The 55,510-nt window shown below is 63.5% G+C and carries 58 protein-coding genes (1 of these 58 cut by a window edge); 45 read left to right on the forward strand and 13 right to left on the reverse strand.

Going from position 1 to position 55,510, the window contains the following annotated elements:
• From ACIQC5_RS07240 to ACIQC5_RS07255, 4 genes are all read left to right on the forward strand, one after another.
• Window positions 1–1,016 carry the 3' portion of a M50 family metallopeptidase gene (locus ACIQC5_RS07240; RefSeq protein ID WP_400279946.1) on the forward strand. Its footprint begins 316 nt before the window's first position, so only the last 1,016 of its 1,332 coding nucleotides appear in the window; its start codon lies beyond the left edge, outside the window; it ends in the stop codon at window positions 1,014–1,016.
• A 68-nt stretch (window positions 1,017–1,084) separates the two neighbouring features.
• The gene (locus ACIQC5_RS07245) at window positions 1,085–1,378 is read left to right on the forward strand and encodes a YciI family protein (protein ID WP_400279948.1); all 294 of its coding nucleotides are present in this window, start codon (window positions 1,085–1,087) and stop codon (window positions 1,376–1,378) included.
• A gap of 47 nt (window positions 1,379–1,425) precedes the next feature.
• The gene (gene ispG / locus ACIQC5_RS07250; protein ID WP_400279950.1) at window positions 1,426–2,592 is read left to right on the forward strand and encodes a flavodoxin-dependent (E)-4-hydroxy-3-methylbut-2-enyl-diphosphate synthase; all 1,167 of its coding nucleotides are present in this window, start codon (window positions 1,426–1,428) and stop codon (window positions 2,590–2,592) included.
• Window positions 2,555–3,433, forward strand: coding sequence for a GNAT family N-acetyltransferase (locus ACIQC5_RS07255; RefSeq protein ID WP_400280166.1), 879 nt, complete (start codon window positions 2,555–2,557; stop codon window positions 3,431–3,433). The genes ispG and ACIQC5_RS07255 overlap by 38 nt, the downstream gene beginning before the upstream one ends.
• A 129-nt stretch (window positions 3,434–3,562) precedes the next feature.
• On the opposite strand, the gene ACIQC5_RS07260 is transcribed toward ACIQC5_RS07255, so the two are convergent.
• The 3 genes from ACIQC5_RS07260 to ACIQC5_RS07270 are packed head-to-tail and all read right to left on the reverse strand — an operon-like array spanning window position 3,563 to window position 5,753.
• The gene (locus ACIQC5_RS07260; RefSeq protein WP_400279952.1) at window positions 3,563–4,177 is read right to left on the reverse strand and encodes a TetR family transcriptional regulator; all 615 of its coding nucleotides are present in this window, start codon (window positions 4,175–4,177) and stop codon (window positions 3,563–3,565) included.
• The gene (locus ACIQC5_RS07265; RefSeq protein WP_400279954.1) at window positions 4,174–4,917 is read right to left on the reverse strand and encodes an ABC transporter permease; all 744 of its coding nucleotides are present in this window, start codon (window positions 4,915–4,917) and stop codon (window positions 4,174–4,176) included. Before ACIQC5_RS07265 ends, ACIQC5_RS07260 begins: the two co-directional genes overlap by 4 nt.
• 8 nt (window positions 4,918–4,925) lie before the next feature.
• On the reverse strand, window positions 4,926–5,753 hold the full coding sequence (locus ACIQC5_RS07270; protein ID WP_400279956.1) for an ABC transporter ATP-binding protein: 828 nt from the start codon (window positions 5,751–5,753) through the stop codon (window positions 4,926–4,928).
• Window positions 5,754–5,926: 173 nt separating this feature from the next.
• Between ACIQC5_RS07270 and ACIQC5_RS07275 the strand changes: the two genes are divergently transcribed.
• From ACIQC5_RS07275 to ACIQC5_RS07285, 3 genes are all read left to right on the forward strand, one after another.
• Window positions 5,927–6,151 (forward strand): hypothetical protein, encoded by a 225-nt coding sequence (locus tag ACIQC5_RS07275; protein ID WP_400279958.1) that lies wholly within the window; start codon window positions 5,927–5,929, stop codon window positions 6,149–6,151.
• 209 nt (window positions 6,152–6,360) lie between these two features.
• Window positions 6,361–8,172, forward strand: a complete 1,812-nt coding sequence (locus ACIQC5_RS07280) for a proline--tRNA ligase (RefSeq protein WP_400279960.1) — start codon at window positions 6,361–6,363, stop codon at window positions 8,170–8,172.
• A complete protein-coding gene (locus tag ACIQC5_RS07285) occupies window positions 8,169–8,972 on the forward strand; it encodes a sulfite exporter TauE/SafE family protein (protein WP_400279962.1) in 804 nt (267 codons plus the stop codon). Before ACIQC5_RS07280 ends, ACIQC5_RS07285 begins: the two co-directional genes overlap by 4 nt.
• A 7-nt stretch (window positions 8,973–8,979) precedes the next feature.
• On the opposite strand, the gene ACIQC5_RS07290 is transcribed toward ACIQC5_RS07285, so the two are convergent.
• The 3 genes from ACIQC5_RS07290 to ACIQC5_RS07300 form a co-directional block, all read right to left on the reverse strand.
• Window positions 8,980–9,987, reverse strand: coding sequence for an aminoglycoside phosphotransferase family protein (locus tag ACIQC5_RS07290; protein ID WP_400280168.1), 1,008 nt, complete (start codon window positions 9,985–9,987; stop codon window positions 8,980–8,982).
• A 49-nt stretch (window positions 9,988–10,036) separates the two neighbouring features.
• On the reverse strand, window positions 10,037–10,765 hold the full coding sequence (locus ACIQC5_RS07295) for a VIT family protein (RefSeq protein WP_400279964.1): 729 nt from the start codon (window positions 10,763–10,765) through the stop codon (window positions 10,037–10,039).
• A 118-nt stretch (window positions 10,766–10,883) separates the two neighbouring features.
• Entirely contained in the window at window positions 10,884–11,972 is a 1,089-nt protein-coding gene (locus ACIQC5_RS07300; protein ID WP_400279966.1) for a ferritin-like domain-containing protein, read from the reverse strand.
• A 105-nt stretch (window positions 11,973–12,077) separates the two neighbouring features.
• On the opposite strand from ACIQC5_RS07300, the gene rimP reads away from it, so the two are divergent.
• The 6 genes from rimP to ACIQC5_RS07330 all read left to right on the forward strand — a co-directional run bounded on the left by rimP (window position 12,078) and on the right by ACIQC5_RS07330 (window position 18,421).
• On the forward strand, window positions 12,078–12,689 hold the full coding sequence (gene rimP, locus ACIQC5_RS07305; RefSeq protein WP_400279968.1) for a ribosome maturation factor RimP: 612 nt from the start codon (window positions 12,078–12,080) through the stop codon (window positions 12,687–12,689).
• Complete coding sequence (gene nusA, locus ACIQC5_RS07310; protein WP_400279970.1) at window positions 12,689–13,669, forward strand: transcription termination factor NusA; 981 nt, start codon at window positions 12,689–12,691, stop codon at window positions 13,667–13,669. Before rimP ends, nusA begins: the two co-directional genes overlap by 1 nt.
• 195 nt (window positions 13,670–13,864) lie before the next feature.
• Window positions 13,865–14,206: a YlxR family protein gene (locus tag ACIQC5_RS07315; RefSeq protein WP_400279972.1), complete on the forward strand. Its 342-nt coding sequence runs from the start codon at window positions 13,865–13,867 to the stop codon at window positions 14,204–14,206.
• A 152-nt stretch (window positions 14,207–14,358) separates the two neighbouring features.
• On the forward strand, window positions 14,359–17,214 hold the full coding sequence (gene infB / locus ACIQC5_RS07320; RefSeq protein ID WP_400279974.1) for a translation initiation factor IF-2: 2,856 nt from the start codon (window positions 14,359–14,361) through the stop codon (window positions 17,212–17,214).
• Window positions 17,215–17,291: 77 nt separating this feature from the next.
• Window positions 17,292–17,795 carry a 30S ribosome-binding factor RbfA gene (rbfA, locus tag ACIQC5_RS07325; protein ID WP_400279976.1) on the forward strand — a complete coding sequence of 168 codons (504 nt, stop codon included), beginning with the start codon at window positions 17,292–17,294 and terminating at the stop codon, window positions 17,793–17,795.
• A 143-nt stretch (window positions 17,796–17,938) separates the two neighbouring features.
• Window positions 17,939–18,421: a nucleoside deaminase gene (locus ACIQC5_RS07330; RefSeq protein ID WP_400279978.1), complete on the forward strand. Its 483-nt coding sequence runs from the start codon at window positions 17,939–17,941 to the stop codon at window positions 18,419–18,421.
• A gap of 10 nt (window positions 18,422–18,431) precedes the next feature.
• Here ACIQC5_RS07330 and ACIQC5_RS07335 read toward each other — a convergent pair whose 3' ends face one another.
• Window positions 18,432–19,595: a pyridoxal phosphate-dependent aminotransferase gene (locus ACIQC5_RS07335; protein ID WP_400279980.1), complete on the reverse strand. Its 1,164-nt coding sequence runs from the start codon at window positions 19,593–19,595 to the stop codon at window positions 18,432–18,434.
• 34 nt (window positions 19,596–19,629) lie between these two features.
• On the opposite strand from ACIQC5_RS07335, the gene truB reads away from it, so the two are divergent.
• The 8 genes from truB (at window position 19,630) to ACIQC5_RS07375 (ending at window position 27,418) form a co-directional block, all read left to right on the forward strand.
• A complete protein-coding gene (truB, locus tag ACIQC5_RS07340) occupies window positions 19,630–20,553 on the forward strand; it encodes a tRNA pseudouridine(55) synthase TruB (RefSeq protein ID WP_400279982.1) in 924 nt (307 codons plus the stop codon).
• Window positions 20,554–20,555: 2 nt separating this feature from the next.
• The gene (locus ACIQC5_RS07345; RefSeq protein ID WP_400279984.1) at window positions 20,556–20,909 is read left to right on the forward strand and encodes a hypothetical protein; all 354 of its coding nucleotides are present in this window, start codon (window positions 20,556–20,558) and stop codon (window positions 20,907–20,909) included.
• A gap of 20 nt (window positions 20,910–20,929) precedes the next feature.
• On the forward strand, window positions 20,930–21,370 hold the full coding sequence (locus tag ACIQC5_RS07350) for a hypothetical protein (protein ID WP_400279986.1): 441 nt from the start codon (window positions 20,930–20,932) through the stop codon (window positions 21,368–21,370).
• 88 nt (window positions 21,371–21,458) lie between these two features.
• Window positions 21,459–22,442, forward strand: coding sequence for a bifunctional riboflavin kinase/FAD synthetase (locus tag ACIQC5_RS07355; RefSeq protein WP_400279988.1), 984 nt, complete (start codon window positions 21,459–21,461; stop codon window positions 22,440–22,442).
• Window positions 22,443–22,603: 161 nt separating this feature from the next.
• Entirely contained in the window at window positions 22,604–22,873 is a 270-nt protein-coding gene (gene rpsO / locus ACIQC5_RS07360; RefSeq protein WP_017198030.1) for a 30S ribosomal protein S15, read from the forward strand.
• Between the two features lie 240 nt (window positions 22,874–23,113).
• On the forward strand, window positions 23,114–25,366 hold the full coding sequence (locus tag ACIQC5_RS07365; RefSeq protein WP_400280170.1) for a polyribonucleotide nucleotidyltransferase: 2,253 nt from the start codon (window positions 23,114–23,116) through the stop codon (window positions 25,364–25,366).
• A 159-nt stretch (window positions 25,367–25,525) separates the two neighbouring features.
• Window positions 25,526–26,869 carry a M16 family metallopeptidase gene (locus tag ACIQC5_RS07370; protein ID WP_400279991.1) on the forward strand — a complete coding sequence of 448 codons (1,344 nt, stop codon included), beginning with the start codon at window positions 25,526–25,528 and terminating at the stop codon, window positions 26,867–26,869.
• 87 nt (window positions 26,870–26,956) lie between these two features.
• The gene (locus ACIQC5_RS07375) at window positions 26,957–27,418 is read left to right on the forward strand and encodes a DUF1579 family protein (protein ID WP_400279993.1); all 462 of its coding nucleotides are present in this window, start codon (window positions 26,957–26,959) and stop codon (window positions 27,416–27,418) included.
• A gap of 27 nt (window positions 27,419–27,445) precedes the next feature.
• Here the strand turns inward: ACIQC5_RS07375 and ACIQC5_RS07380 are convergent, their stop codons facing one another.
• Window positions 27,446–27,754: a hypothetical protein gene (locus tag ACIQC5_RS07380; RefSeq protein ID WP_400279995.1), complete on the reverse strand. Its 309-nt coding sequence runs from the start codon at window positions 27,752–27,754 to the stop codon at window positions 27,446–27,448.
• Window positions 27,755–27,871: 117 nt separating this feature from the next.
• Between ACIQC5_RS07380 and ACIQC5_RS07385 the strand changes: the two genes are divergently transcribed.
• Entirely contained in the window at window positions 27,872–29,143 is a 1,272-nt protein-coding gene (locus tag ACIQC5_RS07385) for a helix-turn-helix transcriptional regulator (RefSeq protein WP_400279997.1), read from the forward strand.
• Here the strand turns inward: ACIQC5_RS07385 and ACIQC5_RS07390 are convergent.
• Both ACIQC5_RS07390 and moaA read right to left on the reverse strand, forming a co-directional pair.
• A complete protein-coding gene (locus ACIQC5_RS07390; protein ID WP_400279999.1) occupies window positions 29,140–29,406 on the reverse strand; it encodes a MoaD/ThiS family protein in 267 nt (88 codons plus the stop codon). The genes ACIQC5_RS07385 and ACIQC5_RS07390 overlap by 4 nt on opposite strands.
• Window positions 29,407–29,410: 4 nt before the next feature.
• Window positions 29,411–30,541, reverse strand: a complete 1,131-nt coding sequence (gene moaA, locus ACIQC5_RS07395) for a GTP 3',8-cyclase MoaA (protein WP_400280001.1) — start codon at window positions 30,539–30,541, stop codon at window positions 29,411–29,413.
• Between the two features lie 188 nt (window positions 30,542–30,729).
• Here moaA and ACIQC5_RS07400 point away from each other — a divergent pair, with 188 nt between their 5' ends.
• The 9 genes from ACIQC5_RS07400 to ACIQC5_RS07440 all read left to right on the forward strand — a co-directional run bounded on the left by ACIQC5_RS07400 (window position 30,730) and on the right by ACIQC5_RS07440 (window position 38,320).
• Entirely contained in the window at window positions 30,730–31,467 is a 738-nt protein-coding gene (locus ACIQC5_RS07400; protein WP_400280003.1) for a response regulator transcription factor, read from the forward strand.
• Window positions 31,454–32,647, forward strand: coding sequence for a sensor histidine kinase (locus ACIQC5_RS07405; RefSeq protein WP_400280005.1), 1,194 nt, complete (start codon window positions 31,454–31,456; stop codon window positions 32,645–32,647). Before ACIQC5_RS07400 ends, ACIQC5_RS07405 begins: the two co-directional genes overlap by 14 nt.
• Window positions 32,644–34,200: a molybdopterin-dependent oxidoreductase gene (locus ACIQC5_RS07410; protein ID WP_400280007.1), complete on the forward strand. Its 1,557-nt coding sequence runs from the start codon at window positions 32,644–32,646 to the stop codon at window positions 34,198–34,200. The genes ACIQC5_RS07405 and ACIQC5_RS07410 overlap by 4 nt, the downstream gene beginning before the upstream one ends.
• Before the next feature lie 109 nt (window positions 34,201–34,309).
• Window positions 34,310–35,497 (forward strand): gephyrin-like molybdotransferase Glp, encoded by a 1,188-nt coding sequence (glp, locus tag ACIQC5_RS07415; RefSeq protein ID WP_400280172.1) that lies wholly within the window; start codon window positions 34,310–34,312, stop codon window positions 35,495–35,497.
• Entirely contained in the window at window positions 35,485–36,045 is a 561-nt protein-coding gene (gene moaC, locus ACIQC5_RS07420; protein WP_400280009.1) for a cyclic pyranopterin monophosphate synthase MoaC, read from the forward strand. Before glp ends, moaC begins: the two co-directional genes overlap by 13 nt.
• The gene (locus tag ACIQC5_RS07425) at window positions 36,042–36,545 is read left to right on the forward strand and encodes a MogA/MoaB family molybdenum cofactor biosynthesis protein (protein ID WP_400280011.1); all 504 of its coding nucleotides are present in this window, start codon (window positions 36,042–36,044) and stop codon (window positions 36,543–36,545) included. Before moaC ends, ACIQC5_RS07425 begins: the two co-directional genes overlap by 4 nt.
• The gene (locus ACIQC5_RS07430; protein ID WP_400280013.1) at window positions 36,535–36,990 is read left to right on the forward strand and encodes a molybdenum cofactor biosynthesis protein MoaE; all 456 of its coding nucleotides are present in this window, start codon (window positions 36,535–36,537) and stop codon (window positions 36,988–36,990) included. The genes ACIQC5_RS07425 and ACIQC5_RS07430 overlap by 11 nt, the downstream gene beginning before the upstream one ends.
• 78 nt (window positions 36,991–37,068) lie before the next feature.
• A complete protein-coding gene (gene dapB / locus ACIQC5_RS07435; RefSeq protein WP_400280015.1) occupies window positions 37,069–37,827 on the forward strand; it encodes a 4-hydroxy-tetrahydrodipicolinate reductase in 759 nt (252 codons plus the stop codon).
• 4 nt (window positions 37,828–37,831) lie between these two features.
• Entirely contained in the window at window positions 37,832–38,320 is a 489-nt protein-coding gene (locus ACIQC5_RS07440) for a hypothetical protein (RefSeq protein WP_400280017.1), read from the forward strand.
• Here the strand turns inward: ACIQC5_RS07440 and ACIQC5_RS07445 are convergent.
• A complete protein-coding gene (locus ACIQC5_RS07445) occupies window positions 38,296–39,531 on the reverse strand; it encodes a heparan-alpha-glucosaminide N-acetyltransferase domain-containing protein (RefSeq protein ID WP_400280019.1) in 1,236 nt (411 codons plus the stop codon). The two genes, ACIQC5_RS07440 and ACIQC5_RS07445, sit on opposite strands and share 25 nt — an antisense overlap.
• A 111-nt stretch (window positions 39,532–39,642) precedes the next feature.
• On the opposite strand from ACIQC5_RS07445, the gene ACIQC5_RS07450 reads away from it, so the two are divergent.
• The 8 genes from ACIQC5_RS07450 to ACIQC5_RS07485 all read left to right on the forward strand — a co-directional run bounded on the left by ACIQC5_RS07450 (window position 39,643) and on the right by ACIQC5_RS07485 (window position 48,122).
• Window positions 39,643–39,978, forward strand: coding sequence for a hypothetical protein (locus tag ACIQC5_RS07450; protein ID WP_400280021.1), 336 nt, complete (start codon window positions 39,643–39,645; stop codon window positions 39,976–39,978).
• 9 nt (window positions 39,979–39,987) lie between these two features.
• Window positions 39,988–40,791, forward strand: coding sequence for a nitrilase-related carbon-nitrogen hydrolase (locus ACIQC5_RS07455; RefSeq protein WP_400280023.1), 804 nt, complete (start codon window positions 39,988–39,990; stop codon window positions 40,789–40,791).
• 58 nt (window positions 40,792–40,849) lie between these two features.
• Complete coding sequence (dapA, locus tag ACIQC5_RS07460; RefSeq protein ID WP_400280025.1) at window positions 40,850–41,761, forward strand: 4-hydroxy-tetrahydrodipicolinate synthase; 912 nt, start codon at window positions 40,850–40,852, stop codon at window positions 41,759–41,761.
• Window positions 41,762–41,788: 27 nt separating this feature from the next.
• Complete coding sequence (locus tag ACIQC5_RS07465; protein ID WP_400280027.1) at window positions 41,789–43,480, forward strand: ribonuclease J; 1,692 nt, start codon at window positions 41,789–41,791, stop codon at window positions 43,478–43,480.
• A 75-nt stretch (window positions 43,481–43,555) separates the two neighbouring features.
• Window positions 43,556–46,414, forward strand: a complete 2,859-nt coding sequence (locus ACIQC5_RS07470) for a DNA translocase FtsK (protein WP_400280029.1) — start codon at window positions 43,556–43,558, stop codon at window positions 46,412–46,414.
• 24 nt (window positions 46,415–46,438) lie between these two features.
• Window positions 46,439–47,041 carry a CDP-diacylglycerol--glycerol-3-phosphate 3-phosphatidyltransferase gene (pgsA, locus tag ACIQC5_RS07475; protein WP_400280031.1) on the forward strand — a complete coding sequence of 201 codons (603 nt, stop codon included), beginning with the start codon at window positions 46,439–46,441 and terminating at the stop codon, window positions 47,039–47,041.
• Window positions 47,038–47,550: a nicotinamide-nucleotide amidohydrolase family protein gene (locus ACIQC5_RS07480; RefSeq protein ID WP_400280033.1), complete on the forward strand. Its 513-nt coding sequence runs from the start codon at window positions 47,038–47,040 to the stop codon at window positions 47,548–47,550. The genes pgsA and ACIQC5_RS07480 overlap by 4 nt, the downstream gene beginning before the upstream one ends.
• A gap of 137 nt (window positions 47,551–47,687) precedes the next feature.
• Window positions 47,688–48,122, forward strand: a complete 435-nt coding sequence (locus ACIQC5_RS07485) for a helix-turn-helix domain-containing protein (RefSeq protein WP_400280035.1) — start codon at window positions 47,688–47,690, stop codon at window positions 48,120–48,122.
• Window positions 48,123–48,194: 72 nt separating this feature from the next.
• Here ACIQC5_RS07485 and ACIQC5_RS07490 read toward each other — a convergent pair whose 3' ends face one another.
• Window positions 48,195–48,743 (reverse strand): MarR family winged helix-turn-helix transcriptional regulator, encoded by a 549-nt coding sequence (locus tag ACIQC5_RS07490; RefSeq protein WP_400280037.1) that lies wholly within the window; start codon window positions 48,741–48,743, stop codon window positions 48,195–48,197.
• Between the two features lie 69 nt (window positions 48,744–48,812).
• Here ACIQC5_RS07490 and ACIQC5_RS07495 point away from each other — a divergent pair, with 69 nt between their 5' ends.
• The 6 genes from ACIQC5_RS07495 (at window position 48,813) to dapF (ending at window position 54,448) form a co-directional block, all read left to right on the forward strand.
• On the forward strand, window positions 48,813–49,010 hold the full coding sequence (locus ACIQC5_RS07495) for a DUF3046 domain-containing protein (RefSeq protein ID WP_400280174.1): 198 nt from the start codon (window positions 48,813–48,815) through the stop codon (window positions 49,008–49,010).
• Between the two features lie 269 nt (window positions 49,011–49,279).
• Window positions 49,280–50,320, forward strand: coding sequence for a recombinase RecA (gene recA, locus ACIQC5_RS07500; RefSeq protein ID WP_224166997.1), 1,041 nt, complete (start codon window positions 49,280–49,282; stop codon window positions 50,318–50,320).
• On the forward strand, window positions 50,310–50,852 hold the full coding sequence (locus ACIQC5_RS07505; protein ID WP_400280040.1) for a regulatory protein RecX: 543 nt from the start codon (window positions 50,310–50,312) through the stop codon (window positions 50,850–50,852). The genes recA and ACIQC5_RS07505 overlap by 11 nt, the downstream gene beginning before the upstream one ends.
• Window positions 50,852–52,399, forward strand: a complete 1,548-nt coding sequence (gene miaB / locus ACIQC5_RS07510; RefSeq protein ID WP_400280042.1) for a tRNA (N6-isopentenyl adenosine(37)-C2)-methylthiotransferase MiaB — start codon at window positions 50,852–50,854, stop codon at window positions 52,397–52,399. The genes ACIQC5_RS07505 and miaB overlap by 1 nt, the downstream gene beginning before the upstream one ends.
• 15 nt (window positions 52,400–52,414) lie before the next feature.
• Window positions 52,415–53,365, forward strand: coding sequence for a tRNA (adenosine(37)-N6)-dimethylallyltransferase MiaA (miaA, locus tag ACIQC5_RS07515; RefSeq protein ID WP_400280044.1), 951 nt, complete (start codon window positions 52,415–52,417; stop codon window positions 53,363–53,365).
• Between the two features lie 114 nt (window positions 53,366–53,479).
• Entirely contained in the window at window positions 53,480–54,448 is a 969-nt protein-coding gene (gene dapF, locus ACIQC5_RS07520) for a diaminopimelate epimerase (protein WP_400280046.1), read from the forward strand.
• Here dapF and ACIQC5_RS07525 read toward each other — a convergent pair.
• Window positions 54,429–55,043, reverse strand: a complete 615-nt coding sequence (locus tag ACIQC5_RS07525) for a class I SAM-dependent methyltransferase (RefSeq protein WP_400280047.1) — start codon at window positions 55,041–55,043, stop codon at window positions 54,429–54,431. The genes dapF and ACIQC5_RS07525 overlap by 20 nt on opposite strands.
• Window positions 55,044–55,510: the final 467 nt, after the last annotated feature.

Below are 55,510 nucleotides of genomic sequence, written 5' to 3' on the forward strand. Positions count from 1 at the left end.
CCCACGAGGAAGTCGGTCCGGAGGACGAGGGCCGCGTGTTCTACAAACTTCCGGTCTGGAAGAAGATCATCATCATGCTCGGTGGGCCGGCCATGAACCTCCTGATCGGCCTGGTGCTCACAGCCGTACTGCTGATGGGCTTCGGTGTCGCCTCCGCCACTACCACCATCGCGGATGTCTCCAAATGCCAGGTCGCGGCGGGAGAGACGGTGGACCCCGATTCAGCGGACTGCAAACTGACCCCTGCTGCGGCTGCGGGGCTCCAGCCCAACGACGTAGTGAAGAGTTTTGACGGCAAGCAGGTCACCTCGTGGGAGGAACTGACCAGCTGGATCCGGGCATCTGCCGGAAGGGACGTGCCCATCACGGTCGAACGCAATGGTTCTTTGGTGGAAACGTCCGTAACGCCTGTGCTGTCCTCCCGTCCCGTGGTCGGCGCTGACGGGCGCGCCGAGCAAGACGCCAATGGTGTGCTGAAGTACCAGGAAGTCGGGTTCCTTGGAATCGGTGCCCAATCCGCCTTGGTTCCCCAACCGGCGTCGTCCGTCCTGCCCATGGCGGGGGAGAACATCAAACAGATTTCCGGTGTCATCCTGAACCTGCCGGCAAGGGTGGCGGGCGTGGCCAAGGCTGCTTTCAGCGAGGAACCGCGCGATCCGAACGGTCCCATCAGCGTGGTAGGCGTTGGCCGGGTAGCCGGCGAGGTCGCCGCCATGGAAGAAGTGCCGTTGGAAGCACGTGTTGGAGCGCTCGTAGGCCTGTTGGCCGGTCTCAATTTTGCCTTGGCGATCTTCAACCTGATCCCGCTGCTGCCACTGGACGGCGGCCATGTGGCCGGTGCCCTGTATGAAGGAGCGCGACGGCGGGTGGCTAAGTTGCGTGGCAAGCCGGACCCGGGAGCGTTCGACATCGCCAAGCTCCTGCCGGCCACATATGTTGTGGCCGGGCTACTCATGGCCATGGGTGCGTTGCTGATTTATGCCGACATCGTCAAGCCTGTGAACATCTTTGGCTGAGCGCATTCGGCAGGCTGACAGGTGCCTCCGGTGGTGGAGCACGGGATGTTGCGGGATAGGCTAGCTCCATGACTGTTTTCGCTGTTGAGTACGTGTACGCCGCCGATTCCGGTGCCCTCCGCGACGAAGCCCGCCCCGCACACCGCGCCTGGCTCGCCGAACTGGCTGAGGAAGGCAAGCTGCTGGCCAGCGGACCCTACGGCGACGGCGCCGGTGCGCTGCTCATCTTCAAATCCGCAGACGAGCCGGAGCTCAACGACCTCCTTAAGCAGGACCCCTTCGCTGCGGCCGGCACCATCGCCGGTATCCGCACCACGGAGTGGGCCCCCATCATCGGCCTCCTGGCAGCCCACGCTTCCTAGCCCAGGCGTCCCCACTACAAAGATCCACCCCAACCCAAGGAGTCCACGTGACCTCGGTCAGCCTGGGAATGCCAGCAGCCCCGCCCCCCGTTCTTGCACCGCGCCGCAAGACACGCCAGATCAAAGTGGGCTCGGTGGGTGTCGGTTCCGATTCACCCATCAGCGTGCAGTCGATGACCACCACCCCCACCACGGACATCAACGCGACGCTCCAGCAGATCGCAGAACTCACGGCTTCCGGCTGTGACATTGTCCGTGTTGCCTGCCCGTCTGCGGACGACGCGGAGGCCTTGCCGATCATCGCTCGGAAGTCCCAAATTCCGGTGATCGCGGACATCCACTTCCAGCCGAAGTATGTCTTCGCTGCCATCGAAGCCGGTTGCGCAGCTGTTCGCGTGAACCCGGGCAACATCCGCAAGTTCGACGACCAGGTCAAGGAAATCGCCGCGGCCGCCAAGGATCACGGCACGTCCATCCGCATCGGTGTCAACGCAGGTTCCCTGGAGCCTGGCATCATGAAGAAGTACGGCAAGGCCACCCCGGAAGCGCTCGTTGAGTCGGCCGTGTGGGAGGCTTCGCTGTTCGAGGAACACGGCTTCCACGATTTCAAGATTTCCGTGAAGCACAACGACCCCGTGATCATGGTTGCGGCGTACGAGATGCTCGCTGAGAAGGGCGACTGGCCGCTGCACCTCGGTGTGACGGAAGCGGGACCGGCGTTCCAAGGCACCATCAAGTCAGCTACTGCGTTTGGAGCCCTCTTGGCCCGCGGTATCGGCGACACCATCCGCGTGTCCCTCTCCGCCCCGCCGGTGGAAGAAATCAAGGTCGGAAACCAGATCCTGCAGTCGCTGAACCTGCGTCCTCGCAAGCTCGAAATTGTGTCATGCCCATCCTGTGGCCGTGCGCAAGTTGACGTCTACACGTTGGCCGAGCAGGTGACAGCCGGCCTGGAGGGTATGGAAATCCCGCTCCGCGTCGCCGTCATGGGTTGCGTCGTCAACGGACCCGGCGAAGCCCGCGAAGCTGACCTCGGTGTAGCTTCGGGCAACGGCAAGGGCCAGATTTTCGTGAAGGGCGAAGTCATCAAGACTGTGCCGGAGAGCGAAATTGTTGAGACACTGATCGAAGAGGCCATGCGTATCGCTGAAGAGATGGGGGAGGCCGATGGCGAAGATGCTGTCAAGGGTAGCCCCGTGGTTAGCGTCTCGTAACGAGACAGGGCTGAGGGTCAGGGTGCTCGGCAGTGCCGACACCCTGGCTCTTCGCGCGCTTGCGAGTGAAGACGTGGTTGCCAACGTCTTCATCCTGGCGCATTTGGACAGCGTCGGGACTGCGGCACCCACCAGCGGCGGTGCCAGCGTGTTTGGCGTTTTCGACGGCGATACGCTGCTGGGTGCCTGTTGGGCCGGTGCGAACCTGGTACCGGTGGAGCTTGATCCCGGACTGGCAGGCTACGTGGCCATGGCAGCCCATCAATCCGGTAGACGCTACGCGTCCATTTTTGGACCCGCCGACACCGTGCTGGCACTGTACTCACGGTTTGAACAACTGGGCCACTTTGCCCACGAGGTCCGTTCCCGGCAACCCCTGCTGACGCTCGCAGGTCGGCCCTCGATAGCTGCCAATCCTTCGCTCACGTTCGGCACCATGACCGACTTTGACCAGATCCTGCCTGCCTGTGCTGCCATGTTCGAAGAGGAAGTGGGCTATTCGCCGTTCCTCGGAGGCCAGGATTTTTACAGCAGGCGAGTGGCAGGCCTGATCCGGCAGGGACATTCACTGGTCCACATTGACCCATCCGGGACCGTCGTCTTCAAGGCCGAATTGGGCGCCGTTACACCGGATGTCACGCAGGTGCAGGGCGTATGGATGAATCCGGACATGCGCGGACGCGGCCAGAGCGCCGGCTACATGGCCGCCGTCGTGAATCTCTCCAGGACCTTCGCGCCCGTGACGAGCCTGTACGTGAACGACTACAACGCCAAAGCCCGTGCCACGTACGAAAGGGTTGGCTTCGAGCAAGTCGGTACCTTCGCTACAGTGCTTTTCTAACCGAAGCGACCAGCTTGTAGTCTGGTCTCCGCTGACGCCTGTCAGCACATCACTCGAATCAGGCCACAACCCTCATCAAGTAGCAGCCAATCGAAGGTGCAGCTGGGGCCGTTTCAGCGGCTTCAGCTGCTACTTGCTTGGGAAGTCCAGGTTCCCCGTGAGGTACCGCTGGATGGTCGGGGCAACCAGGCGGATCACGTCGTCCTGCGACGCGGAGGCCAGCGGTTCCAGACGGACCACGTACCTGCCCAGCATGAGGCCCACCATTTGGGTGGCCGCCAAGTTGCCGCGCATCCGGAGTTCGTCCTCCGAACCGTCAATGCCCGCCATGATCCTGGACATGATGGTCCGGGTTACCATTTCGCGCAACAGCGCCGTTTTGGCCTTTGAGCCTATGGTTCCACGAACAAATGCCACCAGCCCGTGCTGGGCCGGGCTCTCCCATAGGCGAAGCACCGCCCGGACTATTGCTTCGGCGCGGCGGGCAGGGTCCGTCGATTCAACTCCGGCAAGGACCTCTGCAGGATCGGCCGGGAGTTCCACGCTCGAGGCAAAAAGCTCGTCTTTTCCCTTGAAGAAGTGGTGCACCATGGCAGGGTCAACTGCTGCCTCCCGGGCCACTTGGCGGAGGCTGGTGCCGTCAAAGCCTTGTTCGGAAAACAGCTTGCGGGCCGCCACCAGGATCGCCTGACGGGAATCATCGCTCCCCGTGCGACGCCCGCGTCGCGTCGGCTGGAGGCTCATGAGGTCTGGCGCCGCAGCGTCAGGGAGGCAAGAATCAGGACCCCCACAACGATTCCGCCCATGACCACCGTGTCTTGCCACAAAATGGCCGTGGCTTCCGCGTTCTCCGCAATCTCTTGAAGCGCATCCACGGAGAACGTGAGCGGGAGGACCCCCGAGATCGCCTCAAGGATGTTGTTCATGTGGTCGCGGGCAACGAACAGCCCGCACAGCAGGATCTGCGGGACCACCACCACCGGCATGAATTGCACGGCTTGGAATTCTGTCCGTGCGAAGGCGGAGCACAGCAAGCCCAAGGCAACACCCAGGACGGCGTTGATGACGGCGATCATCACCACGAAGCCCGGGCTTCCCTTGATATCGAGGTCGAACACCCAGTACGCAACTGCCGTGGCCACCAGGGATTGCAAGGCCGCCATGATGGAGAACGCAAAGGCATAGCCGAACAGCAGGTCGGCCTTGTGGATCGGGGTCGTGAGCAGCCTCTCCAGCGTGCCGGACGTCCGTTCACGCAGCATGGTGATGGAGGTGACCAGGAACATCACCACGAACGGGAAGATGGCCAGCATCATCAGGCCCACGCGGTCGAACGTCCGGGGGAACCCGGGTGGCAGGGTTTCGTTCTCGAACAGGAAATAGACAGCAGTCAGCAGCAGTGCGGGGACCACGAGAATGAGCGCAATGCTGCGGTGATCGTGTCGCAACTGACCCAAGACGCGGGCTGTCGTGGCGAGCGTCATCCTGACGTTCACTGTGCCACCTGGCTTTCCCTTGCGGCCTGGCCGCTGTCGGGGCCGCCCTCGGCGGCTTTGATGATGTTCAGGAACGCACGCTCCAGATCGTTGCTCCGGCCTCGTTCCGCCAGCTCAGCGGGCGTTAGCTGCGCGAGCAGCAGTCCGTCCCTGAGGAGCAGCAACGATGAACAGTGGGATGCCTCCTCCATCACGTGGCTGGAAACCAGGAGGGTGGTACCCGCTGTGGCCATGGCAGCAAAGCGGTCCCACAATTCGGCTCGGAGGACCGGGTCCAGGCCAACCGTGGGTTCGTCCAGTACCAGCAGCTTCGGGTGCGCCACCAGGGCACACGCCAGCGAAACGCGGCTGAACTGCCCGCCGGACAGGTCTGCCGCCTTCTGTTTCGCGAACGTTTGAAGTCCGACGGCGGCAATCGCCTCCGCGGTGTCGGCTGCTGTGGCACCATGTAGCGCGCCGAAGTACCTGACGTTGGCTTCGACGCTGAGGTCGCCGTACACGCCGCCGCCCTGGGTGACGTACCCGACGTCGTGCCTTAACGCGGCGTTGCCGGCGGCCAGTCCAAGGACGTTGATGGATCCGCTGGTGATCCTTTGCACGCCCACGATGCCCCGCATCAGCGTGGTCTTGCCGCTGCCGGAGGGACCGAGCAGGCCGGTGATTCGGCCAGGCTCAACGGTGAAACCGAGTCCCCGCAGGATTTTGGTGCGTCCCCGTGAAATGTGAAGGTCCGTTGCTTGGATGGCAGGGGCTGGCGCCGGAGTGCTTTCGGGAGCCCGGGAACGCTGGGAGTGTTGCGGTCTTCCGTGTGCGATGTGGGACATGGCTGCCTCCGGCTGGAACCCTAATTCATCAGGTGATGAATTAAAACTAGGACTCGATGAAATCGCGGTCAAGGGCGCGCGGCCAGCAAATCCTTGAAAACGTGGGCTCCATCACATAAGTTCGACCTAGCCGTGTCGATGGGGCGCGGATGGTTGCAGAGGGGAACCGCAAAATGGCTGTAGGCGTTGATCTTTCCAAGGCACTTGACAAGGCGTACGAAGACAAGTCTTTGAACGAAATTCTGGATTCATCTCCGGCCGCGTTGGCTGGTGTCACGGACGCCACCGCCAAAGCCTTGAAGGATGCCCTGGGCATCGACACCATTCGTGAGCTCGGCAGTAACAAGTACTTTGCAGTCGCAGGTGTTCTCGTCGCTCTGGAGGGCAAGACGCAGTAGTCTCCGGACAGAGCCTGCGGCCGGCCGGCCGCTGAGCCACGCCATTGCAGGATGACCAGCCGACTCCCGGCCAGGGGCTTCCAGACGCGACGGCGTGGCTCTTCTGTGTCCGGCGCTGCCGGAGACCCGTTCAAGATGCCCCACCACCAGCCGGTAGATTAGTAGACAGTTGTTTTTGCCACATCTGCCATAGAAACGGATACGTACCCGTGGTCCTTCGCCTTTCCCAGTTGTTCCTACGCACCCTGCGTGAAGATCCCGTTGATGCCGAGGTAGCCAGCCACAAGCTCCTGGTCCGGGCCGGCTACATCCGTCGCGCGGCGCCGGGCATCTACACCTGGCTCCCGCTGGGACTCAGCGTGCTGCGCAAGGTTGAGGAGATCATCCGCCAGGAAATGGCAGCCATCGGTGCCCAGGAAGTCCACTTCCCGGCGTTGCTGCCCCGCGAACCCTATGAAGCCACCAACCGGTGGACCGAGTACGGTGAGGGCCTGTTCCGGCTCCAGGACCGCAAGGGCGCCGATTACCTGCTGGCCCCCACACACGAGGAAATGTTCACGCTGCTGGTCAAGGACCTGTACTCCTCGTACAAGGACCTGCCCCTGAGCCTCTACCAGATCCAGAACAAGTACCGCGATGAAGCCCGTCCCCGGGCAGGCCTCCTCCGCGGACGCGAGTTCATCATGAAGGATTCCTACTCGTTCGACGTCGACGACGCCGGGCTGGACGCCAGCTACGCCGCGCACCGGGGTGCTTACCTGAAGATCTTCTCTCGCCTCGGCCTGGAAGTTATCCCCGTCGCAGCCACTGCCGGCGCCATGGGTGGCTCCAAGAGCGAGGAATTCCTGTTCCCCACGGAAATCGGCGAGGACACTTTTGTTCGTTCCGCCGGCGGCTACCATGCCAACGTCGAAGCCGTGACCACAGTTGTTCCGGCAGATATCGACTTCAGCAACGCCCCTGCCGCCGAGGTCCTCGACACCCCGGACACGCCCACCATCGACACCCTTGTGGACGCAGCCAACCAGTTGGTTCCCCGCAGTGAGGCCGACGGCGGCTCATGGACTGCCGCCGATACGCTCAAGAACGTTGTCCTTGCCGTGACGCTGCCCACCGGTGAGCGGCAGATCGTGGTCATCGGCGTCCCGGGCGACCGCGCAGTTGACCTCAAGCGCGTTGAAGCCAACATTGGTTCCTTCCTGCCCATCGCAGGCGAGATCGGCCTCGAAGCAGCGAACGACGAAGACCTCAAGAAGCTGTCGTGGCTGGTCAAGGGCTACATCGGCCCGGGCCTGTCCCTGGACGACGCCGTTCTTGGGCTGGAAGGAAGCTCCAAGCTGCTCTTCCTGGTGGATCCCCGCGTCGTTTCAGGCACCACCTGGGTCACAGGGGCAAATGCCGCCGGCAAGCACGTCTTCGGGCTGGTGGCTGGCCGCGACTTCACGTGGGACGGCGTCATTGAGTGCACCGAGGTACGTGCCGGAGATCCCGCGCCGGACGGCTCGGGACCGCTGGAAACCGCCCGCGGTATCGAAATGGGCCACATCTTCCAGCTCGGCCGGAAGTACGCCGAAGCCCTGGATTTGAAGGTGCTCGACCAGAACGGCAAGCAGGTGGTTGTCACCATGGGTTCCTATGGTGTGGGCGTTACCCGCGCCGTTGCGGCCCTGGCCGAAGCAAACCACGACGACCGCGGCATCGTCTGGCCGCGCTCCGTTGCGCCGGCCGACGTTCACGTGGTGGCTGTTGGCCGTGGCGACGAGATCTTCGAAGCAGCCGAGAAGCTTTCCGCTGAACTTGAGGCCGCCGGTTTGGACGTCATCTTCGATGACCGCCCCAAGGTCTCTCCCGGCGTGAAGTTCGGCGATGCAGAGCTGGTGGGCGTGCCCACCATTCTCGCCGTTGGCCGTGGCCTGGTGGACGGTGTGGTGGAAATCAAGGACCGCCGCAGCGGCGAAGCCGAGAACATCTCGGTGGACAAGGCTGTCGATTACGTGGTCAATGCTGTTCGTAGCCGGTGATCTCCGGCTTTGAGTCGATCCAGCTCACCACACTGATCCTCATTGTGGTGGCCGGCTTCGCGGCCGGCTGGGTTGACGCCGTGGTTGGGGGTGGGGGACTGATACAGCTCCCCGCCCTGCTACTGGTTCCCGGGATCACCCCCGTGCAAGCGCTGGCAACCAACAAGATGGGTTCCATCTTCGGCACAACCACCAGTGCGGTGACGTATTACGGTCGAGTGGGTCCTGACCTTAAAACGGCCATTCCCATGGCAGTGATTGCGCTTGCCGGGAGCTTCGGAGGGGCCATCCTGGCAGCTTCGCTCCCGGCCAGCGTCTTCAAACCCATCATCGTGGTGGCGCTGATCGCCGTCGCAATTTTTACTGCCCTGCGCCCTAACGCCGGCGAGCTGACGGCGCTGCGCCACGACGGACACAAGCACTACATCGTGGCCTGCCTTATTGGCGCTGTCATTGGTTTCTACGACGGCCTCATTGGTCCCGGAACGGGATCATTCCTGGTCATCGCCCTCGTCTCCGCCATGGGTTATGCCTTCTTGGAGGCCAGTGCCAAGGCAAAGATCGTCAACATGGCAACCAATGCGGGCGCCTTGTTGTTCTTCCTCCCGCACGGTTCCCTCCTGTGGGGCGTGGGGCTGGTCCTTGGATTTGCCAACATGGCCGGCGGCTATCTGGGTGCCCGCACGGCGGTGGCCAAAGGCAGCGGCTTCGTCCGGGTCGTTTTCCTGATCGTTGTTGCGGCCCTGATCATCAAGCTCGGAATCGACGTCTGGAACGATAACTTCGCAGTCCAGGCCTGAGCCGACCCTAGAAAGCCGCCTGGCCGGGATCAGGGAGCTCATGCGCCCGCGGCAGGCCGTCGAGTGTCTTGCCGGCCAAGGTGCTGGCCACCCACAGCGAGCGGCCCAGATCGCCGTCGTGTCCGGGCTTTCCTGCGTACCAAAGGGCGTTGTCCACTTCCCGTGCCAGGCTCCATTGCCGGGCGGCCTCGGGGTCGAGTCCAGCGGCGACGCTGAAGTCGTGACACCTCTCGCGGAGGGCCACTTCCGGGTCCGCGGGCGAGAGGTCGTGGATGCGGTTCCAAAGAACCGGCGCCACGGCGAACTCCGCTTCGCCAATCTGCGGTTGGGGGTCGATAGCCAGATACTCGGCGCGTTCGGCGCGTCCAGAATCCAAGGTGGCCAGAATGTTCATGTAATGCAGGTCTGTGTGCACCAGCACGTCCTTGCCTGAACGGCGTCCGACGGCACCGCGCGTCTGACATACCTCCAGCGCGGCTTCGAGGAGCCAACGCGGGAAGGGGCGGTCCAGGCGTTCCCATTCAGCGGGAAGCTCGTCACTCCATCGCTCAGCGGTGGCGGCAACGTGCTCGAACGCCCGCCATTCGGGCCGGCCATCGGGCTGGATGGACAGTTGGCGCATGAGTGTTCCCCAGACGTCCCTCGACTCGTCCATGGGCGCATCCTGCAACCAACGCGAGGCATCCAGGCGCTCGAGCAGCATGGAACACGTCTCGGTATCTGCCGCGAGCAGGCGGACTGCGCCCTGGCCGCCCCAGAGAGCCAGCGCGTGGCGTTCAACCAATGCTTCGTCATGCGGAAACGCGATCTTCAAGGCTGCGGTGGCGCCATTCTGCAGGACGGGAACCACCAATGCACCATGGCCGTTCCAGGGCTCAGCACCGGGCGTCAGATCCACTGACAAGTCCCAGCGGTCCAAGGCGTCCCTGATCAAGCCGGGGAGGCTGGCCAGCCAGTCACGGCCTGCTGAGTTACGGTTGTACCGGGCGTGCAGGTCAGCGGGAATAGGGATCATCGCGTGCAGGGTCACGCGATCAGCCTAGCGTTCCAAGGAGTCAGCGCTCTCAGAAAACGCCGCTGGCGCCCAGGAGGCTGCCGATCGAGAAGGTCGCGGCCAGGGCCAGGGCGCCTCCCACCACTACCCGCACGGCGGCACGGACCTTGGACGCGCCACCAATCCAGGCGCCAACGGCCCCGGTGATGCCCAAAGCAATAAGGACAGCAGCAAAGGTCAGCGGCACACGCACGTTCGGAGGCGGAAGAAGGATGGCCAGCATGGGCAGGATCGCGCCCAGGGTGAAGGCCACTGCTGATGCGAATGCAGCGTTCCAAGGACTGACAATGTCCTGTTCCTGAATATTCAGTTCAGCCGACAAATGTGCCGCGAGGGCGTCATGCTCTGTCAGTTCTTCGGCAACCGTACGAGCGGTCTTGGGCGTGAGGCCCTTTGCCTCGTAGATGGCTGCCAACTCGTTGAGCTCATCCTCGGGCTGCTCGGCCAGCTCGCGGCGTTCCTTCTCAATCAAGGATTTCTGGGTGTCGCTTTGACTGCTCACGGAGACGTATTCGCCCAGCGCCATGGAAATCGCGCCGCCCACCAGGCCGGCAGTCCCGGCGGCCAGAATAGGACCGGTATTGGTCGTGGCGCCGGCAACGCCCACGACGATCGCCGCGACGGACACGATGCCGTCGTTGGCGCCGAGCACCCCTGCACGCAGCCAGTTCAGGCGGTGCGCAAGGTCCTCCCGGTGAGGTTCGTTCTCATGCATGGTGGCGGTTTCGGGGGAAGCCATGGTTCAAGCCAAGCACTGGAACCCGCTCTGCACCAGCATGGCAAGGCTCTCCTATTTACCCGCGCAGTGCCCAAGCCTGCCCGCGCAGTGCTCAAGTTGGAGGTTCGTGACGCTGGACTCAGGCTCCGTCGCTTGCTGTTGGCGTCGGCAGCGGAGGCAAGCTGCCGGCGTCGAGGTCTAAACCAGGCAATGGGGACAGTGCGGCGCCCCAACCAAGAGCCCGACGACTTGCCGCCATCAGGCCCTCGATGGCCCACGCACGGGTGTTCCCCGTGGACAGCGCAATCAGGTCGCCGTAGCCGGGCAGCGAGGAGGCTTCCAGCGCACCCAGCGAGGCAGCAGGGTGCTCCGCGAATTGTTCCGGAAGCCTGTAGCCAGCCTCGCGCGTGGGCACGTCACCACAGTTCTCCCGGGTCAGCGCTTCGGCCTTCACCAGCAGATCTTCGTGCGCAGCGAGGCCCTTGGCGGCGGTCAGCGCAGCCGGGTCGCCCAAGCGCTTGAGCGCCACCTGGTACACATACACGGCCTCCTGCTCCGAGCGCACGGTCGCGGCCAAAGCGCTGTCCGTCGTAGCCGCGGAAGCGTCAGGGCTGGGGCTCGCCGTGGGGCACTGTACGTCGGTACGCGCGGCAGTCGCAGGGGCGTCCGACGTCAGCTCCGGCACCGTCAGTTGCCATTGTGCAGCGAGCTTTTCGGACTGAAGCAGCTGAGCGGTTCCGACGGCGGCGAGCAGCCGGGCGATTCCGCCGTCGGCCGCGGTGGCATCGCCGAGTCGACGCTGACCACTCTCGGCAAGGTCCGCCAGCAGGGCGGCACGGGTCGGCTTTTCCTCCGGTTCGTTGCCATCCTGTGATGCCGTGGACGAAAGTGTCGTAGAGGGTCCGCTGGTGGATCCGGCCGGTGCGAGCAGGGCTTGTGACTGCGTTGTCAGCAATGTCACAGCCTCGGCGAGTCCGGCCTCTTGGGGGTCGGCGCCGGCGTCGGTTGCGGTCATTTCCAGCAATCGTCCGGCCGCATCTCGAAGCCGCATGGCGTCGTCGAATGCCTCCATGCGGGCAGATTCTGAGAAAGGCACAGCTGGGGGAGCCGCGGGATCACGCGGAATCAGCACTATGCCGGTGCCTGCAACCAGCAGCGCCACAACGGATACAAGGAGGACCCTGGTCCACGCAGATGTCCGTGGTTTTTCGCTTGGTTGCTGGTTCACAACACACCATGTTGTCATGCGGGGCAGGAACTCCGTGCACCAAGTTCCCCGGAAAATCGTTAGGCTAGTAGTCACAACAACATCTATCGGGAGGCGGCGGGCAGCGTGAGTGACTCGGAAGCCACGACTTCAACGGACCGTACGGAACCAAACTCAACGGCCACCATCCACAACCCGGAAGAGAGCAGGCTCAAGGCGCTGCTCGAACCGGCTGTCCTAGCCAGCAGGCTCTACCTCGAGGATGTTTCCATCCACGTTGCCGGTTCGCACCGGACCGTCCACGTCGTCGTGGACCTTCCGCAGGAAGAGACCGGCGGTGTCAGCCTCGACGCCATTGCGGACGTTTCCCGCGGGCTGTCGGACATTCTGGATAACGATCCCCAGGACGACGGACGCCCATATGACCTTGAGGTTTCCTCGCCGGGCGTCGGGCGGCCACTGACCGAACCCCGCCACTGGCACCGGGCCCGCGGCCGGATGGCCAAGGTCAACGTCATCCAGGGCGAGAACATCCTTGGCCGGATCACGTCCGTGGATGAGGACGGCGTGACACTCGTGCCCGAGCATGAGGTCAAGAAGGGGATGAAGCCCAAACAAGGCGATCCCGTGACTATTCCTTTCGACAGGATCCGCAACGGAAAAGTCGAGATTGAATTCAGCCACCTCCACGAGGCCGGGCTGGAAAACGAACACAATGGACCTTCCGAGGAGGCCTAATGGATATTGACATGAGCGCACTGAGACTCCTGGAGCGTGAGCGTGAAATTCCGCTGGACCTCCTGATCCCCACCATCGAGCAAGCGCTCCTGGTGGCTTACCACAAGACGCCCGGCGCCTTCGAGAAGGCTCGCGCGGAATTGGACCGCAAGAGCGGCCATGTGACGATTTGGGCCACCGAAATCGATGACGACGGCGAGGCCATTGGCGAGTTCGAGGACACTCCCGCCGGATTCGGCCGCATTGCTGCCAGCACCGCGCGCCAGATCATCCTGCAGCGATTGCGTGACGTTGAAGATGACAACGTCCTTGGCGAATTCAAGGGCCGCGAAGGCGAGCTCGTTGCCGGCATGATCCAGCAGGGCAACAACCCGCACATGATCCAGGTCAACCTTGGATCCGTCGAAGCGTTGCTGCCGCCCCCCGAGCAGGTTCCCGGCGAGAAGTACCTCCACGGCAGCCGGCTTCGTGCCTTTGTCATCGACGTCCACCGTGGCGCCAAGGGTCCTTCCATTACTCTGTCCCGTTCGCACCCGGGCCTGGTCCGGAAGCTCTTCGAAATGGAAGTTCCGGAGATCGCGGACCGGTCCGTGGAGATCGTGGCACTGGCCCGTGAAGCCGGACACCGCACCAAGATTGCCGTAAAGGCGAACACGCCGGGCATCAACGCCAAGGGTGCATGCATCGGCGAGATGGGCTCACGCGTCCGCGCTGTCATGACCGAACTCAACGACGAGAAGATCGACATCGTCGACTTCAGCGACGACCCGGCAACGTTCATTGCGAACTCATTGTCGCCGTCGCGAGTGAATTCCGTCACTATCACTGACGAGGCCACCCGTTCTGCCCGTGTTGTGGTGCCGGACTACCAGCTGTCGCTGGCGATTGGTAAGGAAGGCCAGAACGCGCGGCTTGCTGCCAAGCTGACCGGCTGGCGCATCGATATCGTCTCGGACGCTGCGGCGCCAAAGGCCGACTAACTGCCGTGCCGGCAGCTCTGGTCGCTGGTTTGGCGCGATCCCGCCCGGGCTGTCGGTTTCGACTGTCCGGCGCCGGGGGCTAGAATGGATGGAACCGGGCTTACGTCCGGTATCCGCGCGCTTTGGCGTGCCTCAACTGCATTGGCAGGACCGGGGCCGGCGGGCGTCAGTTGCAGAGGCAGGTAAGGACACATCGTGGCTGAACTGCTTCAACATGGCCATGTGCCTGTGCGCACCTGCATTGGATGCCGGAAGCAAGGCTCCCGGTCCGAGCTTCTCCGGCTGGTCGCCCAAGGCGGCGGATCTTCCGCTGTCCTGGTGGATGAACGACGCCGGATGGCCGGCAGGGGTGCGTGGCTGCACCCCAACGAAAAGTGCTTGGCATTGGCGGTCAAGCGGCGTGCTTTCGGAAGGGCCCTTGCGGGCGCAACCGACCCGGGCGCCGTCGAACGCTACATCATGCCAGGCACGCCACTTGTGGAGGCTCCGGCAGCCACAGGAAAACCGTCCAAACCTGAAAGCGGGTCAGAAAACTGATGGAAACCCGATGAGTTCCCAGCGATGAGTGCGTAACGATGACAACTTTGTTGCGCTCTGCAATGGGCCTTTCCGCCGTGTATGCGGCAGGGGCCCGCAGTAAGAAGTAGACGGTTCGTGCCTGGCTCGGTGCGGACCGAGACAGGAGAAATGTGGCCAAGGTCCGCGTACATGAGCTCGCCAAAGAGCTCGGTATTACTTCCAAAGATGCAGTAACCAAACTGCAGGAATTGGGCGAATTCGTTCGCTCCGCCTCTTCCACCATTGAGGCCCCCGTCGTGAAGAAGCTTCGCGACGCCTACCCGGGTGCCGGCGCTGCAAAGTCAGCCGCTCCCGCAGCCGTTCCCGCGGCAACCCGTCCGTCCGCTCCCGCAGCAAGCCGTCCGGCTGCTCCGGCTCCGGGCCCGGCAGCGCCGAAGGCTCCCGCCCCGGCGCCAGCTGCCGCGGCTCCGGCAGCGCCCGCGGCACCCGCCGCTCCGGCAGCACCGGCAGCATCCACCACCCCGGTTTCGGCCAAGCCCGGTGCACGTCCTGCCCCCAAGGCAGAGACTCCGGCTCCGTCCCGTCAGGGTGGCCAGGCTCCGCGTCCCGGTGGTCCGCGTCCGGGCAACAATCCCTTCGCAACGTCCCAGGGCATGCCTCGCGGCCGTGGTGGCGACGGCGAACGTCCGCCGCGTCCGGGCAACAATCCCTTTGCAACCTCCCAGGGCATGCCCCGTCCGGGTCGCAATGAAGGCGAACGCCCCGGTGGCCCGCGTCCCGCAGCTGGTGCAGGCGGTCCCCGTCCTGCCGCCGGTTCCGGTGGTCCCCGTCCGGGTGCTCCGCGTCCCGGTGCACCCCGTCCGGGTGCTCCGCGTCCGGCCGCCGGCCCCGGTGGAAACCGTCCGACTCCGGGCATGATGCCCAACCGTACCGAGCGTCCGGCTCCGGGTGGCGCAGGCCGTCCCGGTGGCGCTGGCCGTCCGGGCGGACCCGGTCGTCCGGGCGGCGCTCCTGGTGCCGGTGGCGGTACCGGTGGCGGCGCTCCCGCCGGCGGTGGCTTCGGCAAGGGTGGCCGCGGTCGCGGTGGCACCCAGGGTGCCTTCGGTAAGGGCGGCGCAGGTCGCGGCAAGCAGCGCAAGTCGAAGCGTGCAAAGCGCCAGGAACTGGAGCAGATGAGTGCTCCGTCGCTGGGTGGCGTATCGGTACCCCGCGGCGATGGCGAGACCATCATCCGCCTGCGTCGTGGCTCGTCCATCACGGACTTCGCCGAGAAGATCGATGCGAACCCCGCTTCGCTGGTAACCGTGCTGTTCCACCTCGGTGAGATGGCAACGGCCACGCAGTCCCTCGACGAGGACACCTTTGGCCTGCTTGGCGCCGAACTCGGCTACAAGCTCCAGGTTGTTTCGCCGGAAGACGAAGAGCGCGAGCTGCTCGACCAGTTCGATATCAACATCCAGGACGAACTCGACGCCGAAGGCGACGATGTCCTTGAGGCACGCCCGCCCGTTGTCACGGTCATGGGTCACGTCGACCACGGTAAGACCCGCCTGCTTGACGCTATCCGCAACTCCAACGTTGTGGCCGGCGAGCACGGTGGAATCACCCAGCACATCGGTGCTTACCAGATCAGCCACGTCCACGAGGGCACGGCCCGCGACATCACCTTCATTGACACCCCCGGTCACGAGGCCTTCACGGCCATGCGTGCACGTGGTGCCAAGGTCACCGACATCGCGATCCTGGTTGTCGCAGCCGACGACGGCGTTATGCCGCAGACGGTGGAAGCACTCAACCACGCCCAGGCAGCCAATGTGCCGATCGTCGTCGCTGTGAACAAGATCGACAAGGAAGGCGCCAACCCGGACAAGGTCAAGGGCCAGCTGACCGAGTACGGCCTGGTTCCGGAAGAATACGGTGGCGACACCATGTTCGTTGAGGTCTCTGCACGCCAGAACCTCAACATCGACGAACTGATCGACGCTGTGCTCTTGACGGCAGATGCCGCCCTGGACCTGCGCGCCAACCCGGACAAGGACGCTCGAGGCATTGCCATCGAAGCGAACCTGGACAAGGGCCGCGGTTCCGTGGCCACCGTCCTGGTGCAGTCCGGTACCCTGGCCGTCGGTGACACGATCGTGGCCGGTACGGCACACGGCCGCGTCCGCGCCATGTTCGATGAGAACGGTGAAGCACTCGACGTCGCCCTGCCGTCCCGTCCGGTACAGGTCCTCGGCCTGTCCAACGTGCCGCGTGCAGGTGACACCTTCCTGGTGACCCCGGATGAGCGTACGGCCCGCCAGATCGCTGAAAAGCGTGAAGCTGCCGATCGCAACGCCGCACTGGCCAAGCGTCGCAAGCGCATCAGCCTGGAAGACTTCGACCAGGCAGTTGCCGAAGGCAAGATCGACACCCTCAACCTCATCCTCAAGGGTGACGTGTCCGGTGCCGTGGAAGCCCTCGAAGACGCCTTGCTCAAGATCGACGTCGGAGACGACGACGTTCAGCTCCGTGTCATCCACCGCGGTGTGGGTGCCATCACGCAGAACGACGTCAACCTGGCAACGGTGGACAACGCCATCATCATCGGCTTCAACGTCAAGCCGGCCGAGCGCGTCGCCGAACTGGCCGACCGCGAAGGCGTGGACATGCGCTTCTACTCGGTCATCTACGCAGCAATCGATGACATCGAGATGGCGCTCAAGGGCATGCTCAAGCCGGAGTACGAAGAAGTCCAGCTGGGTACCGCCGAGGTCCGCGAAGTCTTCCGCTCTTCCAAGTTCGGAAACATCGCCGGCTCGATCGTCCGCACGGGCATCATCCGCCGTAACACCAAGGCACGTGTCAGCCGCGACGGCAAGGTCATCGGTGACAACCTCACCGTTGAGACGCTCAAGCGCTTCAAGGATGACGCCACCGAAGTCCGTACCGACTTCGAGTGTGGTATTGGTCTTGGCTCGTTCAACGACATCACCGAAGGCGACATCATCGAGACCTTCGAAATGCGCGAGAAGCCGCGCGTCTAGGTTCCGCTTGGAACGGGCCCGCCGGGTAACCCCGGCGGGCCCGTTCCGCACCCGTTTCTACTTTCCAGGAGGAATCCATGGCTGATCCGGCACGCGCTGCCAAGTTGGCACAGCGGATCAAGGTTGTCGTTGCTGAAGCACTGGGGCGCCGGGTCAAGGACCCACGCGTCGAGGCCATTACGGTCACTGATGCCCGCGTCACGAACGACCTTCAGCACGCCACTGTTTACTACACCGTGTTCGGAGACGAGGTAGCCCACGCGGATGCCGCGCGGGCGCTGGAGAAGGCGAAGGGTGTCTTGCGGCAGGAAGTTGGTCGCAACATCACCGTGCGCCTGACCCCGACACTCGAATTCGTGGCTGACCAGATTCCGGTCAACGCCTCGAACCTTGAAGAACTTCTGCGGGTCGCCAAGCAGCGTGACGCCGAGGTAGCCGCCCTGGCCGCCGGCGCGCAGCACGCTGGCGAGGCAGACCCCTACAAGAGCGATGCCCCGCAGGACATCGATGAAGACGACTTTGACGAGGAAGACATCGACCTCACGGACGATGACGAACTCGACGAGGACGCAAGCCGCTAGGTCCGTCCACGTGGAAAGGCCGGTTCCCCCCCCAAGGAACCGGCCTTTCTCGTACCCAAAGGTTTTGGTACAGCAAAAGACCCTGGGAAAGCGGGTTCATCAACGCGTTAGCTGTACACAAACCCGGTGGCTAAGATCGGAGCATGTCGGTGCACAGCGCTCAACAGCGGAATGACTATTTGAACCGTGCCATACGGCTTGCGGTGCAGAACGTGGCCGACGGCGGCGGGCCCTTTGGTGCCGTCGTGGTCACCGCGGACGGAACCGTTCATGAAGGGGTCAACCGAGTGACCCGCGACAACGATCCCACAGCCCACGCCGAGGTGGTGGCCATTCGTAACGCCGCTTCCACCACGAAGAACTTCGACCTCAGCGGATCGGTGCTCTACGCCAGCTGCGAGCCCTGCCCGCTCTGCCTGTCCGCCACGCTGTGGGCCAGGATCGGACGTGTGTACTTCGCCGCAGACCGCCACGGGGCCGCGCGCGCAGGTTTCGATGACGCCGTGTTCTATGAGTACTTTGCCGGCACCCGGCCCGAACTGCTGCCGGTGGAGCATGCCCCGGTGGAGGCCTCCGAGGACCCGTTTGATGCCTGGCGGAACAACGAGGAGCGCACCGACTACTGACATCCAAGTGCTAGCGCGCCTCGGGCCGCGCTGGCAGCCGGCCAACGCCGTCGAGCAGTTCCTGCTGGCCGCCGCACAAGGCGATCCTGATCCAGCCCTCACCGATGGACCCGAAAGCCGTACCGGGCGCGAAGGCGACGCCTGCGTCAGCGAGGAATGACCGCACCCATGACCGGACGCTGCCGCCGCTGACGTGGGAGACATCAGCCCATAGGTAGAAGGCGCCCTGCGCGCCGAGGAACGGTATGCCCTTCGCAGCAAGAATCGCTGACGCTGCATCCCTGTTACTCCGGTAATGCTGCCGCGCCTGGTCAACGTAGTCCTGAGGACCCGTCAAAGCCGCCAAAGCGGCGTACTGCGATGGCGAAGCGACGCAGGACACGATCGCCTCCATGACGTTGTTCATGGTCTTTTCCAAACCGGGAGGGCAGACCACGGCACCGATCCGCAGCCCTGTCAGGCCATAGGTCTTGGACAGCGTCAAGGACGTGAAGACGCGGGCCTTGCCGGGGACGTGACTGTCGAACTTGGCCGGGCTGACGTGCGGAACGTCGAACGTGAAGGATTCGTAGCACTCGTCGGAAATGATCCAGAGGTCGTGCCGCAGCGCGAGTTCCACCAACTGGCGCGTGGCTGACTCGCTGATCACCGCGCCCAAAGGGTTCGACGGCGAGTTCAGCATGAGGACCCGGGTTCGCGGGGTGATCAGGGCCTCGATGTCCTCGATGTGAGGCTGGAAGTCATTGCGTGGATACAGCGGATATTCCACGGGCACCGCGTGCAGGAGACTGGCCGTCATGGCAAAAGTGGGGTAGCCCGGGTTGGGGATCAGAATTTCGTCGCCGGGGGAGAGCAGCAAGCTCATGGCGAAGTGAAGCCCCTGCTGGGCACCGTCCACTACGTAGACCCGCTCGGCACCGATCTCCACGTGGTTGTGCTGCCGGAACCTGGCGGCAAAAGCTTCCCGGAGAGCGGGAATTCCGGCGTTCGGTGTGTAGTTGGTCTCGTCCCGGTCAAGGCAGGCAATACCGGCATTGAGGACATGCCGCGGCAGCGCAAATCCCGGTTCGCCAATGCTCAGGACGATCGCATCCGGCGTGGCCCAGGCGGCTTCTGTGATTTCACGGATCTGGTTCACGGGGACGTCGCGGACGTGCGCGGCAAGCTCAGGCATGGGAGCCATCCTAGCCACCCATATACTGGTAAGCGTGCTTTCTGGACTGGTGATCGTTGACAAACCGCAGGGATGGACCAGCCATGATGTGGTTGGCCGAATGCGGAGACTTGCTGGTACCCGGAAAGTGGGTCACGCCGGAACGCTGGATCCCATGGCCACGGGTGTGTTGGTTCTGGGAATCAACAAGGCCACGCGCCTCCTTACCTACATCGTGGGCACGTCCAAGACGTACACCGCTACCATCCGGCTTGGTGAATCCACCATCACCGACGACGCCGAGGGCGAGGTCACCGAAGCCCGCAGCGCGGCAGCCGTCACGGACGACGCCATTGCCGCCGGCATCGCCATGCTGACCGGACCCATCCAGCAGGTCCCCAGCAGCGTCAGCGCTATCAAAGTCAACGGCGAACGCTCCTATGCCCGGGTCCGCTCGGGCGAGGAGGTCAAGCTGGCCGCGCGCCCGGTCACCATCCACCGCTTCGACATGCACGGCATCAACAGGGTCGACGGCGGGACGGTAGTTGACGTCGACGTCACCGTGGAATGTTCTTCTGGTACCTACATCAGGGCCTTGGCCAGGGACCTCGGCGCAGCCTTGGGGGTCGGAGGCCACCTCACCGCCCTTCGCCGGACCCAGGTGGGTCCGTACTCGATCGAGCAGGCACGCACTTTGGAAGAGTTGGCCGAGGATCTTGAGGTCCTGGAAATGTCCCTTGCTGCACGCGCACTCATGCCGAACCGGGAATTGAGCGATGAAGAAGCCACGGAGATTTCCTTTGGACGCCGGATCGCTGCAGGCCCCGGAGCCGGCACGCCCAACGCCGCCACTGCCGAGAACCCGGCGGCGGCCTTTGCGCCGTCCGGCGAACTCGTAGCACTGTTGGCTGACGCCGGCAGCTTCGCGAAGCCTGTGCTGGTGTTCGCGCCGGGTACAGGGACAGGACAGGACAAATAGGCATGGACGGATATTTCTACTCCATCCTTGTCGTCGGCCTGATTTCCACCATCACGTGTGTGGTGGCTGGACTGATGAAGAAAGCGCCGAACGATCTCACCATCTTCTCCGTGTTGGCCGTGGAGCTCGCGTTGCTGGTCTACCTGGTGGGTTCGATTGTGCGCGTTGCCCTGGGCGAGCAGATGGCCGGTGAAGCCTGGGAGTTCTGGGGTTACCTGATCACAGCGTTGATGATTCCACTGGGCGCCGTGTATTGGTCCATCCTTGAACGTACGCGCTGGAGCAACTTCGTCCTCGCCGCAGTGGGGGTCACCGCCCTTGTCATGGCCGCCCGCATGAACCAGATCTGGTACTGACTTTGAAGGAAAAACGAAACGTGACTGGAACCGAGACACAGGCCGCCGATCAGGAGCCCCAACAGTCGAAGAAGGACACCCGGAATACGGGTCCAGGACGCCTGCTGATCGCCGTCTATGCCGTCTTCGCCCTGTCCGCGACCGCGCGCGCCGGCTACCAGATCGCCACGAAGTTCGCCGAAGCCCCGCTGGCGCACATCCTTTCGGCGTTCGCCGCCGTCGTCTACGTTGTGGCGACCATTTCGCTTGCGAAGCCAGGACGCACATGGTTCAAGGTGTCACTGGCTGCGGTCCTGGTGGAACTGGTCGGCGTGCTGGTGGTGGGCGCAATCAGCCTGTTCGACCCCGTCGCCTTCCCGCACGACACCGTATGGTCCCTGTTTGGCCGCGGTTATGGGTTCGTGCCGCTCGTGTTGCCCGTACTTGGCCTTCTGTGGCTCAACAAGCGCCGGCCGTCCTGAGCTGGGCACCCTTGCGGGTAACCTTAGAATGTTCCGGCGCCGGGAGGTTGCCGGGCGGAACGAATATCTGCAGTAAAAGGCGAGGTTGATGGTCCACATCTGGAACGATCCCACTGAGGTCCCCGAGGACTTCGGCCCCACTGTCGTTACCATCGGAAACTTTGACGGTGTCCATCGTGGCCATCAGCATGTGCTTGCGCAATTGACGAACACCGCCCAACGGCACAACATGCCCTCCGTCGCCGTGACCTTCGATCCCCACCCGGCCCAGGTCCACCGACCCGACTCCGCCCCGGAACTCATCATGGGCCTCCAGGACAAACTGGACGCCCTCGGCGAAACCGGCGTGGATGCTGTGCTCGTCATGAAGTACACGTTGGACCTGGCGGCGATGACGCCTGTCGAGTTTGTCCGCGATGTCCTGCTGGATGGGCTGCACGCAGCCCATGTGGTGGTGGGGCACGACCTCCGCTTCGGTGCAGGAAACGTAGGCGACGTCGTCACCATGCAGGAGCTCGGTGATGAGCTCGGGTTCGGAGTGCAAGTTGTCAACGAGTACGGCGCGGAGGGCTTCCCGGTCCACGACGACGGCGACGCTGACCGCCGCTGTTCCTCCACCTGGGTGAGGGAAGCCTTGTCCGAAGGCGACGTCGTGACGGCTGCCGCCGTTCTGGGCCGGCCCCACCGCATGCGCGGTGAAGTGGTCCACGGGGCTGCCCGCGGCAGGGACCTGGGCTTCCCCACGGCAAACCTGTCCCACGACTCAACGGGCTACGTTCCGGCTGATGGCATTTATGCCGGATGGTTGATCGACCAGTCCGGCACGCGGTGGCCTGCCGCTATCTCGGTTGGTTCGAACCCCACTTTTGATGGTGTCAGCCGCCAAGTAGAGGCCCATGTCATTGACCGCCCGGAAGAGAATGTGGAGGACTTCGACCTCTACGGGCAGACCGTTGCGGTGGAGTTCACGCAGCGCCTGCGCGGCATGGTGGCATACCGCGGTCCAGAGGCCCTGGTGGAACAGATGTGCCTGGACGTAGCCCAAGCGCACGAGCTGTTGGCCAAAGCCTAAAGCGGCATTTCGACAACAATGCTGACCTACCGGTAAACTGATGAGTGGATCCGGCTGCAGTCCGTGGCGGCTGGACCTGTTTTTGTGTGCGGCAACGCATCAAAGGCAACCCGTCAGCGAGGCGCTGCACCGGGAGGCACGGCACAACTCTAGGAGTTCACGTGGCACTTGACGCCGCTGTAAAGCAGTCCATCATCAAGGAATACGCAACCTCTGAAGGCGACACCGGTTCGCCCGAGGTCCAGGTTGCAGTCCTGACCCAGCGGATCAAGGATCTGACTGAGCACATGAAGGAGCACAAGCACGACTTCCACACCCAGCGCGGTCTGCTGGCCATGGTTGGTCGTCGCAAGCGCATGCTTTCCTACCTGAAGAACACTGACATCGCCCGCTACCGTGCGCTCATCGAGCGTCTCGGCCTGCGCCGCTAGTCTGCCTTTAGGGGCGGCCCGGTCCCTCGCGGAACGGGCCGCCTTCTTCACAAACAACTAAAAACAGGAATCAACCGCATCGCGCATTCGCGGTCCTCGGTAGTGATTCCCGGGAGGTTCATCGGTGACGATGAAGCCCGTGGATCTCGATCGATGACCGGGTGTCGTACAGGCCAGGAATAAAGAAGAGGCCTGGGTTGATGCGGTGGACTTCCGCTAACAGAAACGGAGGTGACTCTCTTGGAGGGTCCCGAAATCCAGTTCTCAGAAGCCATCATCGACAACGGCCGTTTTGGCAAGCGCGTCATTCGCTTTGAAACCGGTCGTCTTGCCAAGCAGGCCGCTGGCGCGTCCATGGTCTACATCGACGAAGACACCGCGCTGCTCTCGGCAACCACCGCAGGCAAGCAGCCGCGCGAAGGCTTCGACTTCTTCCCGCTGACGGTTGATGTTGAAGAGCGCATGTACGCTGCCGGCCGTATCCCGGGCTCGTTCTTCCGCCGCGAAGGCCGCCCGTCCACGGAAGCCATCCTGGCTTGCCGCCTCATGGACCGCCCGCTGCGCCCGGCATTCGTCAAGGGCCTGCGCAACGAGGTCCAGATCGTCGTCACCGTCCTGGCGATCAACCCGGACGAGCTCTACGACGTCGTCGCCATCAACGCATCCTCGATGTCCACGCAGCTTTCCGGCCTCCCGTTCTCCGGCCCGATCGGTGGCGTCCGCGTTGCCCTCATCGCCGACGAGCACGGTTCGCAGTGGGTTGCTTTCCCCAAGCACTCGCAGCTCGAGAACGCCGTGTTCAACATGGTGGTAGCCGGCCGCATTGCCGGTGACGACGTCGCCATCATGATGGTTGAAGCCGAAGCAACGGACAACTCCTGGAACCTCATCAAGGAACAGGGCGCAACTGCTCCCACCGAAGAGGTTGTTTCCGAGGGTCTCGAAGCGGCAAAGCCGTTCATCAAGGCTCTCTGCGAAGCACAGGCCGATCTTGCTGCCCGTGCAGCTAAGCCGACCGTCGAGTTCCCGGTCTTCCTGGACTACCAGGATGACGTCTACGCAGCAGTGGAAGCCGCTGCCGCCGACAAGCTGGCTGCAGTCTTCCAGATCGCTGACAAGCAGGACCGCGACAACGCTTCGGACGCGCTGAAGGACGAGGTCCTCGGCGCACTCGCCGGCGACTTCGAGGGACGCGAGAAGGAACTGTCCGCAGCATTCCGCTCTGTCACCAAGCACGTTGTGCGCCAGCGCATCCTCAAGGACCAGATCCGTATCGACGGCCGTGGCCTGACTGACATCCGCCAGCTGACGGCTGAGGTTGAGGTTCTGCCCCGCGTTCACGGTTCCGCTATCTTCGAACGCGGCGAGACCCAGATCATGGGTGTCACCACGCTGAACATGCTCAAGATGGAACAGCAGATTGACTCGTTGTCGCCGGTAACGCGCAAGCGCTACATGCACAACTACAACTTCCCGCCGTACTCCACCGGTGAGACCGGTCGCGTCGGTTCCCCGAAGCGCCGCGAAATTGGCCACGGTGCCCTTGCCGAGCGCGCCCTGGTTCCGGTTCTGCCGACCCGCGAAGAGTTCCCTTACGCCATCCGCCAGGTGTCCGAGGCTCTCGGTTCCAACGGTTCGACGTCCATGGGTTCCGTTTGCGCCTCCACGCTCTCCATGCTTAACGCTGGTGTGCCGCTGAAGGCCGCGGTTGCCGGTATCGCCATGGGCCTGGTTTCCGACCAGGTTGACGGCCAGACCCGCTACGCAGCTCTGACCGACATCCTCGGCGCCGAAGATGCTTTCGGTGACATGGACTTCAAGGTTGCCGGTACATCCGAGTTCGTCACGGCCATCCAGCTGGACACCAAGCTCGACGGCATCCCGGCTTCGGTGCTCGCAGCAGCCCTGAAGCAGGCCCGCGAAGCCCGCCTGCACATCCTCGAGGTCATCAACGCAGCGATCGACACCCCGGATGAGCTCTCCGAGTTCGCTCCGCGCGTCATCGCCGTCAAGATCCCCGTTGACAAGATCGGTGAAGTCATTGGCCCCAAGGGCAAGATGATCAACCAGATCCAGGAAGACACGGGCGCGGACATCTCCATTGAAGATGACGGCACGGTCTACATCGGCGCCACCAACGGTCCGTCTGCTGATGCAGCACGTTCCGCGATCAACGCCATCGCCAACCCGCAGGTACCGGAAATCGGTGAGCGCTACTTGGGTACGGTCGTCAAGACCACCACCTTCGGAGCTTTCGTTTCCCTGACTCCGGGCAAGGACGGCCTGCTGCACATCTCCGAGCTGCGCAAGCTGGCCAACGGCAAGCGCGTGGACAACGTTGATGACGTCGTCTCCGTGGGCCAGAAGGTCCAGGTCGAGATCACCAAGATCGACGACCGCGGAAAGCTCTCCCTCTCCCCGGTTGTGGCCGAGGAAGAAGGCGCAGCGTCCGAGGAAGCTTCGGCCGAGGTTGCAGAAGAGTCCGCAGAGTAGTCTGCAAGCATGACCCGGCGGGGCCGGTGGGCTTGAAAAAGCGCCACCGGCCCCTCCGGGGTTTAACAACACCACCCCGCCCTTGACGTCACGCCGCTGGTACGATTGCAAGGCAGATTTGGCCGCCTCCGCGGCCCCCATGAACCCCGAAAGGTCTTAATGACTGTCGTACCCTTGCCGTTGGAGCAGACTGATCCCAGTGGCGAATTGATCCATGGTGCCGAGGGCGGTTCCGTTGTCCGGCGCTCGGTTCTTCCGGGCGGCGTCCGGGTCCTCACTGAGGCCATGCCGGGACAGCGTTCTGCCACCATCGGGTTCTGGGTAGCAGTTGGTTCGCGCGATGAAGCGGACGGCCAGCATGGTTCCACACACTTCCTGGAACACCTGCTCTTCAAGGGCACCAAACGGCGAACCGCTTTGGAGATCGCCTCCGCTTTTGACGAGGTGGGTGGCGAGTCCAACGCAGCAACCGCCAAGGAAAGTACCTGCTACTTCGCGAGAGTCCTGGACACAGACCTGCCCATGGCGATTGACGTCATTGCCGACATGATTACCGGCGCAGTCCTAGATCCCGCGGAGCTGGAGCAGGAACGCGATGTCATCCTCGAGGAAATCGCGATGGACAGCGATGACCCCACTGACGTCGCCCATGAGAAGTTCGTCGCGGCCGTGCTCGGCACGCACCCCCTTGCCCGCCCCATTGGCGGCACTCCGGACGCCATCAAGGCTGTGGCCAGGGATTCCGTATGGGAGCACTACCAGCGCTACTACCGTCCCGAAGAGCTGGTCATCACAGCTGCCGGTGGCTTGGACCACGACGTCGTGTGCGACCTCGTGCTGCAGGCGCTGAAGTCCGCCGGTTGGCAGCTTGACCCTGAGGCCGCCCCGGTGGAGCGCCGTGCCACGGATCGCGCCATTATCACCGGCACGGCGGGCTTGCATGTGGTCAAGCGTCCTGTGGAACAAGCCAACATCATCATGGGGTGCCCCACGATCGTTGCCACTGATGACCGCCGCTTCGTCATGAGCGTCCTCAACGCGGTGCTCGGCGGCGGGATGTCTTCCAGGCTCTTCCAGGAAATCAGGGAAAAGCGCGGACTGGTCTACTCCACCTATTCCTTCACTGCCGCCTACGCCGACGCCGGCTACTTCGGCATGTATGCGGGCTGCACTCCGTCCAAGGTCCGGCAGGTCCTGGAACTCCTCGGCGTCGAGCTGGAGAAGCTCGCCAAGGACGGGATCACCGAGGAAGAACTCCGGAAAGCGGTCGGCCAACTCAGCGGCGGGATTGTGCTCGCCCTTGAAGACACCGGCTCGCGCATGTCACGGCTCGGTCGGGCGGAACTGGTCTCTGGAGAATTCCAGGACATCGACGAAACCCTTGCACGCATCAAGGCCGTGACGGTTGAGGAAGTCCAGGATCTCGCCCGCGAGCTTGCGGCCGCCCCGCGGACCATCACCGTGGTGGGTCCCTTCGAGGAATCCGAGACGTTCGGGCTCTAGCCATGTCCCACGGTCTCTGGACTCCTGCAGTGTAGACAGGGCAGCATGATCACACGATGATGCTGCCCTGCCCACATTGGAGACGCCATGGAACCGTCCTCAACCGGCAACGCCGGTGAGATACTCAGTGCTTTCGTTGGCAACTGGCGCGGCATCACTGAACTTGCGGCCTCGCCCTGGGGTGCTGCCAGAACCGCGGAGGCAGAGGTCACCTTTGCCCGAGCCGCCGGTGGGTTTGCGGTAGTCCAGAGCTACAGGCATCGTGAGCCCGACGGCACCCACTTTGAAGGTCATGGCATGTTCACGGTTGATCCCGGCCACGGTGGCACCCTGTGGTATTACGTGGACAGCCTGGGCCGGCCACCCGTCGCTCCGGTGCGGGGCGTGTGGAACGCCGGCAAGTTGACGCTGGAACGGCACACGTCCGACGGCGTTGCACGGCACACATTCCGGGTTGAAGAGGGAGTCCTGGTCCACACCGCCGAACTGAGGTTGGAGGGCGCTGCGGCGTTTAGTCCGCTACTGAAAAGCGTCTTCCGGAAAGTGTGACTCGAGTGAACGTGCAAACGGCCGCGCTCACGAATCCTGCAGGGCCGGCGTTCCCGTGTACACGGTTTCGACGATCCGTGTTTGCGGGGAACCCATAAGAGCCGGTGCGTTTGACGCCGAACTCCAAACAACATCCTGCAGCCGCCGCTGCATCTCCGACGCCTGCCCGGACGTCGCAAAATCCAGTTCGACCACAATGAAGTGCGGATCGCCGAGCGGGCGGCTGATGCGGAACTGCTGAACTCCGGAGGCCGCCCGGTTCAAAGGATCGCGGTCGAAGGCCGCTTTCCACATGTCGAAATCCTTGATCCCGTGTTCAATCTGCAAGGTGTACATAGCCTTTCCTTTCAAAGGTTTGCGGGCGATGCCATCAGCGTAGGCGGCGCCAAAGGGACGCGGCTATCCCAGAATTCTGGGGATCCATGCGCGGTCAGGACGGCGCATACTGGGGTCATGGCGAGCTCGTGGGTACTCAATCGCGCCAAGGAGCGGATAGAGACCTTGATCCATTCCGGGGGAGAAGACCACGCTCTGCGGTCGGCAGTGCTGGCTGAACTCCGACAGGTGGTTGGCTTCGAGGCGTTCGTCTGGCCGCTGACCGATCCCGAGACGGCTACGGGTGTGGCGCCCATGGCCGAAATTTCCTGCCCCGCGGATGTGCCCCTGGTGATCAAGGCAAAATACGCGAGCCCGATAAATCGGTGGACAGCGCTGTCAGGAAACCCCCGGCCGGCAGCATCACTGTTTGCAGCCACAGGCGCTGACTTGGCCCGGCATCCGCTCTGGGACGGCATTTTGCGTGGATACGGCGTGGGGGACATTGCCTCGCTTGTTTTTGCGGACCAGCACGGAATCTGGTCTTGGCTGGACTTGTGGAGGCAAAGTAGCGATCCCGCGTTCAGCGACACCGACATTGCCTTCCTGGCGTCGCTTGCCCCAGTCATGACGCTCGGTCTGCGCAGGAGCAGGGCTCAACAGTTTCATGTGGGGTCACTTGGTCCGGCGGTGCCTGTTCCGGCCCAGGCAGTGCTGGTCATGAACGAGGACATGCACGTCGTGGGGCAGACGGCCTCCGCAGCCCAGTGGTTGTCACTCCTCCAACGGGCTCCCCGTCCCAACGCCGGTATTCCGGCGGAAGTGTTCAACGTCGTAGCCCAACTGCTTGCCAAGGAAGCCAAGGTGGACGGCCATGCATCCGCGGCACGTGTCCACGTAGGCCGCGGTCAATGGGCGTCGTTGCGGGCCGCCCGGATGATGAGCCCAGACGCTGGCGCGCCTGAGGATGTTGACGCGCCTGAGGACGTTGACAGGACAGGGGACGGTGGCGCGCCAAGGGATAGGTCCGAGCCCCTGGACAAATCCGGGCCAGCGGACAAATCCGGGCCAGCGGACGAATCCGGGCCAGCGGACAAATCCCGGGAACGTGACAACGAACGGACCGCGGCCATTGCCGTCACCATCCAGGAGTGTCCTCCTGCTGCGAGGCTCGGCGTCTTTGTCCGTTCCTATGGGCTGACCGCCCGCGAGAGGCAGGCCCTGGCCCTTCTGGCCATGGGCATGGAGAACGAGGCACTTGCCCAACGGATGGGGATTGCGCCCTACACGGTGCAGGACCATTTCAAAGCCATCTTCTCGAAGACGGGAATGCACAGCCGGGCAGGGGTTCTTGCCTTGGCGCTCGGTACCGCGAGCCGCAGCGAAGTCAGCTTCGAGGAACCGACCTAACCGCCGGCGAAAGGTGGCAGGACGTCGATGATGTCCTGCGCACCAAGCGGTGCGGAATGGTCCCGGACGGCAACTTCATTGCGGAGGAAGCTGCTGCGGGCAACGATCCGCGCCAGCGTTGGTGTTCCCTCCGGGGGCACGGGACGTTCGACGGCGAGGGCAGCGTCCAGCAATGCCGACAGGCTGGTGCCTTCCGGCAGCTGATGTATTTCTTCCTCTACGCCTGCCGCCGCGCGCGCGGCAGCGAAGTAACGGACAAGCAAGGGTTCAGCCTCCGATTGCGCTCATGCTGCGGTCCGGCTGCACAAAATCCGGTGCGCCGAGTCCCGTATGGTCCATGCCGTGGGCCTTGGGTTTGATCCACATCGCGTCCTGCCAGCGTTCTGCCAGTTCGGCGTCCGACGCGCCGTCGCGAAGGAGTCCCAACAGGTCGAATTCTTCGCGGGAGAACAGGCAACTCATGATCTTGCCCTCTGCGGTGATCCGGGTCCGGCGGCAGTCCGAGCAGAACGGCTCGGTGACCGAGGCGATGATGCCGACTGTACCGAGGACCTGGCCGGTTGCCTCACCGGAGGCGGCGTCCCGGCGTCGTACTTCAAAGCGTTCGGCGGGTGCACCGTCGCGTTCACGCGGATCGGAGCTGAGCACGAAGTCCCGGGAGAGCAGTTCCCGGATCTCGGCGGCGGTGATCATGTTGCGGCGGGTCCAGCCGTGATCCGCGTCCAAGGGCATCTGCTCGATGAACCGGAGCTCGTACCCGCGGTCCAAAGCCCAAGCCAACAGGTCCGGCGATTCGGCGTCGTTGATCCCGCGCATCAGTACCGCATTCAACTTCACCGGACCCAGGCCGGCAGCCCAAGCGGCGTCGACGCCGGCCAGGACGCGGTCCAGGAAAGGCCTGCGGGTGAGCTTGGTGAATGTTTCTTCGTGGAGCGAATCGAGCGAGACGTTGATGCGCGTCAAGCCCGCGGATTTGAGGGCTGCGGCCTTCTTGTCCAGGCCCACGCCGTTGGTTGTCATGGAGATGGGCAGGTCAGGATGCTCGATCCGAATCGCGGCGATGATGTCCACAAGGTCGGCCCGGACCAGCGGTTCGCCACCGGTGAGGCGGAGTTCCCGGACACCGAGTGCGCTAACGCCCACCCGGACGATCCGGACGATTTCGTCCTTGGTCATCACGGCTTGTTTGGAGAGCCACTCAAGTCCCTCGGCCGGCATGCAGTACGTACACCGGAGATTGCATTTGTCCGTCAAGGACAAGCGCATGTCGGTGGCCCGGCGGCCGTATCGATCCCAGAGCCCAACGGGCGTGCCGGCAGGCCGCGGAGGCGGTACCTGCGCACCCGTTGCCGCTTGGTTGCCCGACGGGGGCACCGGCATGCCTAGCTGAACACTCATAAATTCAGGCTACGCCACCCTGGCTTCAAGAGTGATACCGGCTACAGTCCGTTTCACGTAACGGACAAGACGCCGCGGCGGCAACCCTTTATGACCGCGACGGGCCCACTTCTTACGGAATCAGTACGCTTGGCCCCAAGAGGCCCGGAAGGCGTGCTGCGGCCCCCGCACGTACCTATGCTGAAAGCGTGAACACACCATCGGCGTCTCCTGCGGCGGAACCGGGCAATCGGCGGATCTTGCTCGTCGAAGACGAACAGACCATCGCCGACGTCGTACGTGACTACCTTGTGCGTGCCGGGTTCCAGGTCGATCTGGCCGGGGACGGCTTCACCGCGTTGAACCTCGCGGCGGCGCGTCATCCCGACCTCGTGATCCTGGACCGCATGCTGCCCGGGCTCGACGGCGTGGAAGTCTGCCGGCGGCTGCGCCTGACCATGAGCGTCCCGGTCATCATGGTCACCGCATTGGGGACGGAAGACGACCGGATCCTGGGATTGGAAATGGGTGCCGACGACTACGTCACCAAGCCCTTCTCTCCCCGGGAACTCGTCCTGCGCGTTAAGTCGGTGTTGCGCAGGAGCATCAAGGAATTCACACCCGAGCCCACTGTTGAAGTGGCAGACTTCGTCCTGGACCCCGCCTCGCGCACGGCCACCCATCGTGGGATTCCGCTGACGCTGACAGTGCGGGAATTCGATCTCCTTGGCTTCCTGCTGAGGCGGCCAAACCAGGTCTTCAGCCGCGAGGAGTTGATCAAAGCCGTATGGGGATGGGACTTCGGTGACCTCTCCACGGTGACGGTCCACGTGCGGCGCCTCCGCGAGAAGATCGAGGACAACCCCACCAAGCCCGACTTCCTGAAAACCGTCTGGGGCGTTGGCTACCGTTTCGACGCGAAGGGGGATGGGCATGCAGGGCAGTGAGCTGGTGACTATCCTCGCCTGGGTCTTGCTGTGGGCCGTGGTGATCGGGGCATTGACGCTGCTGGGACTGAGGGTGCTTCGGCGCGCCTCGGTCCTTGCCCAGATTTGCCTCGTGGTGGTGGCAACGGTGGCTGTCCTGGTAGCGGGCATGGTCAGTGCCTTCAACGCCATGTTCATCTCAGCCAGGGACCTTGAGGTCATGTGGTACATCCTGGCGGTGGCGTCGGCGGTCGCGGTCGCCCTTTCCCTGATGCTTGGCGCTGGCGTCTCACGGAATGCCGCCCGCTTGGTGGATGCCGCGCGGCGACTCGGCAGAGGAGAGACGCTGGACCACCGGATTGAATCCGGAAACCGTGCCGCTCCGGCCATGACGTCCGAGCTTGCGGAACTCGCCCACGAGCTTGAGGCAAGCAGCCGCAGCCTCGCGGAGTCCCGGGAGCGTGAGGCTGCCATCGAAACGGCCAGGAGGGAGCTCGTGTCCTGGATTTCCCATGACCTCCGCACTCCGCTGGCCAGCATTCGCGCCATGACAGAGGCTTTGGAAGACGGCATGGTGGCCGACGTGCCCGCCTACTACCGGAAAATCATCGGACAGACGGAGCAAATGACCGCCATGGTCAACGACCTCCTGGAACTGTCCAAAATCCAGGCCGGAACCCTGCAGATGCGGGCGGAGCCCCTGGACTTGTATGATCTCGTCAGCGATGCCCTGTCCGACCTTGCGCCGTTGGCTGCGCAGCGCGGCATCATGCTCGACGGCGGTGGGGACCGTGAGTGCATGGCGGTCGCAGACGGACCAAGCCTCGCCAGGGCAGTCCGGAACGTGTTGCTCAACGCGATCACGTACAGCCAGTCCGATACGCGTGTCCACGTCAGCGTCGGACGTGAGGACGCGAATGCTGTGGTCGCCGTGCAGGACCAATGCGGTGGCATAGCCGAGGACGATCTGCCGCACCTCTTTGAAACCGGCTGGCAGAAGGATCCTGCGAGGGGAGGCGCTGACGCCTTCAACGGCCGCTACAGCGGCGCCGGGATTGGACTGAGCATGGTCGCAGGCATCGTGAAGGCCCACGGAGGTGCGGTCACCGTAGAGAACGTCGACGGCGGATGCCGCTTCGCGTTGTCCCTTCCGGCCGGCTCGGGTACTCCAGTTGAAGATCGCCAAGGAGGCAGAGCTTGAGAAAGCCATGGCTTTGGGCAGCGTGTGCCGGGGTAGCGGCCGGAGCTACGGGAATCGTGGCAGGCGAGCTCACCGCCGGACTCCTCAGCCCCCTGGTCTCTCCTGTGACGGCACTGGGTGGTGCGGTGATTGATGCTGTTCCGCCATGGATGAAAGACCTCGCCGTGCAGCTCTTCGGCACCGCGGACAAAGTTGTGCTGGTGGGCACCATCATCCTGGTGGCTGCTGTCCTCGCGGCGATCGCCGGCTTACTGGAACGCCGCCGTACGGGACTTGGCCTGGCGCTCGCCGGACTGGCAGGCGTCGCGGGCCTGACCGCCGTCGTGACCCGCGCCCAATCAACGCCGCAAGCGGCCTTCGCGCCGATCGTGGCGACCGTGGTCACCATGCTGCTGCTGCGCACCTTGGTCCGCCGGCTGGCGACGTGGATGCCCGCGGACAGGAAACCGATGCCAGCCGGCGATACGTCAACAGAGCCCGCTCCGTTGGCCAGGCGCGGCTTCCTCAATGCCTTGGGTGGGACAGCGCTGGCCGCAGCAGTGGCCGGGGCATTGACGGCGGTCCTCACCAGGGCAACCTCGGTTGCCTCCGGGTTCCGAGGGTCACTGACCCTCCCGGCTGCCACCACGCCGCCGCAGTCCATTCCCGGCGGAGCGGCCTTGGCACTTGAAGGGATCAGCCCCCTTGTGACCCCTAACCCGGACTTCTACAGGATCGACACCGCGTTGACCGTTCCCGCCATCGACCCGCCGCAGTGGAAGCTCAAGGTTACGGGCCTGGTGGAACGTGAGATCGAGATTGACTTTGCCACGCTGCTCGCCAAACCCATGACCGAACGGCACATCACCATCGCTTGCGTCTCGAATGAGGTGGGCGGTGACCTGATCGGCAATGCACTGTGGCTTGGGTGGCCGGTCAGGGAACTGTTGGCCATGGCCGGACCGAAACCGGAAGCGGACATGGTGCTGTCCACGAGCAACGACGGCTGGACCGCCAGTACGCCACTCGAAGCACTCACCGACGATCGCGATGCATTGTTGGCAGTCGGCATGAATGGCGAACCTTTGCCCTTGGAGCATGGCTTCCCGGTCCGGATGATCGTGCCCGGACTCTACGGCTTCGTGTCGGCTACCAAGTGGCTGACCGAACTCAAAGTCACCCGCTTCGCCGACGACATCGCGTATTGGACCCCGCGGGGATGGAGCGACCACGGTCCCATCAAGACCCAATCCCGCATAGACGTGCCCCGCAGCGGACGATCAGCCAAGGCAGGCACGGTCCAGTTCGGCGGCGTGGCGTGGGCCCAACATCGCGGCATCGAAAGGGTGGAGTTGCGCGTCAACCGCGGCGCGTGGCAACAAGCAACCCTGGCGCCGGGGATCTCCACCGACACCTGGTACCAGTGGCAACTGGGGTTGGACCTCACACCAGGACAGTATGAGGTGCAGGTACGGGCAACAGATTCCGCAGGTGTTCCGCAGACAGAAAACAGGGCTCCCGTAGCCCCGGACGGCGCCACAGGCTTCCACACCATCAACGTCCGGGTCGATTGAGGCCCTACTCTGGGTAGGGCCGGGTGCATTGCCCCGCCAACAACGAAGTACGTCGGAACACAGGAGGAAGTCCGTGCCCAGATCTGTTTCAGACCATCGCGAGGCCGTCATGGAACTCCTGGCCGGGCCCAGTGCCGCGCGGGGCACTGAGCGGCTGCCGCTGCTGGACGCGCTGGGGAGGGCGCTCGCCGTCGACGTCCACGCACCGCTTTCCCTTCCACCCTTCGCGAATTCGCAGATGGACGGCTTTGCCGTCAATTCCGCTGAGATCCCCGACGACGGTGCGGAGCTCTGGGTCGCTGACCCCGTCCCGGCAGGTACGGCGCCGGATGCTTTGAAGCCCGGTTTTGCGATCCCGATCATGACCGGTGCCATGATTCCCGTTGGCGCCGACGCTGTGATTCCCATCGAACGCGCCGTCCCGGACTCCTTCCCCAAGCCCAACACCGACGCCGTCGTGCGCCTCCCGCACACCACAGCCGGCAGCTACGTTCGCCCTGCAGGGAGCGACATCGCGGAAGGCGCACTTGCCCTGCACGCGGGAACCTGCCTGGGGCCGGCGCAAGTGGGTCTCATGGCGGCCCTGGGACTTACCGCCGTCGAGGTCCGCAAACCGCTTCGCGTGCTCTTGGTGACCACCGGGGACGAAGTAGTGGAGCCCGGCCGGGAATTGACCGACGGGAAGATCTACGATTCCAACGGCACCCTCTTGGAGGCGGCCATGCGGCAGGCCGGCCTTGAGGTCATGCGCAGCGGAATTTCCGACGACGATCCTGATGCTCTGCTGGCCCTCCTGCGCCGCCACGCAGGAAGCGGCGATCAATCCGGATCTGTGGACCTGATCGTCACTACCGGGGGAGTGAGCAAGGGAGCCTACGAGGTTGTCCGTCAGGCGATGGCCGGGCATCACGTGGAGTTTGTGCCGGTCGCCATGCAACCGGGTGGTCCGCAGGGGATCGGGCGCTTCATGGGTGTTCCGTTCCTGGGTTTCCCGGGCAATCCGGTCAGTTGCCTCGTCTCCTTCGAAATGTTCCTCCGCCCGGCGTTGTCCGCCGTTCATGGGACGCCGGCCCCGCGCCCGGTTCATCGGGCACCCCTGGCGGAAGCGGTGACCTCACCATCCGGGAAGCATCAGGTCCGCCGAGGGACGTTGCTGCCGGACGGATCAGTCAGGATGGAAGGCGGAGCCGGCTCGCACCTCGTTCACGCCCTGGCCCGTGCCAACGCACTTGTCCAGCTTCCCGTCGACGTCACGGAACTCGCCGCTGGCGCCGAGGTGGAAGTATGGATGCTGTGAAAGAAACTGACAAAGACTCCGGCGGACTGACCCACCTCCGGAAGGATGGCACAGCGCAGATGGTGGACGTCTCCTCGAAGGCCGTGACCACCCGCGAAGCCACCGCTGCCGCCACAGTGCTCAGCACCCCAGAGGTTTTGGCCCTGCTCGGCGCCGGCGAGCTGCCCAAGGGCGACGCGCTCGCCGTGGCACGCGTTGCCGGCATCATGGCGGCGAAGAAAACTCCGGAGCTCATTCCGTTGTGCCACCCGTTGCCGATCTCCAAGGTCACGGTGGATTTTTCGCTCGGCACGGAGTCCGTGGGAATCCTGGCGACCGTTAAGACACGCGGCGTCACCGGCGTCGAAATGGAAGCCCTGACGGCCGCCTCGGTTGCCGCGCTCAGCGTGTACGACATGATCAAAGCTGTGGACAAGCATGCAGTGATCACAGACATCCATGTCCTCGCCAAGTCCGGCGGCAAGAGCGGCGACTGGTCGCTGGATCGCAGTTCCGCGCCGCAAACTTCCGCGCCGCGAACTTCAGCACCCGAAGTGGCTGACGCATGAGCGGCTGCGAACCGAACAGCCACGGCCCGCGGAAGGCGGGGGTCGTCATCGCCTCCACCCGGGCGGCGGCCGGAATCTACCCTGACGAAACCGGTCCGGTCATTCTGGACTGGCTCGCCGAACACGGTTTCGATACCTTCCCGGCCATGGTGGTACCGGATGGCGAACCCGTGGGCGCTGCATTGCGTGCGCTCCTGACCCAGCAACCCGCCGTCGTGATCACCAGCGGCGGTACGGGCCTGAGCCCGGACGACCGCACGCCGGAAATGACGCTCCCGCTGCTGGACCGCGAGATTCCAGGCATCATGGAGGGGATTCGACGGGCTGGTGCGGCCAAGACGCCGTTGGCCATGCTGAGCCGCGGGCACGCGGGCGCGGCCGGCACGACGTTCATTATTAACTTGCCCGGGTCTCCCAAGGGGGTCATGGACGGACTCGCTGTCCTGGACCCCGTGATCGGGCACTTGTGCGAGCAATTGGAAGGAAGCCATGGCCATTGATACTGACTTCGAGGTTGTCAGCGCTGTTCTCAGCGCAGACCCCATCTCCGTGGACCAAGCGATTGCCGCCGTCGAGTCCGATACCGCAGGCGCAGTGGTCAGTTTCAGTGGTGTGGTGCGGAACCACGACGGCGGGAAACCGGTGGACCGCTTGAGCTACAGCGCCCATCCCACAGCGCACCAGGTCATGTCCGACGTCGTAGCCCACTTGGTGGCCGAGCATTCCGGGGAGGCGGCACAGCCTGTCCGCATTTGGGCTGCGCACCGGATCGGCATGCTGGAGATCGGCGATCCCGCACTGGTGTGCGCCGTCTCGGCTGCGCACAGGGGCCAGGCCTTCGCCGTGTGCTCCGAACTGGTGGACCGCATCAAAGCCCAGGTGCCCATTTGGAAGGAACAGTTCTTCAGCGATGGCACCGTGGAGTGGGTGGGGGCCGGAGAGTAAACCGAAGGCCTCCCTTCCGGGAGTAACGCAGGTCTCGTGGTTCCTGTCGCAGGGCGGCCCGGCGGTAGGGTTAACGGCATGACCGAACAACTTGCTGTTGCAGTGCTGGGCGCCCACGGGCGCATGGGAATTGAAGCCGTGAAGGCTGTTGAAGCAGCCGCCGACATGAAGCTCGTAGCCGCCCTCGGCCGCGGCGATTCCCTGGAGACACTGCTCGACGCCGGTGCGCAGTACGTTGTTGACCTGACCGTTCCGGACACCACCGAGACCAACGTTCGATTCGCCGTCGAGCACGGCATCCACGCCGTCGTGGGGACCACCGGGTGGGACGCCCAGCGACTGGAGTCGTTGCGTGCCCTGTTGGCACAAAAGCCGGAAACCGGTGTGCTCATTGCCCCGAACTTTGCGCTCGGTTCTGTTCTCGCCTCAGCGTTTGCCGCGAAGGCCTCCCAGTACTTCGAGTCCGTGGAAATTATCGAACTCCACCACCCCAACAAAGTGGATGCGCCCTCCGGCACCGCCGTTCGCACGGCCCAGCTGATCGCCGAGGCCCGGCAGGAAGCCGGCGTCCCGGCCAGCCCGGATGCCACCGAAACCTCGCTGGACGGTGCGCGTGGCTGCGACGTTGAAGGCGTACGCGTCCACAGCGTCCGCCTCCGTGGGCTGGTGGCCCATCAGGAAGTGCTCTTCGGCGGCCCCGGCGAGCAATTGACGCTGCGGCACGACTCGTTCGATCGCGCGTCCTTCATGCCAGGCGTCCTGCTCGGCCTTCGCAAAGTCGCTGCCCACCCGGGCCTCACCGTGGGGCTCGACGGCTACCTTGATCTGGGGCTCTAGCACCATGGGAAATTTCTGGTCTCTCCTGAAGAAAAACCGCACCAAGATCTGGGTCGGTGCCATCACACTGTTGCTGGTCCTGTACCTGGTGACGTCCCTCCAGCGTTCCATCCTCCTCCTTGGCGACCCCAACCTCGTGGCCAAGGGCATCGGAGCCGCTTACCTGGTGTTGCCGGTGGTCGGCGCGTGGGCACTGATCCGCGAACTCGTGTTTGGTGCACGAACGGAGCAGATGGCCAAGGTTCTCGAAGCCGAAGGCGGCCTTCCTGAGGACACACTGCCGCGGACTCCGGGAGGCCGGATTGTCCGTGCTGCTGCTGACGCGGAATTTGAGAAGTATCGGGCCGAAGCAGAAGCGGCTCCGGATGACTGGCGTTCCTGGTTCCGTTTGAGCTGCGCCTACGACGCATCGGGCGACCGCAAACGCGCCCGCGCCTCAATGCGTGACGCCGTGAAGCTGTTTCGTTCTCAGCCCACTGCCGCCGGCCGGTAACTGCCCAGGCGCGACGCTTGGTGCGCCACCCACTCCAGTGGTCCGCGCCGCCGCAGCAGGGCGAAGCAAACACCGATTCCCACGGCTGTGAGGGCTTGTGCCCAGTACATTCCTTCGTCTGTCCACCCCGCCGGCAAAGGCTGGTCGTAGAACCCGGATACAACCCAAACGTGGGTTGAATACAGGGTCAAAGTCATCGCTCCCGGACCACTGAGGAGTATCAGGAAGTTCACCTTCACGCGCTCTGCAAGACTGCCAAGCAGCAGGAACAAACCCACGACGGCGGCGGCAACTCCCGCTGTATGCAAGAGGTCCAGCGTTGTCCCCGCATGGGGTGAGGCGGTTGCCAGCCACCACCAGGAGCCCGTTTGCTCCAATCCCGTGAGGTTCACCTGAAGCATGCTGTCCAGCGGGAAGCCGCGGGTTTCCGGAAGCGCTTCGAGGGCGGCAGCGCCTCCCCACACCTCCATGGCCAAGGTTCCGAGGATTTTTGCCACGCCTGCAACAGCAGTCCCGCAGGTGAGCAACAGGACCTGCACGGACGCCGTCGTCAGGGCCAAGCGGCCTATGGCCAAGCCGATGAGCAGATACGTGAGCCACTGAAACACGGGGTAATAGCCGGTGAAGAAGAGGTCGGCGAGCAGGCGACCTGGCGTTTCAAAATCTTCCGTGCCCGGATTGTGGCCCAACCTCAAGGGCGGCGAGGTATCAAGCAGCCACGGCCTCACAAGATATGCCAGCACAGGCGAGAGCAGGATCCAGCCCAGCGCCCAGAAACAGAGGGCCTTCAAACGCAGTCCCAGGAAGGGCAACACGCAAAGGAACAGCACGGCATAGTGCACCAGGATGACGGCAATGTTGACCTCCAGTCCACCAAGTGACAGTCCGACGACGGCGATCACCAAGGCGCGCATGGCAACTCCGCTTCGTGCTGTCCACAGATCCATGCCGCGACGCGGTTCCTGTTTTCCCGTGGAGAGTGCCAGGCCGACTCCGGCGAGTACGGCAAACAGCGCAGCCGATCTCCCGGAGAACGTCAATCCCACCCACGTCGGATCCCACTGTGGGGAGGGGCCGAACGTGGGCATGAGGTGTGTGGCCATCATGCCGAGGAGTGCAGCGCCGCGGGCGGCATCGATTCCGGTGAGCCGGGTCGGGACTCTGCGGTTTCCGGGTGCTTTCCGGGGCGGCGCCATGTCTCGCGAAGTCATCCTGCGATCGTCTCACAGGCGACTGGATGACCGCCGCGAATTTGACGGTTGGTGATGGTCGTCGGTGGAACCGCCCTTGTCTTCGAATATATGTTCGAATACCATGGCTCCATGAACGATGCTCCAAAGCCGCCTGCGGGGTTGACCGGCCCCATGAAGGCGATGAGTCCTGGTGTGGTCGACTTCCTGTTCCGCCAGCTTGTGGCAGGCGAACCGCCTGAGGATGTGCAGTGGCGCCACGAGGGGACCGCCTTGGCTGAGCAAGCTCCCGGTGCGGAGCTTGCTCGTCGGCTCTCTGAAACGGACGTGGAAGCGTTGACGCCCCTTGAGTTGTTCGAATATGTTCGGGCATCACAGCGGCTCGTCGCCTGGGCCGAGCACCTCAAAGAGAAGGCTGTTGCCCACTACTGCTCGGAGGAGCGGGCCCGCACGCATCGGCCCGCATAGGATGGCCGGGTGACTGCCGCCCCAACCCTGTCCGTCGCCGTTGTCCAATACGAAGCCGTCAGGCCGATCGATGCGAGTGATGTTGTTGCCGCCAATGTCGCCGCCCACGTCGAACTCATAGAGCAAGCGCAGGCGCTGGAAGCGCGTTTGGTGCTGTTCCCCGAGCTCTCGCTGACAGGCTATGAACTCGGTGAGCTTGCACATGCTGCCGGTGCGGGTGTCGCGTCGTCACCCTGGCTGGCGGAGGACGACGCCAGGCTCGGGCCACTGCAGGAGGCTTGTGTTCGCGCGAGCATCACGGCAATTGTGGGAGCGGCGTGGCGCGAACCGGATGGCACCCCGCGCCTCGCCTCGCTTGTTGTTGGACCGGACGGCTCTGTCCTGCCGGCATTCAAATCTCATTTGCACGGATCCGAACAGGAGCTCTTCTCCGCGGGGGATGGGCCAGTAGTGCTGGGCATCGACGGCTGGCGGATTGCGCCCGCTGTCTGCGCTGATGCCGCCCACCCATCGCACGCTGCGGCTGCGGCCGGGGCCGGGGCGGACGTTTATGCGGTGTCAGCTCTCTATGTCAGTGGGGAAGAAACAAGGCTGGGGCTGCATTTGGGCGCGCGTTCCATGGATCACCGAATGTTTGGTCTCCTGGCAAACCTTGGCGGGTCTACGTCGCTGGGCGAGTCCTGCGGCCGCAGCGGAACGTGGGGGCCGGACGGACTGTCCGGCGCATCCGCGGCGGGACGTGGCACCGAAATCATCACGGCAACGCTGGACCGACGCAGCCTGGAGGTTTACCGGGTGGGCCGCAGCAAATGACGACCATCACGCGGAACCCATTCCCGTAACAAGCCCGTGACAAGGTAACGTTTTTCTTATGTCTGACACTCGCGCCCACATTCCTGCTCTTGGTACCCTGCTGACCGCCATGGTCACCCCGTTCACCGAGGATGGCAAGGTCGATTACGACCAAGCAGCAGCGCTGGCAGAGAAGCTGGTCCAGGATGGTTGCGATGGCCTCGTGGTCACCGGCACCACGGGTGAGACCTCCACCCTCACGGACGAGGAAAATGTTGGCATGTTCCGGGCAGTCAAGGAAGCCGTCGGTGGCAAGGCTGCCATCATCGCCGGAACGGGTACCAACGACACCGCGCACTCGGTGCACCTTTCGCAGCGTGCGGCGGAGGTCGGCGTCGACGGTCTGCTGATCGTCACCCCCTACTACAACAAGCCCAGCCAGGCGGGTGTCCGGGCACACTTCGAGACGATCGCCTCGGCAACGGACCTGCCCGTCATGCTTTACGACATTCCCGGCCGTTCTTCCATCGAGATTGCGCCCCAGACCATGATCCAGCTGGCCAAGCACCAGAACATCGTGGCGGTTAAGGACGCAAAGGCCGATTTCGCTGCAGCCACGCGGGTCATGGCCGAGACCGACCTCGTCTTCTACTCCGGTGACGACGGACTGACACTGCAGTGGATGGCTCTCGGAGCCGCAGGCTTGGTGGGCGTGACCACCCACGTGGCAACCCGCCGTTTCCGTGAGCTGATCGATGCCATCAACGCCGGTGACCTTGCCACGGCGCGGACCATCAATTTTGAACTGGAACCCGTGGTGCGTGGCACCATGACGCGCGTCCAAGGCGCAGTAGCCGCCAAGCAGATTCTCAAGTGGCAGGGAGTCCTGCCCAACTCGGTTGTCCGTTTGCCCCTCGTGGAGCCGGACGCGGCCGAGATCGAAATCATCCGCGGGGATTTGGCAGAGGCCGGAATGGACTTCAAGGTCTAGGACGGTTCCGCCGGAAAGTAGCAAAATATGACCCAAACCGCCCTTCCCGGACTGGTTACTCCGCCTAAACTGCCGAAAGGCACGCTGCGGATTGTTCCGCTCGGTGGACTGGGGGAGATTGGCCGCAACATGGCGGTCTTCGAAATCGATGGCAAGTTGCTCATTGTTGACTGCGGTGTACTTTTTCCGGAGGAAACGCAGCCTGGCGTCGACTTGATCCTGCCTGACTTCTCATACATCGAGGACCGGCTCCAGGACGTCGTGGGTGTCGTACTGACCCACGGCCACGAAGACCACATTGGTGCTGTCCCCTACCTGCTGCGCCTTAAGGCTGATATTCCCCTGGTTGGATCCCAGCTGACGCTTGCTCTGGTGGAAGCAAAGCTGCAGGAACACCGGATCAAGCCCTACACCTTGACGGTGACCGAGGGCCAGGTGGAGCAGTTCGGGCCTTTCGAATGCGAATTCGTCGCGGTCAACCACTCCATCCCTGACGCCCTGGCCGTGTTTATCCGCACCGAGGGTGGCACGGTCCTGCACACGGGCGACTTCAAAATGGACCAGTTGCCCCTGGACGGCCGCATCACCGACCTCCGGCACTTCGCGCGCCTGGGCGAAGAGGGCGTTGACCTTTTCATGGCTGACTCCACCAACGCGGACGTTCCCGGCTTCACCACGGCCGAAAAGGAAATCGGGCCGACTCTTGACCGTCTCTTTGGGCAGGCCAAGAAGCGCATCATCGTGGCATCGTTCTCCTCGCACGTGCACCGCGTGCAGCAGGTCCTGGACGCGGCAGCGAAGCACGGACGCAACGTGGCCTTCGTCGGCCGTTCAATGGTTCGCAACATGGCCATCGCGGCAAAGCTGGGATACCTCGATGTTCCGCCCGGCATCCTGGTTGACATCAAGAACATCGACAACCTGCCGGACAATCGTGTGGTCCTCATGTCCACCGGCTCACAGGGCGAACCAATGGCGGCGTTGTCGCGCATGGCCAATGGCGACCACCGTGTGGTGGTCGGCACCGGCGATACCGTGATCCTGGCCTCGAGCCTTATCCCGGGCAACGAGAATGCCGTGTTCCGCATCATCAACGGCTTGCTGAAGCTTGGTGCAGATGTCATCCACAAGGGAACCGCCAAGGTCCATGTTTCCGGTCACGCCGCCGCCGGTGAGTTGCTCTACTGCTACAACATCCTTGAGCCGCTGAACGCGATGCCCGTGCACGGTGAAACCCGGCACCTGATCGCCAATGGCAACATCGCCTTGGAATCGGGGGTGCCGTCCGAGGGCATCATCCTCAGCGACAATGGCACCGTCATTGACCTGAAAGACCACAAGGCGAACATCGTTGGCCAGGTGGAGGTCGGATTCGTCTACGTTGATGGGTCCAGTGTGGGTGAAATTACCGACGCCGACCTGAAGGACCGCCGCATCCTGGGGGATGAAGGCTTCATTTCCATCATCACGGTCATCAATCGAACCACCGGCAAGATCGTTTCCGGACCAGAGATCCATGCGCGTGGTGTGGCAGAGGACGACTCCGTCTTCGATGAGATCATTCCCAAGATCAATGCAGCACTCGAAGAGGCAGTGCTCAACCACGCAGACCACACGAACCACCAGTTGCAGCAGGTGGTCCGCAGGATCATCGGAACGTGGGTCAACCGTAAGCTTCGCCGACGTCCCATGATCATCCCTGTGGTCCTGGAAGCGTAAGCGGCCAGCAACATGAACGCCCAAGGGGGCCTGAAATCCGCGGATTTCAGGCCCCCTTGGGGTACCGTGGCGAGTATGGCCTCCCGTACTACCTCCACGCCAAGAGGCAGCTCCAGCACTAAGACCGGCAGCACAAGCCGGGGCGCAGCCGCATCCAAATCCAGCTCCGCCGCAGCCAAGAACAGTCGCAGCCGCACTGCCCGCACCAAGCAGGCCGCCGCCGAGCCCCATGCCCCGCTTCCAGTGCGCATGCTTGCCGGTGCCTGGCAGGGGATAGGCCACGTGGTCGGCGCCGGGGTCCGGCGCATTGGATACGACGTCAGCGATCTCGACCCCGCCGATCGCCGGGATGGCGCGGCCTTGTTCAACCTGGTGCTGGGCATTGCGATTGCCACCTTCGCGTGGTGGGGCTTGACGGGCTGGCTGCCTGACGTCGTTTACAGCGTGGTCAACGGCACGTTTGGCTGGATGGCACTGCTGCTGCCGCTCATGCTCTTCGTGTGTTCCTTCCGCCTCTTCCGCCAGCCGGAGGACGGCCGCGGGAATAACCGGGTGGGCATCGGGTTCATGATCATGACGTTCGCGGGCTCTGGGCTGGCGCACATCATTGGTGGCCAGCCGACGGTTGCTGACGGCTTTGACGGCCTGCGCCGGGCGGGCGGAATGCTCGGCTTCCTGGCGGCGTCACCCTTGGCAGCGATTCACGTCGCTGTGCCCACCATTGTTTACGGCCTCCTGGCATTCGTGTCCATCCTGATCGTGACGGCTACGCCCTTTGGCGCGATTCCGTCAAGGATCCGGGGTGCGTATGAGCACCTCATGGGCGTTGACCTCATGGACGCCGACGCCGGCAAGGACGCGCACGATCGCAGCTACCTTTACGAGAACCAGGCCGAGCCCCAGCCGCGAAAGAAGAAGCGCATGCGCTTCTTTGGCAAGGACGAAGAGCCCGACGCCGGCCTGGAGGGCTACGTCGGTGATGAAGCTTTCGAGCATGCCATTGTCGACGACGACGAAACTCCCCGCGCGTCCGAGCCCCGCGTTCCGCCGGGCGTGCGTCGCCCCACGCAGGCAGAGATCGCCGTCGAGAAGATCAAGGCTGCCCAGGGGCTGGGCACAGCAGTTGCCGCAGACAACCCCACCGAAGCCATTCCGATGGTCACACCCGAGGTGGCTGCCTCCACCGTGGCCCAAGTCCCGGCGCGACCATCGGCACCGCCCATTCCGCCCACGCCGATTCCGCAGCGGACCGAACAGTTGTCCCTCGCCGGAGACGTGACGTACACGCTGCCGGCCTCGGACTACTTGACGCCCGGCTCCATCCCGAAGGAGCGCACGGAAGCAAACGACGCCGTCGTCGCCGCTCTGACGGACACCCTGACGCAGTTCAACGTCGACGCCGCAGTGACCGGTTTCAGCCGCGGCCCGACGGTCACGCGCTACGAAATCGAGTTGTCGCCCGGCACCAAGGTTGAGCGTGTCACCGCCCTGTCCAAGAACATTTCCTATGCGGTGGCCTCGAGCGACGTCCGTATCCTGAGTCCAATTCCCGGCAAGTCCGCCATTGGTATCGAGATCCCCAACACGGACCGCGAAACGGTGTCCCTGGGCGATGTCCTGCGGAGCCAGAACGCCCGGCGCACGGACCACCCCATGGTCATGGGCGTCGGCAAGGACGTTGAGGGCGGCTACGTGGTGGCCAACCTCGCCAAGATGCCGCACTTGTTGGTGGCCGGTGCAACCGGTGCCGGTAAGTCCAGCTTTGTGAACTCCATGATCACCTCGATCCTCATGCGCGCCACGCCGGACGAGGTCCGCATGGTCATGGTGGACCCGAAGCGCGTGGAGCTGACGGCCTACGAAGGCGTGCCGCACCTCATTACGCCCATCATCACCAACCCCAAGAAGGCTGCAGAGGCCCTGCAGTGGGTGGTCCGTGAAATGGATGCGCGCTACGACGACCTCGCCAACTACGGCTACAAGCACATTGACGACTTCAACAAAGCCGTGCGCGCCGGCAAGGTCACCCCGCCCGTTGACTCCAAGCGCATCATCAGGCCCTACCCCTACCTGTTGGTGATCGTGGATGAGCTTGCCGACCTCATGATGGTGGCCCCGCGCGATGTCGAAGATTCAATCGTCCGTATCACGCAGCTGGCCCGTGCTGCCGGTATCCACCTGGTCCTGGCAACGCAGCGTCCATCGGTGGACGTGGTGACCGGACTGATCAAGGCCAACGTGCCCTCGCGCATGGCGTTTGCCACCTCCTCCGTGACCGACTCCCGCGTGGTGTTGGACCAGCCCGGTGCCGAGAAGCTCATCGGCCAAGGCGACGCCCTGTTCCTGCCAATGGGTGCTTCCAAGGCCATGCGTGTCCAGGGTGCCTGGGTCACCGAATCCGAGATCCACCGCGTTGTGGAACACGTCAAGGGGCAGCTCCAGGCTGTGTACCGCGACGACGTTGCCGCGGAGGCGCCCAAGAAGCAGATCGACGACGACATCGGGGACGACCTCGAGGTCCTGCTGCAGGCCACCGAACTCGTGGTCACCACGCAGTTCGGTTCGACGTCTATGCTCCAGCGCAAGCTCCGCGTCGGCTTCGCGAAGGCAGGCCGGCTCATGGACCTCCTCGAATCGCGTGGCGTAGTGGGGCCATCGGAAGGCTCCAAAGCCCGCGATGTCCTGGTGAAACCTGATGACCTGGCCACTGTCCTGGCCGCGATGAAGGGCCAGGAAGGCCCTGCATCGCCAGACGCCCACACGGCCGCCTTGAGTGACAACGCCAACTCGAACATCGCCGTCGGCGGTTATGCCGAAGACCTCGTGGCAGCGGACCTGGACAACAGGACCCAGGCTGTCGAGTATTACGACGGCGCGGACGGAACCGATGACGACGAAGACGGCGAGGACGCCTGGTCGCTCACGGGACGGTAGCTTCAAAGACGGTAGCCTAGAGGGGTGACTACAGCCGAGGGTGATAACGCCACTTCCAGCAGCTCCGACGTCTGGAACCTGCCCAACATCCTCACGATGCTCCGCATCGTCCTGGTTCCCTTTTTCGTGTGGTTCCTGCTGGCCGACAACTACCAGCACGGCATCTGGCGTTGGGCTGCAGTGGTGGCTTTCGCCGTTGCGATTTACACCGACAAGCTCGACGGCGACATCGCCAGGGCGCGTGGCCTCATCACCAACTTCGGCAAGATTGCCGATCCGATCGCCGACAAGCTGCTGATCGGATCGGCACTCGTCTTGCTCTCGGTACTGGGGGAGCTGCCGTGGTGGGTCACCATCCTCATTCTTGTCCGCGAGTGGGGTATCACGGCGCTGCGGTTCTTCGTCATCCGTTACGGCGTCATGCCGGCTTCCCGGGGCGGAAAGCTCAAGACTGTGGTCCAGACCGTCGCCATTTTCCTTTACATCCTGCCGCTGGCCTCAATAGCGCCGTGGCTGGTCATCGTAGCGTTCGGGGTCATGATGCTTGCCCTGGCCATTACGCTGTGGACAGGCGTCGAATACGTCGTCCAAGCACTCAGGCTCAGGGCCGCGGGGCGCCGCGCGTGAACGGTTCAGCGGAGCGTGCCGGTGCAGCGGAAAGCTCGACGGCGGCAGTTGCCCTTGCGATCTCGAAGAAGCTGACAGTGGCCACCGCCGAGTCGTTGACGGCAGGCATGGTCGCTGCCACCCTCGCCAACACTCCGGGCGCTTCCGGCATGCTTCAGGGCGGTGTGGTTGCGTACCAGAACTCCGTGAAGGCCAACGTCCTGGGCGTATCCAGCGAGCTTTTGGCCACAGCCGGTTCCGTTGATGCGGGTGTGGCTGCCGCCATGGCTGAAGGTGCGCGCGTGGCCTGCGGCGCCGACGTCGGAATCTCCACCACCGGCGTCGCTGGTCCGGACCCCCACGACGGCAAAGAGGTGGGCACGGTGTTCATCGGAGTCGCGACAGAGTCAGGCAGCCTGGCCTTTGAGTATGCCTTTTCGGGAGACCGTTCGGCCATCCGGGAACAAGCCTGTACGGCCGCCTTGGCGCGGCTGCTTGCCGCCTTGGGTGACGTTGGTTACCGTTCGTAAAGTAGTCGGGAACAAAAACTGATTGCCAATAGTTGTGTCATTGTGTCGCTTCGGAATGGCCGGGGCGCCTAGGATGTAGAAACCAAACCGGTCCGCCTGCCAGCGAACCGGGATAACGAGGGAGCAAGGCGATACAGATGGTAAAGCAGCCCGTATCCGTAAACGGCGTTGTCCGCTGGAAGGATGTGGGCTTGGCTGATCAGGCACAGAGCGAACAGAAGGAGCGCAAAATGGTCGTACTACGCCACGAAATCGGTGATGTACTGCGCGATGTCCGCCAGCGTCAGGGCCGTACCCTTCGCGAGGTCTCGCACAGCGCCCGCGTCTCACTTGGATACCTAAGTGAAGTTGAACGCGGCCAGAAGGAGGCTTCTTCCGAGCTCCTGTCTTCGATCTGCACAGCCTTGGACGTTCCGTTGTCCAGCATGCTCCGTGAAGTCAGCGACCGCGTCGCTGTTGCCGAAGGAGTGGCCGTTCCGGACACTGTTCCGCAGGAATTCTCGCAGCGCTACGGTCGCGATCTTGATTTGAGCGACGACTTCCCCCAGGGGATGCTCTCCGGGGCACGGTAACCGTCCCACCAGAACAACAACGAAGGTCCCCAGCCACTGGCTGGGGACCTTCGTGCGTTGGGGGAAACTGACTCAGTTGTTGGAGGTGGTTTCCGTGGCCGGCGATTCGTCGTCCTTCAAGGTGATGTCCTTCAGGAGGCCGTCGCCGTAGACCGCGTTGAGGCGGCCCATGTAGTCGGCCAATGTTTGGACGTCTTCCAAGGGCCACTCGCCCAGACGCTCGCGGAACACCTGCCGGCGGGCATCCTGGACTTGATGCATCTTTTCTTCGCCCTTGGCCGTCAGCCGGATGGACTGGGCCCTGCCGTCTTGGGGGTCCGCTTCCTTGTAGACCAGCCCGATGCTTTCCAGGAAGGCGATCTGGCGGCTGACGGATGGCTTGCCGACGCCGATGCACGACGCAAGGTCCGTGAGGCGGATTGGCCCCTCGCGGCGGATGACTGTGAGCAGCCCGTAGGCGGCAGGCTCCATGTCCGGGTGGACCTGCCGGGACAACTGATGCGAAATGGACCGGGCGCGGCGCCAAAGGAGACTCAGTTGGTGTTCCACTTGCTGCAGGGCGTCGTCCACGGAGTCGCCGGGCACGGCAGGATCGGGCGTGCCCTGGTGGGGATTGCTCATGGCAACCATTCTAGAGTCCAGCGGACATGAGAGACTCTATCCGTGCGGACAAGTGACTTCTGGCGATTGATGGACGATGAATTCGGGGCAGGCTATTCCCGTGTCCTGGCTGGTTCGCTGGTGCTTGCCGGCGTCGGAGGGCGAACGGCGGCGGAGGCCTTGGCTGCCCGCTACGAACCTCGGGAAGTCTGGCTTGCCATCTGCGAAGTCCAGGACGTGCCTCCTGAACGCCGGCTTGGGCGGGACATCAAGCCGCCTGCCAATTAGGCGAACTGCGGGGCCCGCAGCGACTGCGCCGGGCCACGGCTGGATGACACGCCGCACCGTTTGTTCGAATATCTGTTCGGATGGGGATATGCTCCTGTGAGAGGAAAATTGATCCTGAGGGACGCAATCCAGAGCATTCGGCAGCCATGGTTATCCACATAGCAAAAGTCGGCTACGAAAAATGTCAGGGCGCCGTAATAGCGTCTGACATGACAGGAAAGCGGCCTTTCAGGCCACTCCACAGCGAGAAAGCATCAGAGGTGTGAACCATGGCGGCAACCCCGGATCGTGAGAAGGCGCTCGAAGCAGCGCTTGCCCAGATCGACAAGCAGTTCGGTAAAGGCTCCATCATGCGCTTGGGTGATGACACCCGCGCCCCTATCGAAGTCATTCCGACGGGCTCCATTGCACTGGATGTCGCCCTTGGCATTGGTGGATTGCCCCGTGGCCGAGTCGTGGAGATCTACGGTCCGGAATCGTCGGGTAAGACCACCGTCGCACTGCACGCCGTAGCCAACGCGCAGCGCAACGGCGGCATCGCGGCCTTTATCGACGCCGAGCACGCACTCGACCCCGACTACGCCGCCAAGCTCGGTGTGGACACGGACGCCCTTCTTGTCTCGCAGCCGGACACGGGTGAGCAAGCACTGGAAATCATGGACATGCTGGTGGGCTCGGGCTCCCTGGACATCATCGTCATTGACTCAGTGGCCGCCTTGGTTCCGCGCGCTGAAATCGAAGGTGAAATGGGTGACTCCCACGTTGGTCTGCAGGCCCGCCTGATGAGCCAGGCATTGCGTAAGATCACCGGACGCCTCAGCCAGACCAAGACCACCGCGATCTTCATCAACCAGCTCCGCGAAAAGATCGGTGTCTTCTTCGGTTCCCCGGAAACCACCACCGGTGGTAAAGCGCTGAAGTTCTACGCATCCGTCCGTATCGACGTCCGCCGCATTCAGACCTTGAAGGAAGGTGCCGATTCTGTCGGTAACCGCACCAAGGCCAAGATCGTCAAGAACAAGATGGCTCCGCCCTTCAAGATCGCCGAGTTCGACATCATCTACGGCCAGGGCATCTCCCGTGAGGGCGGCATCATCGACATGGGCGTCGAGCACGGCATCATCAAGAAGTCCGGCTCCTGGTTCACGTACGACGGTGACCAGCTGGGCCAAGGCATGGAGAACTCAAGGCGCTTCCTCCGGGACAACCCGGAACTGGCCCAGGAACTCGAACGCCTCATCAAGGAAAAGCTCGGCGTTGGCGTCAAGCCGGAGGCCGACTCTCCGAAGCTGAAGGCCGTTGACGGCTAGAACCGGGCCGGACCCGGAATCCTCTGTGTCCGGCGATCCTGAGCCTGATCCCGAGTCCGTGGCGCGCGCCATCGTGTTGAGGCAACTCACCATGGCGCCACGGAGCCGGCTGCAGCTTGCTCGCAAGCTGGCGGAGCGGAACGTGCCCGGGGATGTGGCTGAGGCCGTGCTGGACCGCTTTGAGGAAGTCCAGCTCATTGACGACGCCGAATTTGCCCGCATGTGGGTCCGCAGCCGCTCCCAGAGCCGAAAACTGGCCAAGGGAGCACTGCGCCGAGAACTGGCAGACAAAGGCATCGAACTGCAGATGGCTGAGGAAGCACTCTCGCAGCTGAGCGATGACGACGAACAGGAAGCCGCTCGTGAGCTGGTTCAACGAAAGCTGCGGCCGGGGATGAATCTCTCGGACAGGGCGGAGCGGGACAAGCACACCCGCAGGTTGGCCTCGATGTTGGCACGCAAGGGCTACGCCCCCTCCACGGCATTCAGGATCGTCGGTGAGGTACTGGCAGAAGCCGGTACCCTTGACTAGTGAGTTTGACCATTCCTTCCCCTTCAGTCGACGCCTCCACACCGGAAGCCATGTCCGGCACGCTTGAGCCGCGGACCTATCAGGTGCGGACCTTCGGGTGCCAGATGAACGTCCACGACTCCGAGCGCATGGCTGGGCTCCTTGAGGACGCCGGCTATGTCCCTGCCGAAGGCGATCTCGCCGACGTCGTGGTGTTCAACACCTGCGCGGTTCGGGAGAACGCGGACAACAAGCTTTACGGAAATCTGGGCCTGCTGCGACAAGTCAAGGCTGCCAACCCCGGGATGCAGATTGCCGTGGGCGGCTGCCTCGCTCAGAAGGACAGGGAAGCGATTGTCCAGAAGGCTCCTTGGGTGGACGCCGTGTTTGGCACCCACAACGTCGGCGCCCTTCCCGCACTGCTTGATCGGGCTCGCCACAACAACGAGGCGCAGCTCGAAATCCTCGAATCACTCGACGTCTTTCCCTCGACGCTGCCCACCAAGCGCGACTCGGTCTACTCAGGCTGGGTCTCCATTTCCGTGGGCTGCAACAATACCTGCACTTTCTGCATCGTGCCTTCGCTCCGCGGCAAGGAGAAGGACCGTCGTCCGGGCGAGATCCTGGCCGAGATCCAAGCACTGGTGGACGACGGAGCGGTGGAGGTGACGCTGCTCGGCCAGAACGTGAACTCGTATGGCGTGGAGTTCGGCGACCGTCAAGCTTTCTCCAAGCTCCTGCGTGCCTGCGGACAGATCGAAGGCCTGGAGCGGGTACGGTTCACCAGCCCGCACCCAGCTGCATTCACGGACGACGTCATTGACGCCATGGCGGAAACACCCAACGTCATGCCCCAGCTCCATATGCCTTTGCAGTCCGGATCGGACAAGGTCCTTAAGGACATGCGCCGCTCGTACCGCTCCAGCAAATTCCTGGGCATCCTGGACAAAGTGCGCGGCAAAATCCCGAACGCTGCCATCACTACGGACATCATTGTGGGCTTCCCGGGTGAGACCGAAGAGGACTTCCAGGACACCTTGGACGTGGTTGCACAATCGCGCTTCTCTTCGGCTTTCACCTTCCAGTACTCCAAGCGGCCAGGCACGCCGGCAGCGGACCTGCCGGAGCAATTGCCGAAAGCCGTTGTACAGGAGCGCTACGAGCGGCTGACTGCCCTTCAGGACCGCATTGCGGCCGAGGAGAACGCCAAGCAGCTTGGCCGCAGGGTCGAGGTGCTGGTAACAGCACAGTCAGGGCGCAAAGCCGAAGAAACCCACCGCTTGTCCGGCCGTTCAGAGGACCAGCGACTTGTGCACTTCTCTGTCCCCGAGGGTGCCGAGGCGCCCCGGCCCGGTGATTTCGTCACCGTGACCATCACCGAGGCCGCGGCCTTCCACCTCGTCGCCGATCCTGCAAAGCTTGAAGATTATGTGCTGCGCCGTTCCCGTGCAGGTGATGCCTGGGACCGCTCTCAAGCCGATTCCTGCGGAGTCCCCGCCCCTGGCAGCAGTTCCGGGAAGGCCGGCGTGTCTTTGGGCATGCCGTCCCTGCCCGTGCGACGTGCCTAGCCCGTGCCATTCGGAATGACGGCGACCCCGCATGCCCGCGACCCCGAGACAACTGCAGCAGGAGGAAGTGCCCCCTCCCAGCCGCCGGTGATCGCCGTAGTTGGGCCCACTGGTTCGGGTAAATCGGATCTCGGCGTGGAGTTGGCCCTTGCCTTGGACGGCGAGGTCATCAACGCGGACGCGCTTCAGTTCTACCGCGGCATGGACATCGGTACTGCAAAGATCAGCCCGGCTGAGCGCAGGGGGGTCCCTCACCATCTGCTGGACACCATGGAGGTCACGGAGGAAGCAAGCGTCGCGGACTTCCAGGCTGATTGCCGGGGCGTCATCGGCGACATCCATGGCCGCGGGAAGCGGGCCATCCTGGTGGGCGGTTCGGGCCTGTACGTTCGCGCTGCCTTGGATGTCCTGGAGTTCCCCGGCACGGATCCTGCCTTGCGGAAGCGCCTGGAAGACGAGTGCGAGGCCAATGGGTTGGGACCTTTGCGCGCACGGTTGGAGCAGGTTGACCCGGTATCGGCAGTCCGGCTCGGCGACGCCCGCCGCGTCATTCGCGCCCTTGAGGTTCACGGACTCACGGGCCGTCCTTTCAGTTCCTTCATGCCGGGGCGTGAGTATTTCCAGCCGGCCGTCCAAATAGGACTCTCAGTGGACCGCGAGTTGTTGAGGGAACGCCTTGCCACTCGAGTCCACCGGATGGTGGACGCTGGCCTCCTTGCAGAGGTTGAACGCCTCGATGCCGTCGGTCTTCGACACGGCAAGACGGCCTCCCGCGCCCTCGGCTACTCACAGTTCTTGAAAGTGCTCGACGGCGACGCGGATGTTGCGGCTGCAGCCGAGGAAACGATCGTGGCCACCAGGCAGTTTGCCCGCCGCCAATTGACCTGGTTCCGTGCCGACCCGCGGATCACCTGGCTGGACTGGCAGGATCCCGAGCTCGTGGCAAAGGCTGCCCGACTGGCCTAGTGGCCGGGAAGGAACCAACCGTCGGCCAACTGGCCGCAATTGGCTCGTCTGTCTGCGCGGACAGTTCAGGGTGTCAATTTCTGGCCGTACCTGCGCTGCGGGTAGCCTAGGTCCATGGACGAAACCAGCGCAGTTCCCGCGTCGCAGCCTGCTGCTTCCGTTGCCCCCGTAGCCGCTTCGAGCCTTGCCGGGCTGTCGTTTTCCAAAGGGCATGGAACGGGCAACGACTTCGTCCTGATTGCCGATCCGGGAGACGTCCACGAGATCACACCGGAACAGGTGGCGCAGTTGTGCGACAGGCACCTGGGTATCGGTGGCGACGGTCTGATCCGCGCCGTTCCCTCGCGGTTCCTGGCGGAGGGACGTGAGCTCCTGGAACAGGACGCGTCCGCTGAGTGGTTCATGGATTACCGCAACGGCGACGGCTCACTTTCGGAAATGTGCGGCAACGGAGTTCGCGTCTTCGTGCACTTCCTCATCGCCCAAGGACTGGTTGAATTGGGCCACGGCGAGTCATTGACCATCGGCACCCGTGGGGGCATCAAGAAGATTGTCCGGACCGCCCAGGGATATGCCGTGGACATGGGCCCGTGGGAGTTCATCTTCCCGCAGGAAGCCACCAGCAAAGCCATGGATGCCTTGGTCAGCGCAGATGGCTTGGAAGTAGCCCGCCCTGGACTTTCGGTCAGCATGGGCAATCCGCACACCGTGGTGGCCTTGGCTGAGCTCAGCGAACTCGCCGCAACGCAGCTGTTCAAGGCCCCCCTTGTGGATCCGAAACCCGTCAACGGTACCAACGTCGAATTCGTTGTTCCTGCCGAACCGCTGGTTCACGACGGCGTTGGCACCATCACCATGCGAGTCCATGAGCGCGGCGTTGGCGAAACCCAGTCTTGCGGCACGGGAGCCTGTGCTGCCGCCGTCGCTATCCGTCACTGGGCTGGAACCGGCGCTCCGAACGCCTGGCACGTCAACGTACCGGGCGGCGTCGTGGATGTTAAGTTCTTCCCGGGTGAGGGCGGCCGGGAGCACGTGGAGCTGAGCGGCCCGGCCGTCATCGTCGCTAGTGGGACGCTTTCCTGACCCGAATGATCCTGAATGACTTGGACGTGCTCTCGCGGCTAACAGTGAAGGATGCATCCAATTCGGCGGCAAGCCAGCGCTGCAGGGAGTCTGAGCCCAAGTTCTTCTGAACCACCAGCCAAGCATTCCCGCCGGGGGCGAGGCGGGGGAGCCACATCCGCAGCAGTGAGTGGAGTTCGTCCTTGCCGACACGGATGGGTGGGTTGGACCAGATCGTGTCGAACTGGACGTCGGGGTCTACTTGCTCCGGGAGGCTGGCTGTCACATTCGTCAGGCCCAAGGCCGCAGCGTTCTCGGTAGTGAGAGTGATGCATCGCTCGTTCACGTCCACGGCATAGATGTGGGCGTGCGGGGCCATCAAACCCAGTGTGAGGGCTATTGGACCCCAACCGCAGCCAATATCCAGCAAGTTGCCTCGTGGTGAGGGCGCCGGAACTTCAGCGAAGAGAACGGCGGTGCCTTTGTCTATACCGTCGGGGCTGAAGATGCCGGAAGAGGTCTGCACATGGCGTGTAGCACCGGCGAGTTCCACGGTGAGTGGCTTGCGCGTGAACGGTCCGGCAGGCTGGGCAGTGAAATAGTGTGCAGACTCCATAATTTGCCAGATTAGTTGGCTATCGACGGCTTGGGAAACTGCCCGGTCGACGTGGTGGGTTGACACCGGATGCTACTGTGGGAGCCATGTTCTTGATCTTCGAGTAAATCAGCCGTCTTACGGCACCGCCCGCGATGCAGGCTTTGCGTTTGGAATATGTCCAGCGCACGCCTTTCCGCCAGGCAGGTTCCGTCCGGCCCAGTCCGCGCCCGCTCTTTCAATGAGTCGCGGACTCTCTGAAGATCACCTCCATCCGCCGTAGTCGCGCAGCCTCGTGCTGCGGGCACGTGCTGCGGGATGGCAGGGTCATCGGAGGCAGGACAGCACCTTCTCGCGGAGCAATCCCCGCTCGATCACAGCACCCATCGGTCCCTTTGGACGGGTTGCTGCACAGCACACAGGAGGCCCCTTTGGCCCAAGCCAGTCAGCCCACCGCGAATACCGCCCCATCGAACAGCAAACAGCAC

This window comes from Paenarthrobacter sp. NPDC092416 (assembly GCF_044755025.1).
Taxonomy (GTDB): Bacteria; Actinomycetota; Actinomycetes; order Actinomycetales; family Micrococcaceae; genus Arthrobacter.

What these genes read in the sequence shown, in the direction of transcription:
- ACIQC5_RS07245 (WP_400279948.1), top strand. Translation starts at nt 1,085, where the DNA reads ATGACTGTTTTCGCTGTTGAGTACGTGTACGCCGCCGATTCCGGTGCC.
- ACIQC5_RS07255 (WP_400280166.1), top strand. Translation starts at nt 2,555, where the DNA reads ATGCTGTCAAGGGTAGCCCCGTGGTTAGCGTCTCGTAACGAGACAGGG.
- ACIQC5_RS07260 (WP_400279952.1), bottom strand. Translation starts at nt 4,177, where the DNA reads ATGAGCCTCCAGCCGACGCGACGCGGGCGTCGCACGGGGAGCGATGAT.
- ACIQC5_RS07265 (WP_400279954.1), bottom strand. Translation starts at nt 4,917, where the DNA reads ATGACGCTCGCCACGACAGCCCGCGTCTTGGGTCAGTTGCGACACGAT.
- ACIQC5_RS07270 (WP_400279956.1), bottom strand. Translation starts at nt 5,753, where the DNA reads ATGTCCCACATCGCACACGGAAGACCGCAACACTCCCAGCGTTCCCGG.
- ACIQC5_RS07275 (WP_400279958.1), top strand. Translation starts at nt 5,927, where the DNA reads ATGGCTGTAGGCGTTGATCTTTCCAAGGCACTTGACAAGGCGTACGAA.
- ACIQC5_RS07290 (WP_400280168.1), bottom strand. Translation starts at nt 9,987, where the DNA reads ATGATCCCTATTCCCGCTGACCTGCACGCCCGGTACAACCGTAACTCA.
- ACIQC5_RS07295 (WP_400279964.1), bottom strand. Translation starts at nt 10,765, where the DNA reads ATGGCTTCCCCCGAAACCGCCACCATGCATGAGAACGAACCTCACCGG.
- nusA (WP_400279970.1), top strand. Translation starts at nt 12,689, where the DNA reads ATGGATATTGACATGAGCGCACTGAGACTCCTGGAGCGTGAGCGTGAA.
- rbfA (WP_400279976.1), top strand. Translation starts at nt 17,292, where the DNA reads ATGGCTGATCCGGCACGCGCTGCCAAGTTGGCACAGCGGATCAAGGTT.
- ACIQC5_RS07330 (WP_400279978.1), top strand. Translation starts at nt 17,939, where the DNA reads ATGTCGGTGCACAGCGCTCAACAGCGGAATGACTATTTGAACCGTGCC.
- ACIQC5_RS07335 (WP_400279980.1), bottom strand. Translation starts at nt 19,595, where the DNA reads ATGCCTGAGCTTGCCGCGCACGTCCGCGACGTCCCCGTGAACCAGATC.
- ACIQC5_RS07345 (WP_400279984.1), top strand. Translation starts at nt 20,556, where the DNA reads ATGGACGGATATTTCTACTCCATCCTTGTCGTCGGCCTGATTTCCACC.
- ACIQC5_RS07355 (WP_400279988.1), top strand. Translation starts at nt 21,459, where the DNA reads ATGGTCCACATCTGGAACGATCCCACTGAGGTCCCCGAGGACTTCGGC.
- ACIQC5_RS07370 (WP_400279991.1), top strand. Translation starts at nt 25,526, where the DNA reads ATGACTGTCGTACCCTTGCCGTTGGAGCAGACTGATCCCAGTGGCGAA.
- ACIQC5_RS07375 (WP_400279993.1), top strand. Translation starts at nt 26,957, where the DNA reads ATGGAACCGTCCTCAACCGGCAACGCCGGTGAGATACTCAGTGCTTTC.
- ACIQC5_RS07380 (WP_400279995.1), bottom strand. Translation starts at nt 27,754, where the DNA reads ATGTACACCTTGCAGATTGAACACGGGATCAAGGATTTCGACATGTGG.
- ACIQC5_RS07385 (WP_400279997.1), top strand. Translation starts at nt 27,872, where the DNA reads ATGGCGAGCTCGTGGGTACTCAATCGCGCCAAGGAGCGGATAGAGACC.
- moaA (WP_400280001.1), bottom strand. Translation starts at nt 30,541, where the DNA reads ATGAGTGTTCAGCTAGGCATGCCGGTGCCCCCGTCGGGCAACCAAGCG.
- ACIQC5_RS07405 (WP_400280005.1), top strand. Translation starts at nt 31,454, where the DNA reads ATGCAGGGCAGTGAGCTGGTGACTATCCTCGCCTGGGTCTTGCTGTGG.
- glp (WP_400280172.1), top strand. Translation starts at nt 34,310, where the DNA reads ATGGAACTCCTGGCCGGGCCCAGTGCCGCGCGGGGCACTGAGCGGCTG.
- moaC (WP_400280009.1), top strand. Translation starts at nt 35,485, where the DNA reads ATGGATGCTGTGAAAGAAACTGACAAAGACTCCGGCGGACTGACCCAC.
- ACIQC5_RS07425 (WP_400280011.1), top strand. Translation starts at nt 36,042, where the DNA reads ATGAGCGGCTGCGAACCGAACAGCCACGGCCCGCGGAAGGCGGGGGTC.
- ACIQC5_RS07430 (WP_400280013.1), top strand. Translation starts at nt 36,535, where the DNA reads ATGGCCATTGATACTGACTTCGAGGTTGTCAGCGCTGTTCTCAGCGCA.
- dapB (WP_400280015.1), top strand. Translation starts at nt 37,069, where the DNA reads ATGACCGAACAACTTGCTGTTGCAGTGCTGGGCGCCCACGGGCGCATG.
- ACIQC5_RS07440 (WP_400280017.1), top strand. Translation starts at nt 37,832, where the DNA reads ATGGGAAATTTCTGGTCTCTCCTGAAGAAAAACCGCACCAAGATCTGG.
- ACIQC5_RS07445 (WP_400280019.1), bottom strand. Translation starts at nt 39,531, where the DNA reads ATGACTTCGCGAGACATGGCGCCGCCCCGGAAAGCACCCGGAAACCGC.
- ACIQC5_RS07450 (WP_400280021.1), top strand. Translation starts at nt 39,643, where the DNA reads ATGAACGATGCTCCAAAGCCGCCTGCGGGGTTGACCGGCCCCATGAAG.
- dapA (WP_400280025.1), top strand. Translation starts at nt 40,850, where the DNA reads ATGTCTGACACTCGCGCCCACATTCCTGCTCTTGGTACCCTGCTGACC.
- ACIQC5_RS07465 (WP_400280027.1), top strand. Translation starts at nt 41,789, where the DNA reads ATGACCCAAACCGCCCTTCCCGGACTGGTTACTCCGCCTAAACTGCCG.
- ACIQC5_RS07470 (WP_400280029.1), top strand. Translation starts at nt 43,556, where the DNA reads ATGGCCTCCCGTACTACCTCCACGCCAAGAGGCAGCTCCAGCACTAAG.
- ACIQC5_RS07485 (WP_400280035.1), top strand. Translation starts at nt 47,688, where the DNA reads ATGGTAAAGCAGCCCGTATCCGTAAACGGCGTTGTCCGCTGGAAGGAT.
- ACIQC5_RS07490 (WP_400280037.1), bottom strand. Translation starts at nt 48,743, where the DNA reads ATGAGCAATCCCCACCAGGGCACGCCCGATCCTGCCGTGCCCGGCGAC.
- ACIQC5_RS07495 (WP_400280174.1), top strand. Translation starts at nt 48,813, where the DNA reads ATGGACGATGAATTCGGGGCAGGCTATTCCCGTGTCCTGGCTGGTTCG.
- recA (WP_224166997.1), top strand. Translation starts at nt 49,280, where the DNA reads ATGGCGGCAACCCCGGATCGTGAGAAGGCGCTCGAAGCAGCGCTTGCC.
- miaA (WP_400280044.1), top strand. Translation starts at nt 52,415, where the DNA reads ATGACGGCGACCCCGCATGCCCGCGACCCCGAGACAACTGCAGCAGGA.
- dapF (WP_400280046.1), top strand. Translation starts at nt 53,480, where the DNA reads ATGGACGAAACCAGCGCAGTTCCCGCGTCGCAGCCTGCTGCTTCCGTT.
- ACIQC5_RS07525 (WP_400280047.1), bottom strand. Translation starts at nt 55,043, where the DNA reads ATGGAGTCTGCACACTATTTCACTGCCCAGCCTGCCGGACCGTTCACG.